The sequence below is a fragment of the Paenibacillus sp. J2R1T-4 genome, assembly GCF_059692235.1.
Genome location: NZ_JCAUBA010000024.1, coordinates 57230 through 114412 on the forward strand (window position 1 = coordinate 57230; position 57183 = coordinate 114412).

A 57183-nucleotide genomic window follows, 5' to 3' on the forward strand; every position below is an offset into this window, starting at 1 on the left:
CGGGACGGAAGAGGGAATATTCGAGAGGCTGGAGCAAATGCTCAGCACGTTGGGGGAGCTTGATCTGATTGTTGGACCGGACAGGCCAGGTCCGAAGTTGATGTATAAAGTTTATCATCTTGAGAACACGGCACCCACGCTTTTATTAGATGTAACCATCCAGAGCCATAGCCGGCAATTCGCTTTTGACAGGGAGAATAAGTACGAAATTCCAAAGATCCTGTTCGATAAGGCTGGCGTCATTCAATATCGTAATAGCGCAGGGATGAATGCGCAGACACGGCGCGACAAGACCTACCATAGAATGAAGCAGCTGGATGGGGTGTTTAAACAGCGGATTAGAGCGATTAAATATGTTCAGCGCAATCATTATCTGGAAGCCCACGCCTACTATCATAAATATGTGCTGAATCCCTTGGTGGAGCTTCTGCGAATACGGTATACTCCCCTTATAAGCGATTACTATTTGGTCCATATTTCGCAGCATTTGCCCGCCGAGGCCGTAGATCAGCTAGAGGAGCTGTATCGCAACCAATCTACGTCTGATATTAGCAGGAATATGGAACGGGCGAATGCCTGGTTTCATACCACGTACCAAGAGCTGCTTCTTTCGTTGCAATAGCGGGGACAACTTTATTGAACAGCATTGGCAAAACGGATGATTGAGAATTTCATCGAAGATGCGATTACGGCATTGCGGAGCGGCACAAGCGATGGTGTAAAACGCAGCTCGGCACCGGTCGCAGAAATTCGGCTTAACAAATCTCCAACAGGCTCTACAGCAATAGGAACAATTGTTTCTGGTGAAGTATAATAGCCGGCGGAGTCACCGGTAGATGTAAACGAAGCTTCGGCAAATGTGTACACATAAAGCTGAACGCTGCGGATTCGTTCCAGCCAACCTGATTCTACTGCAATGATTTTATTAGCACTTGAATCGGCGAAGAACCTGGCTGTATCTTCTGGTGAAGCGCAGCCCGTCTTAGTGTAGATCACACGCGGACAATCCCTTGGAAAATAATAATGGACGGCATGCTCACTGTCGATCGCCCAGACGATAGGCGGTAAATGGGGGGCGGACTTGGCAAGGCGCGGTTCGAATTGCTCGATTGTGGGATCTTCACTGAAATGATAATACAAGCTTCCAGCTCCTTATCTAATTGTTATCAAGCACCCTTATCTCAATTGTCGGAGGTACCTCGTATGCTATCTACAGATCAGAAGAAATTGATTCTAGCTGTATTGAAAAAGGAAAAAGGCAGGCTGCTGTCCGGGTTCAAAGGCAAAACATTAGATAAGACGATTGATGATTTGTCCCAGATGCTGCGGAATGAAGTCGTTAATGACCCGGACCCTAACAAGTCTATTGAATGGAAGCGGGATAAAAAGAAGCGGTAGGATCGGATTCGGGCGGGCTTATTTATTAATGCTAGGGGAGCCGACCCCTTTTAACTGCAAAAGCAGCAGTTAATTTTCTGGGATTGAGGCATTCTACCTAAATAACTGCATTTCGTACAGTTAATTCTATGAAATCCGGCAGATCTCGGTAAAACTCTAATTATTAGCTGCAGGTTTTGCAGTAATAATTCAAATGTCTACTGATTGATAGAAGTTAGCTGCAGGTTTTGCAGTTATTTCTCCGCTGTCTAGCAATAAAAATTTGCGAATGCTCACTTCTCCTTTCCATCGACTAAATTCACCAAAGCAGTGAATAACTAACTGGGTTCTCCTTATCCGCGGAGTCCTTTTGTCAATCCATCTTATCAATTTTTAGACAGCATAGTGCTGAAGCGATATTGCTTCGGTGAGCATCCCTCGTATTTTTTGAACAAACGGCTGAAATAAAAAGGGTCCTGGTAGCCTAGCGACTCTCCGATCTCCTGAACGCTCCTATGCGTATTCGTCAGCAGATGTTTGGCTTGCTGCATCCGGAGCTGATGTACATACCCCAGAATTGTAGTGCCTGAATATTTCTTAAATACCTGGCACAAATATTCATACTTCCGGTCCGTTACCCGTTCTAACGTTTCCTTGGCAATATGTATATCTGTCTCATAGTAATTGTTTAAATGATTAAGCAGCTTGCGGAGAGTCGCATAAGAAGCTGGGAATACCGTATGGGTATGACTTTGCTCCAGAAAATCGCCCGCAAGCAGCCGCAAAATCTCACCAAGAAGCAGTGTCGCATGGAAGCGATAATAGCCTTTGGGCTCAGCGAGCACCGAGACGAGTTCTTCAAAAAGGACAAGCAGCTTGAAGTGATGTTGGATCGAGAAATGCTTAGGGAGAATGACTGGCTCTTCGATCGGCCCTTTCAAAGTATGGATTCCGCTGCTTTGAACATGGACTATATTGAGTTCAGGAACTCGGTCTGCTTGGAACTCCTTGAGCTCCGGCTCACAAGAGAACTGAGCCCAGAAGAATTTCCCTTGACGTTCGGACGCTCGCCAACCTCGGTGCTGTTCCCACGGCATTAACAAAACGCAGTCGCCAGCATCCAGTGTCAGCTTCTGTTCGCCGACTTGCAGAAAGACTGGCCCAGCCGCAGCGATAATGATCTCGTAATGCGGGTTATGGTGATTGTCTTGGAAGCTTTCGCTGTTTGCATCGAACAGGTCGGCCCATTTTACATCCAGAAGGGATAATCTTGAAAGCGAATAGTACATGTAATCCTCCGAGATAATTGATTTCCAAATCTTAATGCTCTCCATGGTCCCGACTTTCTATGATGCCTATAATCAGTATATCAAATCAGAAAGCGGTGAGCCGAGGAAATGAGTATTAGCATTCTGAATGAAAGAGATTATTATCGTATAGTGTATGGAGGCTGGCTCGGCAAAAACATTGGCGGCACGCTAGGAGCGCCTGTGGAAGGGAAGAAAGAGCTGCTGGACCTGACATTCTACCCAGTGTTGCCGGATGGTCCATTGGAAAATGACGATTTGGATCTGCAGTTGGTATGGCTGCATGCGCTGGAGCAATACGGTCCGCGGCTTACGGCCAAGGAGCTGGGCCAGGAGTGGGTGGAGCATGTGTTTTTTCCATTCGATGAGTATGGATATGCGTTAACTAACTTGAGACGCGGATTGATCCCGCCGGTTGCAGGGCATTTCAACAATCCATTCACGAATTGCATGGGATCCCCTATTCGTTCCGAGATTTGGGCCATGGTGGCTCCGGGAGCTCCGGATGTGGCCGCTTATTATGCTTACCAGGATGCTATCGTGGACCATGCAGGAGGCGAGGGTGTCTATGGAGAGATGTTTTTTGCTGCATTGGAAAGCGCGGTGTTCTATGAGAAGGATCGGGATCAGTTGATCGCAATTGGAATGAACTATATTCCATCTGAGAGCCGCACTGCCGCCGCCTTGAAGGATTTATTGATGTGGCACAAGGAAGGGAAAACGTGGATAGAAGCGCGCGAGTTGATCCTGGAGAAGCATGGAAGCGACAACTTTACGGACGCTCCGCAAAATATTGCTTTCACCATACTGGGCTGGTTATATGGCGAGAGCTTCGAGGATGCCATCTTGAAAGCAGTCAATTGCGGATATGATACGGATTGTACGGCTGCAACACTGGGGGCTATCTTAGGCATGCTGCTCGGTCGGGAAGGCTTGCCTGACAAATGGGTGAAGCCTGTAGGTGATCGGGTCGTGGTCAGCCCACCAATCAAAGGATTCCCGGCGCCGCATAATCTCGATGAGCTGACTAAGCGAACAATCCAAGTTGGCAAGCAAATTGTGGCGGCCTGGGATACAAAGATTATAGTGCATCCTGAGCAGTCGACGGCATGGGCGCGTCCAACTACTGTCAATCTTGCCTGGGTCAACGAATTATGGAGCAGAAAGGCAACGGCTAATCGCTATCTGCTGCCTGAAGGGTCATGGAGGAATCCGGATGCGGAATTAGTCATTGATTATGGACCAGAGGGGCCGGCAATTGGGGCGAGTCAATCGAGAGTTTTATGTGCCACATTTACGAATCATTCCAAAGTTGCTGTTGAAGGCACATTGTCATTAACTGTTCCAGAGGGATGGACAGCTCCAACCGGCCGAAAAGTGGAGTTAACACCTGGAGCCTCTGTACACTGGGAAATGGTCATTCAGGCAAGTGAACAAGTAAAACCTGCTAATACATTAGTCCTCACTTGGAGAAGAATGCATGATCATACGATCTGGGCAGAGCAGCATATCGACTTCTCACTGGTGGCTGCCGCTCCATGGAGAATATCGAGTTCTTCTGATGAGCAGGCGCATGTAGTTTATGTGGCGGGGGACCGGTTAGTCTGGACGAGTGATTACAGGGATGATGCGAACACGGTGTATCATGCGGAGTCCATTGTGAATAATCCGCTTGAGAGAACACTAAGTTTGATCGCAGCAGCGAATGGTCCCGTTCGGGTCAAGCTGGATGGAGTGCTTATCATTCATTCCAGTGCTACCCATGAATTTATGCCAGCTTATCATCGGGCTCCGAAGGAGCAGCAAGTCGAACTAAAGCTGGCAGCGGGTCGGCATAAGATAGAGATCGAGGCGCAGCGTCCTGAGAATGGGAAACCGCCTGAGGTATTTGTCTTGCTTGTAGGTACTAGAGCAACGTCTTCACCTGGACCATGCTACTATTACATTGATATGGAGTGGCAGTTGGATGAGGGTTGATGCCCATCAGCATTACTGGGAAGTGAGCAGGAATGATTATGGCTGGCTGACAGCAGATAAGGGCATTCTCTATAACAACTATTTGCCGCAGCAGCTCACTCCTTTGCTTCAAAAGCATAAGCTCCAGTTTAGCGTGGCGGTACAAGCTGCCCCCACCATGGATGAAACTCGCTATCTATTAACGTTGAGCGATAGAGATCCGTCCTTGATTGGCGTCGTGGGTTGGCTGGATTTTGAATCGCCATTATTCCGAGATGCATTCGTAGAGCTAAGCAAGCATCCTAGATTTGTCGGGGTCCGACCGATGATCCAGGATTTGCCCGAGGATTGGTTGTTACGACCGGCGGTGGTAGACAATATGCGTTTTCTTGAACGGGAGCAGTTTCCTGTTGATTTGCAGCTGAGACCTCATCTGTTCGAATCGGTCTTGAAGCTGATGATGCAGGTTCCCAATCTGAGGGCCGTCATCGATCATATCGCAAAGCCGGTATGGGATGAGCCCTTAGAGAGTTGGAAATCCAGCATGAGGCGGCTTTCTGAATATCCGAATATGGTATGTAAGCTGTCTGGATTGGTACCGGAAAGGACAGCCCCCTGGACGGTGGACCAACTCCGTCCGTATGTAGAGCATATAATCGGGATTTTCGGGTATGATCGAGTCCTGTTTGGCAGTGATTGGCCTGTCTGTCTCTTGTCGGCCAGCTATGATCAGGTTGTTGATGCTCTGAACGAATTGCTGCCTAGGGAATGGTCTGATCAGCAGAGAGAAGGCGTTTGGGGGAACAACGCAATGAAGTTTTACAGACTAGGCACATAAGAATGTGCTAGGGGAGCCCATCCCCATGCCCTCACTCACCAAACTGAACTCAACTACCGAGTGCCTGACCGATGAACTTTCGGTCAGGTCTTTTTGTGAGACCATTGTGCTAGTTTCGTTACAAACTATTGCTTAAAGGTGCGGGGCTTTGCTATACTGTGTTCGGTATTTGCTTTCCAGTCCCTTGGATAATAGGAAAAATCCAAGCAACAGCATCATGTAAGCCGACATTGGAAACAGCAGCATCCACTCATTGTAATCCAAGTAATTGCGGGCATTAGCGACAAGTCCAGCCCATTCGTTCGTAATCGGGACGAAGATCGTAGGGTCTTTCTGTATCTCTGTGCCTCCAATGAACAGGCTGAAGATGCCAAGTTGGCCAAACATCGTAAGGGCCAGAATTAGTTCATTCACGAACAACAGCAGCAGACTCTCCTTCAAATGCGGGAATATATGACGGAATAGAATGCGTCTGCGCCCAGCCCCGACAGATATAGCCGCATCTACATATTGCTGCTTGCGAATCTCCCAGGTTTTATTCTGCACAACGGACACTACACCCGGAATCCCAAGCACAATGAAGAGCAGACACAGCAGAACGGTTAACATTAAAGGGCTCAGGCCAGCGTTAATGCTGATCCCGAATAACACGAAGAAAACGATGATGAACATCGGAACACCGCTTAAGAAATTCAGACTCCACTTTGATTGGGACTGATTCCTCGAGAAGCCAAGCAACATCCCGAGCAAACCACCTATCAATGTACGCGCACTCGCAACGGCTGCAACAGCGGCAAGGGTATATTTGGCACCGTACATCAGCTGAGTGAAAATGTCGTACCCCCATTTATCCGTCCCGAACCAATGCTCGGCTCCAGGTTTAATAGGCGGCGCGATCAACACATTTCCCTGTTCGGTTTGCACGTAGCTAATCTTGACTTGATCTTTAGGTGAGAATGGAGTAAACAAGGGTCCAAATAAGGCGATAATAAGCGTGATTCCCGTCAAGCTTATACCAATCCAGAATGACTTATTCATGTGCAAACTTCCTTTCTATCAGCCATACATAACCACGCATCAGCCCATAGAGGCACAAATAAAGCAACATGAAAGCCATGAAGCAATTAACCGTTAGCGGGAATTGGTATCCTTTTAATAAGCCAGCCTTCAAATTAGTTGAACTGTAACTGCTCGACAACAGTAATTTGGTCATGCCTCGAAGATTAAACAAGTACTCCATAATGAACAAATTGCCCACAATGATTCCGGTTAATTTATGCAGCTCAGCTTTCAGATAGGGCAGCACATTAGGCAGCACATGATAAGTATAAGTGTACAGCTTGGATAAACCCTTTGCCTTAGCATTCAGAACATAATCCTCTGTCAGAACCTGATGAGTATGAACAGAAATGCTTCGCATCATATATAACAAAGGAATTAACGTCATCGACAGGAGGGGAAGCAGAATAGCTGGATCATCTACAGACAAGGAAGCAACCTTCGCGATGGACAGTCCGGTTCTTTTATAAATAACAACAACCAGAAGCTGCAGCCATAGAATTAGTAGAAAGTCAGGAATGATGGACAGCAGTTCGAATGCTTGTTTGATCCAATTTCTTCGGATACGCGACAATCCCATTCCAGCTAATAATCCAAGCGTAATCCCTGATAATGCAGCAGCCGCAGAATAACCGAAGGAAACGAGGGCGTAACCGCCAATCTGCTCAAAAAAAGCATGTTCAGTCTTACCTGTGAGGAAGAGAAAGGATTGTCCAGAACCAAGTCCCTGGAAATAATCATAGATGGCTCGTCCAGCAGCCGACCATTCCAAGGTCAACTGTCCTGCCTCAGCCTTAATAAGAATAGGCGTGGAGGCTAATGCAATAGAAAAGGCTATCAGGCTGCAAATGCTTACGAGGATTCGTAATCCTTTGTCCATGTTTCACTCGTCCGTTCTGTGATATGAAAGTTTATTTCGAGACAATTAGATATTCATGATACAAGATTACGAGAACAATTGTCGATACTAGAGTTCGTTATGATGGTATAATTAGGCTGGTAAATGGAGGGATTGACTATGAGTCACATTAAAATATTGTTGGCGGATGATGAAGCGGCTTTGCGTTTTTTGTTAACAGAGACTTTATCGGATGAAGGTTATGAGATTACAGAGGCAGAAGACGGCGGGGAAGCCATGAAGGCTTTGCAAGAGGAGACGTATACCCTAGCGATCCTTGATTATATGATGCCCGAGAAAACCGGGGTGGAAGTATGTGCATGGTTAAGAAGTTCCGATAATCCGAATAAGAATATTCCCGTGTTGCTTTTGACTGCCAAGGCGCTTGAGAAGGATAAGGAGCTGGCCCATTCGGCAGGTGTAACCCAGTATATCCTGAAGCCGTTTAGCCCTTTACAGTTAATTTATATCGTTGCCGATTATATTGCGAAAGCGAAGTAGCCAAGGAGATGTGAGACGCATTATGAGCACGGGGAACAAAGGATTGGCATTCAAGGTCTCTTCATTCATCTTTACGGTCATGGCATTGTTCGCGGTCGTGGTTATAGCTGTGGGAATCTATATGAATGAACGGATAACCGATACGCGTGAAAAGCTTGAACAGGAACTAAACGATCAAGTCCAGATTGAACAATTACACAACCAAGCACAGACCAATGTCTCCGATATGAGAGCATTCCTGGCGTATGGTAGAGACGAGTTTCTTGAGGAGTTCAATGTTCAAGCCAAGGTGTTTGCAATTAATCTTAATACCTTCAAGCAATACGTATATGGACTAGGCGCTTCAGAAACCCACAAGTACAAGTTACTAGAGGAGGTTTCTGTTATATGGGAACAATATGTGAAGTATTCGCAGAAGTCCGTTGAACTCAAGAAATCCGAGGAAATCGAAGAGCTTGCGGCATTTTCTCTGAACACGTCTGATGCGGTAAGGAGCATGGACAATAAATTCAATGAGATTCTAGAGATCCAGGACACTCACCTCGGCAAACTACTCAATGACAATCGGCGAGATACAGGTTTCTTAATCTATATACCTTTATTCATTGTAGTGGGATGTTTGATTGCAGGTCTGTTCCTGGTTCGGTACTTACGCGGCAATGTTATCCAACCCTTAATAGAGGTGGGGCAATCCGTTAACCAGATTGCGGAAGGGAATTATAATGTAGAACTGGCCGACAATGGCAGGACCGACGAGCTTGGACGATTGATGAAAGGCATTACGTTCATGTCCAGCGAACTTCAACAGCGGCGCGATCAATTAGAGCAATCCAATATGGAATTAATAGATCAACGCGATTTGCTAGAAGCGCAGAATGAAGAGATAACAGCCCAACAGAACGAGCAAGAGGTTATGCTTGAGAAGCTGACCGATCGAGAGCGGGAGCTGGAGTTCATTAACTCCTATCAGGAGAAATTGACCGGATATGCAGAGCTTTCTGCATTCATGGAGCATTCGGTCAGAGCGCTTCTGCAGGCTTTACATATGGATGCAGCCGTCCTCGTTGCACCTAGGTCGCATAGCGGTACTTATGAAGTCATCCATGCTTACGGCTATCCGACTGGCTACTTGCCAGCTTCCTATGAGGAGCTATTCGGGGTTAGTCAGCGGGCTATGATAGAGAAACGGGCTATTACCCGTATCAGGAGGCTCTCGGATCGAGAACGCGGCATTCACGGCGGGTATGAGACAGCCACCGATATTTATTACCCGCTGTTGGACGACCAATCGGAGCTTCTCGCCTTACTGCTGCTCACCTCTTATGAGGAGTCGCGAGGTTCGGAGACTATGGGACGTCTGACGACAGGATTGGTCCGTCAGTTCTCCTTGGCTTATATGGCGCAGATCGTGAATGAAGACCGCCGGAAACAAGCAGAGCTGCTTGAAGAACTAAATGAAGAGCTGTCTCAGGAAAAGGAAGGGTTGCAGGAGCAACGGGATTTTGTCAGACAAATCGTTGAATCTGTGCACGAAGGAATGGTCATGTGTGATAGTGACGGAAGGGTCAAATTCACCAATGGCTGGATGCATGAGACGTTCGGAGTTGAGGAAACCCACGATTTTACGATTCAACAAATATTCAAGGATTTGCTTACAAAAGTCAAGTCTCGCGGAGAATCGATTCTCTTGCTAATAGAAAGCGTGCTGTCGGGACAGCTTGACGTGCTGGAAGAGAAATTTACAATCCTGAATGATGAAGGCCGTGAATGTCACTACGAGCTGTATGTAAATGTCGTTGCGGACGGAGAAGATCACGGTAAGAGCTTTTTATTCGTATTCCGGGACCGTACGGACGAAGAGATAGCGGATGAAGTGAAGAATGAATTCATAAGCATCGTCTCGCATGAGCTGCGGACACCGCTTGCAAGTATTCTTGGCTTTATGGAGATCTTGCTGCATAGAGATATTCAGAAGGACAAACAACGGAAATACATGGAGACCATTTACAAAGAAGCGAACCGTTTATCTAGTCTGATTAACGACTTTTTGGATTTGCAAAGAATGGAATCCGGGAAGCAGTCCTATCAATTAATTCCGGTGGATGTAGTTACGGTGTTAAAAGACGTCATGGAGCAGTGGCAAGGAAAACAGGACCATCAAATTCATATCCATGTTCCGGAATCGGGAACAGCTTTCGTCTTGGCGGATTATGATAAGATGACGCAAGTATTCCATAACCTGATCAGCAATGCGGTGAAGTACTCGCCAGGAGCAGATCGGATCGATCTGCGGATAGCCCAGCAGGGCAAACAAGTCGTCATCCAGATTCAAGATTACGGACTAGGGATTCCTGAAGAAGCGAGAGACAAATTATTTTCGAAATTCTATCGTGTAGATAATTCGGATCGCAGACAAATAGGCGGAACGGGTCTCGGCTTGTCTATTGTGAAGGAAATCGTCGAGTCGCACAAAGGATCGTTAACCTATGACTCGGTGCTTGGTCAAGGAACGACTTTTCAAGTTTTTATGGATTCCTACGTGGCGAACAAAGTCGATAACAGTATCGTGATTGTAGAAGATGATGAGAATCTGGCCAAATTAATTACCGTTTCTTTCGAAAAGCTACAACTGCCAACCGTGCATATGAAGACGGCGGAGGCTGCAATCTTTTCGTTAAACCAGTCCTCTGCGAGACCGTTACTCTGTATAGTAGATATTCAGCTTGATGGGCAAAAGTCCGGATGGGACTTCGTCACGGAGCTGTTGAAGAGACCTTTATACGAGAATACTCCAATCATCGTTTCGACGGTCCTGGAGCAGCCCAAGCATTTTCATGAAACCGATACGGAAAAATTCCTTAAGAAGCCTTTCTCTGTAGAACGGTTACTGGAATTAGCGGAACAGCTTATTGCTCGAGGGAAAGAACGAGGCGCAGTTGTGTTCCCGATGCAAAATGAGCAGTCATTAGCAACCTCACTGGAGCAAATGGGTATCCATGTGAAAGAAATGAAATTGAAGAAGGACATTATCGAAGTGGAAGTGAACAACGATGAGAGAGGATCGTAAACAATCCGAATCAAACAAGAAATCGAACAGCGAGCGACTCATAGGGGAAGGCAAGGAACGGTACTTGGCAGCGATGGAGAATCAACTGCAAATGCTGGATACCTTGTTCGCAGAGCTTGAATATTCTCCGAATTGGCAAGGAGCTGAGCAGTGGTACCGTATCGTTCATACCATGAAAGGGAGCGCCCCTATATTCGGACTTGTATCGATTGGCAAGCTCGCGGACACTTTGCTGAAGGAATGGGAATGGACTCAGAGTGAGACCGCTACGAGTCTGAATGCCGAAGACTGGTCCAATCATGCGGCTATCAGTCTGCAGAATTCAGGAAACACGCTTCGCCTGCTTAAGATGGAACGGGATATCCATATTCGGGAATTTCAACTGAGCACTCAAAAGGAGCATGGCTTAAAGTTAGGGAATTTACTAGAGAACAGCCGAATTTTGCTCATAGACGATGACCCGGTGCTGCGCTCTTATTTGGTTAAGCGATTGGAATTAGACGGTTATATCGCTGAAGATGCGTCAGATGTCGAAACCGCTCAGAGACTTCTTCACGAGAATCATTACGATCTTATTCTACTTGATCTAATGATGTACCCCAAGTCAGGTTATGAGCTATTTGAATTTCTGCAAGAAGATCCTACTCTGAAATGGTTGCCATTGATTGTTCTTTCCGCCAGAGAAGATGTGAATGATAAGATCAGCTGCCTCATGCTTGGGGCCAGTGATTATTTGACCAAACCATTCCGTTATGAAGAGTTGGCTGCACGCATCTATAGCTTGCTTAACCGCACCAAGAATTTTGAGCAAATGGCATTTCGGGATCCTCTAACTGGTGTATATAACCGAAGGTATTTCGATCACCATATCGAGCTGGAATTACAACGGATTGAGCGATATCCCGCTCCGATAACCCTCGCGTTTATAGACATTGATCGGTTCAAGAGTGTGAATGATACATTCGGACATGCGGTGGGTGATCTGGTGCTTCAGGGATTATCACATCTCGTGCAGCAGCGCCTTAGGAGCACGGATGTGCTCGCCCGTTACGGCGGAGAGGAATTCGTTCTTCTCTTACCGAATACAACGGACGATCAGGCGGTTAAGCTGCTTACTGGGATTTTGCAGCATGCGAGAATGAACCCTGTAGCCCAGCTTGAAGGCCAGACTTATTCGATTACATTCTCCGCAGGAGTGGCGGAATGGGTTCCCGGGACACAGGTGCCCGTATGGTTGCGCACAGCTGACGAAGCCATGTATTCAGCCAAGGAGCAAGGACGCAACCGCATTATTGTGGCAGGCGAGAAGACCGCAGCAGATACTGGAGTTGCAGAACCTGATCCGGTTCGCAAGCGTGTATTGATCGTGGATGACGATGAAATTCTTCGTTCAATTGTGGCTTCAAGACTGGATATGCTGCCGATCGAGATCGAACAAGTATGTGATGGTGAAGAGGCCTATCGCTACTTGCTTCAGCAGAGTGTGGACTTGTGCATTTTAGATGGCGTTATGCCCGAGATGGACGGATTAACATTTTTGCAAAAGGTGAGGAACGAGCCTGCTTTCCAGGATAGCTCGATGCGAGTCTTAATGTTATCCGGCCGCAAACGAGAAGACGATGTAGCTCGCGGTCTCGAGCTTGGAGCCGATGATTATATGTCGAAGCCGTTCTCTTTAGTGGAGCTGGAGATGCGTGTGAGAAGGCTGCTTGGGCTGGAATAATAACAAAGTTCATCATTCGTTCACGTTCATACCCGACTATGTGCTGTCGGGTTTTTCTTTATTCACTTGATTTGATACAATCGATGAAGGAGGCGAGAAAAGGATGGAACGCAAATGGTTTACGTTAGAGGAAGCGAATGCGCTGATTCCTCAAATTCGGGAAGAAATTAGCTCCTTACAGCAAATTAAACACAACTTCGAAGAGAAATATAATGATCTGCGTAAATGGAAAGAAGCTGGGGCTATATCTCTGAATGGAGATGATCCTTTTTTTCAATTGGAATGTGAAATGGAATTTCTGCAAATGGAAGCCCGCACTTTAATCCAGAGTGTACATATGAAGGGCGCACAGCTAAAAGATATTGACATGGGGCTTGTAGATTTTCCCGCTATCATGAATGGCGAAGAAGTGCTGCTATGCTGGATGCAAGGGGAAGAAACAGTCTCTCATTATCATGGAGTAAACGAGGGGTTCAGGGGTCGCAAACAATTAGAGGAATAGAAGCTTTACCAGCATCATGTGTAACTAATGAATCCAGATAGGAGCTAACATAGAATGACAGGGTTATCTTATTATTTGCGCAGCGGAGTTCGCTTCTCCATTCTGCTGTTCGCCGTGTTAACACTGCTCGGAGCAGGTCTGTTCGGCCATGTACAGCATACATCCGCACATGCGATTCTCGTGAAGGCGGAGCCTGAACCGAATACCAAGCTTCAAGAACCTCCCGAACAAATCATATTGAACTTCAACGAGAGACTAGAGTCAGAGTTATTTTATATCAAAGTGTTCGATGAAATTGGCCGTCAGGCGGTTAAAGAAAAAGCCGTTCTTAGCCAAGATCAGAAAACGGTCACGCTGACTATGCCTGAACTGGAGGAGGGCCGATTTACGGTATCCTATCATGTGGTCTCGGCAGATGGCCATCCAGTAGAGGGCGCTTATGTCATTGTTGTGGGACAACCATCAGGAGGAACCGGTGTGAGTCCCGATCAATCCCTGCATGCCGATCACGGCTTGTCTACGGATATGAGGCTGACTGATCTGCTTCGCTATATTTTCCGTATCGTTTATTATATAAGCTTACTTGCACTCGCAGGTGTTGTGTTCTGGGGAATATATCTGCGTCCGGAGCATTTGGGCAATACTTCTTCAGTCGCCTTTTACAAGTCGTGGCTGCTCTCCCTGCAAAGAATCCATTTGATTGCGCTATTGGCCTTCATTTATTTTCATTTTCAAGATTTGCTGGGTGATGAAGGGGTAGGGCAACTAATGTCCTTATTCACAGGCACCTGGGTAGGCCGCTCTTGGGCGCTAAGTCTGATTGTGTCGTTGGCAGGCTTCGTTGTGCTGTATCGCAATAAGCTGCTGGATGGCGCATGGTTCGTCCTGCTGTTAGCAGTCAAAAGCTTAAACGGTCACGCGATGGGTTATGATCCGCAGTGGGTTACTGTAGCGTTGAACTGGGTGCATCTATCGGCTGCGGCCATATGGGTCGGCGGGCTGCTGCTGATCATGGCGGGCTGGAAGCCACAGAGAGCATTCGTTGATGGTTTCTTGCCGCGGTTCTCCCGTGGAGCACTACTCGCATTAGTTGTCCTGATCGTCACAGGGATCATTTCGACGCTTATATATTTGCCAGGCTTGCATTACTTGTTATACTCCCAATGGGGCAAATTATTGATTGCCAAAGTGGTGTTCGTTGCTCTCGTTCTCATGATTGGGGCAGGCATCCGCTTCGCTCTGAAGAAACGTAATGAGAAGGACTTGCGTGATTATCTGCGTCTGGATTTGGCTGCGATGGCTATTATCCTTGCGATTGTTGGGCTGTTCACTTATATTAGCCCTGTTCCTCCCAACGAGCCATTGTATTGGCATGAGATGGGCGAAGAGGTTCACATGACGGCCCGGATCAGTCCGAAGGTGCCGGGCGAAAATCAGATTCAAGTCGATATCTGGATGCTGGAGAAGGATGGATTGCCGAAGAATGTCCAATTGAGCTTGTTAAACAAGGACAAGAAGGATCTCGCAGCAATAAACGTTCCTTTGGTTCAGTCTGCTGTTGAGAAGGCTGAAGGAGAGTTCGAGGAGCAGGATCGTTATGTAAAGTATACGTACAAAGCTTCCGGTCCTTATATTCCTTTTGCGGGGAACTGGGCGTTGGAATTCCGTGTTATGGATTCCCAGGATGACGAGACGGTGTATAAATCCCAAACGAGAGTCTATTAAGAGGTGTGGAGGTGGCGGGCTTGTCGTTACGCAAGTTGAAGTGGTTTACGATTATCCTGCCGCCTCTCATAATCGGCGGTTTTGAGCTTATCCGCCACGAATTTATGCTGCACTATTTGTCGATGGAAATAGGTAACTTCTACATCATATTATTGACCTTCATTCTGTCGTTTATATTCGCGAATTGGATGTTCCGTAACATCGCTGAGATGAATGAGAGCTTGGCAGGAGAGCAGGCGAAGCGTGCTGTATATGAGGAAAGAGAACGATTGGCGCAAGAGCTTCACGACAATATTGCACAGAATGTGTTTTTCCTGAATGTTCAGCTGAAGCGCGGGAAGACGGAGGAAGCAAGGTCCGCTGTTGCGGAGATTGATCACCACTTGCGTCAAGCCATCTTTAACTTGCGGTCCTTGCCGGAGGACGGGATATCCTTCGTGGAGAGGATCGTGCTGTGGGTGCAGCAGTGGGAAGCTATGACAGGTGTAGACGTTGCCCAGAAGATAGAATGGCAGAACGTCAAGCTGTCAGCCTCACAACAGGTGCAATTGTTCTCGATCGTACAAGAGGCATTTACGAACGTACGCAAACATTCACAGGCTGCCAGTGCAGTAATTGAGCTTACTGAGTCTGCTGAGACGTGGACGCTTCGCATTCGTGACGACGGAATTGGTCTGGAGGGAACCCAGATTGGACCAAGTCAATACGGCATCTCTATGATGCGCAAGCGGGTTCAGGAGCTGGAAGCTGAGTTTACGATACGAACGGCTGTACAAGATGGCGGTGGTACGGAAGTGATTATACTCGGAAGAAAGCAGAGGTTATAGTATAGATGCATAAATATCGTGTTCTGATAGCAGATGATCATCCTCTTGCACGCCAAGCGGTTCGCACGTTGTTAGAAGGCGATGAGCTATTCGAGATTGTTGGTGACGCTTCAGACGGTCAAGAAGCCATTGTTATGTGCGGCAACTTGCAGCCGGATTTAGTATTAATGGACATTCACATGCCAAAGGTGTCGGGGCTAGAGGCAACTAAGCAGATCAAGCAGCAATATCCTCATATTCGTATTGTGATGCTGACGGTTTCTGACCATGCTGCAGATTTGTTCTCGGCTATTCAATTCGGAGCACAAGGGTATTTGCTCAAGAACATGGATCCGGACGATTGGTTGTCCTACTTGAGGGCATTGCTGGATGAAGATGCAGCAGTGTCCAGAAAGCTGGCGGATAAGCTGTTTCAACATTTCCGTACGGGTGCAGGAGCCTTTGCGGAGGGGGGCGGGGGCACTGAGCCGAATCCTAATATTTTGACCCCGCGCGAGCGTGAATTGGTGAGCTGTGTAACCTCTGGGGAAACGAATCGTCAAATAGCAGAGCGTCTTATTATCGCTGAGAATACGGTGAAGAATCATATCAAGAATATTCTGGAGAAGCTGCAGTTGGAGAATCGCGTCCAGTTAACGGCTTATGCAGTCCGGCATGGATTGACACACAACCTTCAAAATCGCCCCTCAAAATAGCCCGGTTGAGTCATTCTCAACTTGTCCATTTATGACTAATATTAATACAGTACAAGATTAGTGGAGAATAGGGGATGCAGATGATGAGAAAAACAAGTATGATTCTAACCGCGTGCTTGCTAGCCATGTTCATGTTCGCAGGAATGGCCAGCGCCCACGTAGTTGTATATCCGAAGGAAACTACACAAAACACGTATGAGAAATTTACGGTGCGGGTGCCGAGTGAGACTCCGGATACGAACACGATGAAGGTCGAGATCAAATTTCCCGAAGGTGTTACGATTTCCAGAGTAGAGCCGAAACCGGATTGGAAGTATGAGCTAAGCAAGGATAGCACAGGGAAAATTACGGGTGTTGTATTCACAGCAACGGGAGCCGGCCTGGCATCTACAGAATTCACGGAGTTCAACCTGTCCGGCAAAGTATCTGCCGATGCCAAGTCGCTCTCCTGGAAGTCGTATCAGACTTATAAAAATGGCAGTGTAGCCGAATGGGTCGGAGCGGAAGGCTCTGATAAGCCTGCGTCAGTTACAGCAGTTAAGGCTGCAAGCGGAGCAACAGACTCGCATGGCCATGACACAGGCAGCGGTGCCGCAGGACATGGCGGCGATGATGGGGATGCAGACAGCAACTTGCCGCTGATCTTGTCCATCGCAGCGGCTGTGCTGGGAGCGTTGTCGCTGATCGTAACGCTAACGCGGAAAACGAAGTAAGAATTATAATTGTACGATAGTCGCCCCTCCAATGGAATTGGAGGGGCGACTGTTGTTCATGTGCGAAGCGCAACTCATATTTGCAGACTAGATCCCGTAACTTTGGCTTCCGTTCACGAGTGGATGCGCTGGAATGAGAAGTACAGAGGCGCAAGCGCCGCAAATCTCTCCGGATATTCCAATTGTTCCTTATTTATTTCACCAGCTTCATTCGAATTGCAGTGACCACTGCCTGTGTGCGGTCCTGCGCCCCAAGTTTTTGCATGATATGGTGTATGTGCGTTTTTGTTGTGCCTTCTGAAATGCATAAAATCGCAGATATTTCGTGGTTTCTCTTACCGTAAGCAAGCAGCTGCAATACTTCCGTTTCACGCTCCGTCAAGGCGCCAAGCAGCCGATCTTTCTCGGGTGAATCCGGCTCCTCCATACCTGAAGTTAATATTTGGTCTAGAGCGCGTTTGGCCGTGCTGCTATTGAACAGGGTTGCCCCCCGGTGAATGGCCCGTATGCCGCTCAGCAACTCATCGGTTTCCGTATCCTTCAATAAATAGCCGGAAGCCCCGGCACGAATCCCGTCAAACACATACTGTTCAACGTCAAATGTCGTTAAGAGGACGACTTTTGTGTCAGGCAAAGCTTCAACGATAGACTTTGTTGCCATGATACCCGTTCCGCCCGGCATGCGGATATCCATCAAGACGAGATCCGGAACGTTTTGCAATGCAATGTCCACCGCTTCTTCTCCGGTCGAAGCCTCTCCGACCACCTGCATATCTTTTTGAATGTCTATTATGTAACGCAGTCCTTTACGGATGAAAGGTTGGTCATCCGCCAGTACGATTCGAATCATTTTCCCGGTTTGCATGAAACGTCTCCTTATTAGCCGTACTCGATGTTATATTAAGCGGAATAACGGCTTGTATCTTTAAACCATTCGGTGAATTTGCGGAGAAAACGATGCTCCCTCCGGCAGATTTGCATCTTTCGATCATACCGTTTAGGCCAAATCCGAAATTCAAAGGTTTCTCGTCGCTGAAATAACCGTCATCCGTAATGAGAAGCTTTACATGTTCATTCTCTTCTTCCACTACAATGTCAACCTGTTTCGCATCAGCGTGCTTGAGGATATTGGTTAACGCTTCTTGCAAGATTCTGTAGAGTATCACGCTGCATTCAACCGGCCACTCACAGATAGGTCCGATTTCTTTGTATACTATCCGTAACATAGAATTGGCTTCGATTTGAGAGACGAGGCCTTTCAGTGCGATCGGTCCCAGCCCCTTCTCATCGTCCGACCATTCCTTTACTGCAAGCCTTACCTCATCCATCCCTTTCCTAGCAACCTTCAGAATCTCGTCTACGCTGTTTGCCGCCCCAGCCGGATCTTGCGGAATCATCAGCTTCAACGCTTGAAGTTGAACAATAAGCGAGGTCATCTGATGTCCAAACCCGTCATGAATGTCGCGTGCCAATCTCGTACGCTCCGTCAGCGCAGCATAACCCATCGCCTGAACAGATGTTTGCTGCAATTCGGAATACGCTGTATTCAGTTGTTCCAGTTGCTTTCGGTTCATTTGATGTGCTTCGCGAAGCAGGCTTTGATTTCTGACCGCGATATACATTAGGACAGCTGCAATAAGAGCGCCATATGAAACCGCGTCGACCAGCATCATTACAAAAATGAGGCAAACAGTGACGACGGCGAGAGTAACGGTCGAACGGTTCCATTTTGGATCGGCCACACCCAGCATATACAGCAGCGGCCAGAAAATGCGGTGATCCGGGTAATCGGAATGAACGGTGCGAATGATGAGGGTTATTGCGATAAGAACGCAAACCGCAATAACGAATCTTTCAGCGTTCCACCATCCTTTAGGCGCCACCGCCATCCATATATAACAAGCCGAATAAGAAGCGTAAACGATGATTACGTGGACATGTAGAAACGGATCCTCGGGCATGATCAATATGAAAAAAGCAACGATAAAGGTAATATGCGCGGCGCGCGCGTCAAAGTGCCGAAATATGTTTAGATTCATTGTTCTTTCCTTCAATCGGGCGGTTTACTTCATCATAACAGATGAATCCGTCTTGTTCATCAATCGATCGATATAGATACGAAATAAAAATCAACTGCAGATAGACGTAAAAGGAATCGCATTTTGATATCTTTTATGTGAAAAAGAAAAACAAGGAGTGAATGAAATGGAGTATTCTAAAAATGAAAACATTATGGAGAAACGAAGAACGAAGTTTTCTTGGGTGGAATTGGTTAAGAAACGATGGCCTTCTTTCCTGGCGTTGGCTATGGCCGCAACAGGGTTCCCTGCTTCGACGGATCCCATGTCATTTATCCTGGTTCTCATCGCGCTTGTCTACCCGATTGCAGGCGCAATTCGCGGTCATCTCCGCGGGGTTCGTACCATCTTGATACAGGCGGCCGCATTACTGTTTTTCAGCATTATCGCGTTAGTGTCTCTGTATGTCGACAGAGAAACGGGACTGATCCTGCTTGCGGCAGGTTATATCGGCCATGCGGTCTGGGACTTTGCACATTTGCGGAGCAACAAGATCGTCTGGCGGTGGTATGCGGAATGGTGCACTGTTTTGGATTTTTTTATTGCAGCCTTTCTGCTCGCACCGATATTCATGTAACACGTGATTTGACAGGCGCGCTCCCACTTTAATGTTCTTGCCATCCGACAAGGGGCGGTCAATGCGCCCCTCCTGCAACCCTCTTTTTGGTCAACAGCATGGTAATAAAAAGTACAACCGGAATGGCGATTTGAAAAAGGGTGAAGATTTTGAGGCTGAACGTAAAACCTAGCGAAATGTGATACGTATAATTAGGCTCTAAAAAGGAAGTGCCGAATATGATCAAGCCGACAGGAAATACCCAACGTTGATAAACCTTTCCAGTTAATTGGGATAAGCCGAGTACGGCGCACAGGTAAAAGGCGATCATCTTCATAAACAACCCGATATAGATCAGTATGGTTACGAATACATCCAGACGTTCGAATATGCGTGCGATCGAGATGAGCTGTACGGATTGCAAGAGGGGAAGTGCACTCATACCGACTAAAGTCGGACCCAGGACGGCCATATTGATAGCATTCATAAAAATTAAAAAAACGCTAACCAATGCATACGCTCCGAAAGATGCCTTTACCGGGATACGATTCTCGCTGCTCAAATGCCAAAACATGAGGAAGATGACCATCTGCCCGAATGGAAAAGAGACAATGTCCGGGAATGCAGCTTTAAGGACAGGACCCAAGCCATTCTCCGCTACGGGGGCCAGCATATGGAAGTGAACAATTTTTGTAAGGAATAGCAGCAGGATGAGAATGAAGTAACTAACCATGACCACCGGCAATAGCACCTCGGCAATACGGAAAACCACTTCTGCGCCTTTGTAAACGCCGTAGGCGGCAATGAGGACCACGATTAGCATAGTAACGGTCATAGGGGTCCGCGAAAGAAGAGTCAGTGCCATCAATTCGCCGAAGTCTCTGACGTTGCGCATCGATTCGTAACTGAAGTATAGGATGTAAGTCAAGCCAACGATTGACCCGAGAATGTGGCCGAAGTAGATTTTCAGAATGCCCATCAGACTTTGGGTCGGCTCTTTTTGCTGAATGGATAAAAATAACCAAACGAGCAGCAAGCTGAATACCGCCGCGAATGACATAGCCAGCCATGCGTCCTGTTTGGCTTTACTCCCAATAAGAAACAGGGGGGTGCTGCCGATTTCGAACAGCACGATCATGAAGGCGAGCTGGTTTTTGGAAATCCGTTCTATGTTCCTTGTCATTCGCTTGGCGGACCTCCCATAAGATGTTCTAACCATTTGCCTGCAGGTACAAAGAAAGCATGCATGGGGGACACGATTGTCAGCAGGGGCCAACCGTGAAGCTTCCCCAAACTAAGATAAGCACACCATCCAAGCAAACAGGCGTACCAGAAAATATTAAGTGCATGTCCCTTTTGGAGCATCTGACGGATACCCAAGTAGAGAAAAATGCCATACAAGGCCATCCATAAACCCGTCTTCATGGCGAGATCATCCCTCATCACCTTTTTCTGGAGATTGGAAGGTTTTGCTGTTAAGACCAATCCGATCCATGGAGATGGTGACATGGGGCTCTATTTTCATTTTGACAAACTCGGAAGCCCAGTCATTCTTTACTTTTTTCCATTCCTTCGGATATTTGCGATGGATGACATCCGCGAAACCCAGTACATCGACATGCAGGCGTTTGGTCGCTTGCCACGATTTTTTCACGATTCGTGTAATCTCCTCTTGCAGCTGTTGCTCCAATTGTTTAATAACTTCGGGTTTGGTAAGGTCCAAAGAGCAGTTGCTTTCCACGAGAACCCCGGCTCCTTTGATGTCCACATTCATAATAAAATGTCCGTTCTCCTTCCTGGGCGTCAGCTTAGTGGAGGAGGTTTCCATCCGGAAGGATGAATTATAAGTATTCCCATCGGGTTGTTTGCAGGAAAACGCAATGGTGCTGGCTTTCACTTTATTCGTGATAAAGGATACCCCGAACCCTTCCTCTTTCGTTAACCATCCTGCCAGTTTATCTTCATGAATCACGGCGAGTTTCCCCATTTTTAGTTTGGAAGCATTAAACGATTTTTTCAATGCATTGAGTGACGCCTCAGCCGGTTCTCCTGACAGGACGATTTCCGGGATCACGGCGCTTTTCGCACCACTGGTCAAAGCCATTGCCAACTCGTACATCATAACGCTCGGCAGCATAGAAGAATTACGGGATTCATTGAGAATAATTTGACGAATACCCATACCGGGAATTTTCTCGGTATGCATCAATTGCTGGAGAATGGATCGCGCGTTTCCAGCTGTAATCAGCACGTTAACCGTTTCACGAGCGTCGGGGTTGCGATAATATAAATCTAGGATTTGGCTCAATCCCCGGCGCGCCACACTTTCGCTGACCACAAGGACATTCGTATGGGAGAAGAAGAGCCTGCGCGGGTGTTCCAAAGTGCTCTGGTTAACGGCCTCGCGGATCGTTCGACCTCGAGTGGAGAAGACGATTACAGGCGATTGGGACGATCCTCCGCCAGAAATTCCCATGCCGGACGAAATGGCAGAGGGGGTAACAACCTGATAGGAAATGAGCCAGTCGTCTCCATCCAAATCGAAGGCGGTTGCGGATGTTATAGAAAGCTCGTTTAGTTCAACCCGATTCCAGCATCCAGGGAGAATGGCGCATAGCAGGAGCAATGCGGCGAATGCCTTCAGTTTCCGCATGTTAGTTCCCCCCCTCCAATGTTTTCGTACTAGTCACACAAAGACAGAGCCAAATGAACAGGGGAAGGATGACGTTGAACGTTATCAATTGGGGTAACAGAGCGTATGAACTGAAATAATTAAAATACGGCGTTTTCGGCCAAGCGTATAAGGAGCTTAGTACAGCAAGGAGCCCCAGAGCGAACAGAAAAGGCTTCTCGCTTCTGATCCGGAACGTTTGGACAAAGCAATGAAAAGCACCGAACATGAATATGGAAATTTTCACATACATCAAACAGATCCAGATTGAGATAAACAAAATATCTACCCGCTCCAAGAATCGGCCGACCTGAATGATCCCAATCATATTGAAGGTTGGAAAGGACATATGCGAGAGGAGATTCGGACCAAACATTGTAACCGCTGCAACGACGAATACACTCAGTACCACCCCGGCAAGGATCACCCCCGATATCCCAACTTTTCCTGCTTCTTGCGGATGATTCAAGAAAGGAGCCACCAGCAATACAATGGCAACTTCGGAAAGCCAGCTTACCGGAAGCATGCCGCCCTGTGCGATTACAGACAAAGGTTGATCCCAAAAAGGAAGCAGGAATCGAGGGTGAACGTCTTTTGCCAGCAAAATGACGGTGATGAGAAAGACGAGAATGGCGGCAAAAACGACGACCAGATTGATCCGTGCAATGACCTCGATTCCTTGACTGACGGCATACATGGCTACGCCAGCAGTAACCATCAACAGCATGTATGATGGCGTTTTGGTCAAGACATTCTCGCCTAGAAAATTGATAAATTCACGGAGAATGATTAAAGCGGCCGTAAAGTAATAGTACGTTAACAAAATCCCGATACACGTGCCCATCTTTCGGCCTAATCGGCCTTGCAACCAACCCAGGAAGGTCTGTTCCGGATTTTGCCGACAGATGGATGCGATTAACGAGGCGAACGTCACCCCGACTATCGTGGCAATCACGATGGATATCCACGAATCCTGCTTGGAGAAACGGACTACATGATTCGGCACCGTCAAAATAGCGGTCGGCAGGATCGTGCTCATGACTAACAAAATAGCTTGAAATGAAGTTATTTTTTGTTTCATGAGTCCCTCTTATCTCCCTCAGGATTCGTTTGTTTATCAGGCGGCGACGGTTTTTGCCCCTTCGCTTGTCTCACATGATTGGAGGAGATCAATCGGGGCCGTGTGACCATCCCCCACCAAGGTACGCGAATAAATACGTCTTTCAGATTTCCTTTAATAAGAGGAGCAACAGGCATTAGATAAGGAACTCCGAAGGATCGTAAGCTTGCCATATGAATCAGCATGACCATTAAGCCGGACATAATGCCGAATAGCCCTAACGTTGCCCCAAGGATCATGAGAGAGAAGCGGATTAGACGGGCCGCAATAGCCATATTGATAGCCGGGATAACAAAATTCGCGATGGCCGTAAACGAGACTACTATGACCATGGCACCTGAGACTATGCCAGCTTGTACAGCAGCTTGTCCAAGAACCAGGGCGCCTACGATCGATATGGCCGGGCCGATGACTCGCGGCATTCGAACGCCTGCTTCGCGCAATACCTCGAACGTAATCTCCATCATCATGGCCTCGAGCAATGCGGGGAAGGGCACGCCTTCCCGTTGGGCGGCTAGGCTGATCAGCAAAGTTGTAGGAAGCATCTCCTGATGAAAGGTCGTAATGGCAATATACAGAGATGGAAGCAGCATGGATAAGAAGAATGAACTGTAACGGATGATGCGTAAAAATGTCGCGATGTCATAACGCTGGTAGTAGTCCTCGCTCGATTGGAAAAATTTGAAGAAAGTAACGGGTGCCAGCAGGACAAAAGGCGTTCCATCGACGATGATGACAATTTGACCTTCTAATATACCGGCGGCAGCCGCGTCCGGACGTTCGGAGTTTTGTATGGTAGGAAACGGCGTGAACGTGGCGTCCTGGATAAATTCCTCGAGATACCCGCTCTCCAAAATGCTGTCGGTATCGATCGAATCCAGACGCTTATTGATTTCCTCAACCACTTTATCGTTCGCGACTCCCTTCAAATACACGACAGCGACATTGGTTTGCGTATTTCTTCCAATAATTTTGATCTCTATACGAAGATCGGGCGATTTAATCTTACGTCGAAGCAGAGCCGTGTTGGTCCGTACATGCTCCGTGAATCCCTCTTTAGGGCCTCTAATGACTGTCTGGGAACTGGGTTCTTCCACAGCTCTCATGTTCCCGCCTATCGTATCTGCTGTTAGGGCGATGCTGCAGCCATCCAACAAAATTGCGGTCCTTCCGTTAAAAATACTGCTAAACACATCCTCCAGCGTATGAGCTTCTTTCAGTCCGCCGACGGCAAGCGCTTGATCTTGGAGGAATCGGAAAAAGCCTGCGGGGCTTCGGAGCTCAGGTAATTCCCATTCGGTTTGCTTTGCGATTTCTCCAATCATATAGTTTACGTTCGTTGTGTCTACTAATCCGTCGATATAGATAAGGGCAAACCGTAAACCGTCCGTACTTTCCCTTTTATTGTTCATGATTCGGACGATCACATCCGGACATGAACCTAGCCGGGAATGAATCGTTTGGATATTCGATTCCAGATCCGTTGAGATCGCTTGTTTTTCTTGCGAAGGGCTGCCTTGTTCCATACTAGTTCCCATAAGTTCCTTTTTGGAAGATTTAAAGTGTGAGGTTGATGCACCTTTATCATTTCCATATTCCGCTAGTTCATGCATAATCTGCAGGCAGTAAGCCATTCAGGTCGTGGTTGGATAGAATGGAGTATATGAATTAATAATGAATTTGAATTGACAAATTTTCAGGATGATTATACAGTTAATATGAATTATAAATGAATTAGATCATGCCGTACTCTAATTGAAGGAGGATATCGCCTTGAAGGTTGTAGTCAGTCAACTTGGCAATGTATCGCTGCTGGATCAACCACTCCCCGAGCTGAAGAAAGGGCATGTGCTGGTCAGAACGTGTTACTCGACAGTCAGTCCCGGGACGGAATTATCATCGATAAGAGCGATGCGTGAAACGCCATTCCCGATTGGCTATAGTGCATCAGGAATTGCAGTCGGCATCGGGGAGGGAGTTTCAGGACTTGAAGAAGGTCAACGTGTCGCTTGTTATGGGGGACCGTTTGTCCGGCACTCGGAATATATTCTCGTTCCCAAGCAGCTCGTTGTACCTGTCCCTCATAGTGTCGAGCTGGCTGAGGCGTCTACTGTCGGAATTGGAGTAATCGCGATGCATGCGCTCCGGTTGTCAGCTTTGCAATTGTGTGAAACCGCTGTCATTGTTGGACTTGGAATGGTGGGGCAATTGATGGCACGGATCGCAGCAGCGGCAGGATTGAATGTGATCGCGGTTGATTTGTTGCCTAATCGCAGGGCAGCTCTGGAATCAACGCCTTATGTCACCGTTTGCAGCAGTCCTGAAGACGTCAATGAGGCGGTTAAGACTATGACGATGGGAATGGGTGCGGATGCCGTTTTTCATTGCATCGGAGGAAAGCAGAAGGAATTGCTGGATCTAAGCTTTTCATGGATTCGGGACAGAGGAAAGATCGTGGTTGTTGGCGATTTGCAAACGGATGTTAATCGCTCGTCCATGTTCAAGAAAGAAGTCCAATTGATGGTATCTCGCGCGGGCGGGCCGGGACGGTATGATTCAAGCTATGAGAAGGAGGGGGTCGATTATCCGGTCGGGTACGTGAGGTGGACGGAAGGGCGTAATATGAGTGCCTATCTCCGCATGATTGAACTTGGTCAAGTTCGTATAGACTCTACGTTCACGGAGCAATTTCCTTTGGACCAAGCATCTGATGTTTATGAAAGATATCAAGAAGATGCAGGGGGTATTATTGGAGCAATACTCAGCTATTGATTCGGTTATTGGGATGACATCCATAAAAGTATACGGAGGGATAAACGATGAGATTAAAGCTATGGAAGACTGCGGTTAGAACGATGCTCGCTATAGGTCTCTTAACATCGGCTATTATGACGAACTCCTTGCCCGCGAGTGCCCAGACGGCACCGCCTAATCTTCTAGTCAATCCGGGTTTCGAAATGTTGGGGGATGAGAATCGCCCTGTTCCGGGCTGGCAGCTCAGAAGTACCGCCACGGGGATCGCAATGGAAGTAACCGATACTTTAAGCAGTGAAGGCTCTAATAGCTTGATCGTTACGGACAATTCAACTGCCACTGCCGTTATTGCATACAGCGATCCAATCGAGGTTTCCAGCGGGGATTCGTTGCGTTTGCGGATCAAGGCTACAAACACTACCGGTACCGTGTTTGTAGGCATCAACATACAAAAAACCGGAGGATAATGTTGTAAGCAGTTCACTCAGCAACAAATTTGTAACTTTGACTCCTTCGAATGAATGGGCTGAATATAATTTAGAGGCGGATGCCCCGGCAACAGCTACTATCGCGAGAGTATTGATTTACTCTCAAAATGCAGGCAAGGGAGCAACTACCGTCGATGACCTCCACTTCAGCATCGAGGAGAAAGTCATCATTCCATACGAGTTGACGAATCTAGGTCAGTTTGTGCATAACATCGACATTTCAAGAGCGGTATTCCACACGGAACCTTCAGGTAGAACACTCGCTTACGCAACACTACAAGGTATCCCGGCCAAATTGCTGGTGATCGATGTGGATACGGAAACAGTGCTCAAGCAAATTGTAGTCGAGGATACGGTGAATGGTACATATTACAAGGGCGAGCATCTAAGAGGTCTTACCGTTCAGCCCGATGGGACCGTATACGTGGCTGGAACGCCGACGAATCTGTTCCAATATATTCCCGGGGAAGATAAGGTGCATTTTGTAAAGAAGTTACCGGGCTCAGCAACCTTTGATTTGAAGAATGGACCGGAAGGAATTCTTATAGGTGGAACGTACAACCGAAATGAGACCTTCGAGTATAATACGGCAACGGGCGAGTTGGTTAACTTAGGCCGAGCTACGCCTGAAGAGTTCTATGCTTATTCGGTAGCTTACGATGCAGCAAGAAACGATTATTACTTCGGGATCGGTTCTCATGCCCATGTTATTCGATATGACCGAGATACAGGCGAGAAGACCGAAATCCAGCTCCCGGAACGATTTGCTGCGGCGGCACAATTCGTTTGGGATATGAAGGTTGTAGAGGATAAGCTGTTCATGAGGCTTTCTCCAGGAGCGACAGTCGCCCTTGATCTGACAAGAGGCGTGTTTGAAGATACGGATACACCTGTAACCTCTAGACTTGTTTCGCCCAAGTCTCCTGACGAGAACAAAATTTACTTCACAGCAGCTTCTCAGCTTGGCTATTATGATTTCAATACGAAGCAATACAACATGCTAGGAATTGATACACTCGCAGATGGCAACGGATTCACATTCGCCCAGCTTTCCGATCCGGATTTTCCCGGGAACACGCTAATTGGAATCATGGAAGGTAGACTATTCAAGTACAGTCCGGCGACGGGCAAAGTCAGGAATATTTTCCTCCCTATCGATGGTGAGCCTAGCGGCTTACACACAGCGGGCAAAGGGAACGACGGCAGAATTCATACAAGCGCTTTTGTAGTTGGCGGCAATGCGATCTATGATCCTGTGACGGGTCAAAGAGAAGAATATTCCAAGCAGACGGTCGGTAAAGAACAGACGGTACCGGGGAATCAAACCGACATGGTCTATAGCTACAAGGATAAAATTTATTATGTCACTTATACCGGAATGAACGTATATGAGTATGACCAGTCGCTGCCATGGGACAGACAGGATCCGAATCAACCGAACCCCCACTTTTTGTTCACCGCTTCTGACGTTGGTCTTCAGGATCGGGGACTTGCTGGAACCGTAATGCCCGAGGAAGGAAAGCTCGTTATTGGTACTGTTCCAAAATACGGCTACAACGGCGGGGCGCTTGTCATTTTTGACCTGGAGACGCATGAACGCGAGGTGTACTGGAATGTAATCGATCAACAGAGTGTAACAGCAGTAACCTATAAAGACGGACTCATTTACGGCGGATCGAACATATGGGGTGGTCTGGGCGCTATCCCTACAGAGACGGAAGCGAAGCTGTTCATATGGGATGTGGAGAAAAAGGAGAAAGTGTTCGAGGTCGTTCCAATACCCGGAAAAAGAGGGATTACGGAATTGATTGTCGGACCAGACGGTATGATTTGGGGCTCTGCAGAGGGTGATCTATTCATATTTGATCCGGTGACAAGAGAGGTCGTTTTTAGGAAAAATCTTGTCACCCGCTCGTATAGCAGTGCTATTTGGCGCGATGCCCAGTTCCAGGTCGGCACCGACGGGAATGTATATGGCGTCCAGAATAATCAGTTTTTTGTAATCGATGGGGTAACCAAACAAAAGACAGTCATTCGAAACGCCGGTAAACATAACCGATTTACCCAAGACGACTTCGGGAATTTTTATTTGACCGAGGAAACCGATCTGCTTAAGATTTCCATTCCGGGGGTGGTTGTCCGCCCAATAGGGGCACGCTTGGATGTCACGACGGCAAGCCTGACAAGAAACGAAACAACGGAAGCTGCCATAACAGGACTATTGGAAAAAGGACGCACGATCCAAAAGATGGAGAGAAGAAATCCTCAATATTTTAGCAGCAATCCTTCGGTTGTCGCCTTTGAGAACGGTAAGCCTGTTGCTAAAAATGCTGGGACTGCTGAAATATGGGCCCAGGTCGTAATTGATGGCGCTTCGTTTGAAACCAATCACATAACAATTACAGTTGCATCCACTCTGGAAACGGTTGAGAATGAACTGAATGCGTACATTCAAGCTGGGGATATTCAGAATTCTGTGGCAAGCCAGCTTACGAATGCTATTAAACAAACCCATCACTTTCTCGATAAAGGTGATGAAGACAAAGCTGTCAAGCATCTTGAAGATTTTCTGAAGCATTTGAACAATCCAGCGATGGCGGACAAGATTACACCAAACGCAAAAGATATACTTGCTTCCGATGTCCAAGCGTTGATTGCATCGTTCCAATTGCAGTAACTATGTAACTTCGATCTAGAAGGAGTCTCCCTGCTATTGTCAGGGGGACTTTTAAGTATTAGATGATGAAGAATCCTGTTCCATTAGGAACCCATTAAATATGCAAGCCAATGTTTAGCTATGATATAATCTAGATGTGTATTACAACCTGTGACGTTGTTCGCAAGGATGGAGAGATCTGGGATATGCCACAAAAAGAGAAACAAAGCCGCAAAACATTTCAACACCGGCTTGACGAAATGGTAGAACTATTACGAAGAGACATCCTATCGGGCAGACTAGAGGCCGATAAGTATTTGCCATCCGAAGCGGAGCTCGGGAAGCAGTTCCAGCTAAGCAACAACTCTGTACGCAAGGGGCTGGAGTTGCTTGTCCTGGAAGGCATGATCGAGAAAATTCCAAAAGTAGGCAACAGGATCGTTAACCCTGGACCCGAAGGAAAAACGATCGTCCGGTTCGGTTATCACAGCACGATTAACTCCGAGACTAATATTGAATATATACTCGAGGAATTTCATAAACGTTACCCTAATATTCATGTGCAAACGCTTGGCATGCCTACAAACCGTTATTACACTTTCGCCAAAGAATATATGGATGCCAATCTGCTCGATATCGTGACCATCAACGATTACAATTTCCAGACATTGCTAGAGCACGATGCGACCGATATGTTGGAGCCAGTGGAGAACATTCCTAGCCAGTATTCGTTTCTTACGAAGCCGTTCACTGTAAATGGCAGTCAGTTAGTGCAACCGTTGATCTTCGCGCCCCTCGTCCTATGCTATAACCGCGAGCATTTCGCTCAGAGCGGCATACCAGAACCCGATAGCGGATGGTCGTGGTCGGAGCTGCTTGAAGTCGCGGAGAAGCTGGCGATAAGTAATGAGCGATATGGTTTCTACTTCTCTATGTCCGCCCGTAACCGGTTTCCGGTATTTATGCTCCAAAGCGGGATGAGATTCGAGCCGGACGAGCGCGGGAACTATACGTTAGCCGATACTAAGCTGATAGACAGCTTGGATGTTTGCAAGGAAATACTGAGCATGAAGAACGTATTTCCAGCAACGCTTTCAGCCAGCGACGCGGATGCAGAGCGGTTGTTTTTGCAAGGCAAAGTATCGATCATCATGACAACGTATGCGGGTCTTAACTATTTTAAAGACGCCGACTTTTCGTTTGATATTGCTCCTGTCCCTTATTCTCACGAATACAGAACATTAATGATAATTATTGGACTTGCCATTAACCGGAAATCGAAGGTTAAGGAAGCCGCCAAACTATTGTCCGATTTTCTGACTTCTTACGAAGCTCAGCTTCTCATACGTAAGCGAACGCTAAGCATACCGGCCAACAAAAGCGCGGCTGAATGGAAGGGATTGAACGATTCTAACAACAGCCCATCCCGGTATCACATGTTCAGGGAGCTTATTCCTACTTTCCGGTTATCGACCGACTTATTACTGAGTCCATCAGATCTTAATATTGTATTGCGTGAAGCGAAACTGTATTGGTCAGGGCTTCATGATAAGGACACAATGTGCAGCAATATTGAAGAAGCGTTATCGGAATCCAGCAAGGTCAAAGCCGGCGGCTAGGTGATATGAATCTGTAAACCATGTATCTTTCGAGTGAATCGAAAGGGCGTGGTTTATTTTTATTGCAATATGAATTAATCGTGAATTTGTATTGACAATTATTTAGGCAAACTATACATTATATATAGATTAGAAATGAATTAGTAAACTTCACTAGGGGATGATAAATGACTAAATAGCTAAACCATTTGAATGAGTTGTAATGCAACCTTGTGCAAGTAGTAAAGGGGTATATTTTATTCATAATGAAAGCGTTTTCTTTAATTATACTAATTAACCTTTTATCAGGAGGGTACTCTAATGAAAAGACTGAATCAAATCGTCGCATTGTCATTGACATCCGCTCTGGTGCTTGCAGCTTGCGGCCAATCGGGAGAGAAGCCGTCAGCAACGCCGAGTGCAGGGACTGGAACAGCAGCACCTTCGGAAACAAAAGAAAAGCTTTCCCTCAACTTTATGATCATGGGTCCTCCGAACAAGAATTTACCTTCGGATAAAAGCAAAGATATCATTCTTGCGAAAATTCAAGAGAAGTTTAACGTAGAATTGAAAGTCGATTACATTTCCAACTTGAACGACTTTCAAACCAAGCTGAACCTTCGCCTTTCTTCCGGCGATCTCCCGGACATGTTCCAAGCAGGCGGAGCCGAGTCGAACAAGTACATCATCGACAAAATTACGGCAGATTTGACCAAATATGTGACACCGCAAACGATGACTAACTATTACAAATACTGGATCAACGAAACGGATATGAAACGCTATCAAGTTCAAGATGTATTCATGAGAGCGCCGATTCCTTTCAACCGGGAGCAGTTTATTTCCCACTATGTGAGAAAAGACTGGATTGATGCACTGAACAAAAAGGATCCGAGCTTGAACCTGAAGGTGCCGACCAATTACGATGAATTCCTCGCCGTTGCGAAAGCGTTTACGTTCAATGACCCGGACGGCAATGGGAAGAACGATACGTACGGTATTACTTCTGCAGCAGGCGGAGCGGGAATTCCAAAAGACTTTCCGGTATGGCTTAAGCACAACTTGAACCCAGGGTTTTATGTTGACGACAAAAATCAATTCATAGACTCAGGAAGCGACATTCGTCTCAGCGCCGTTCTGGATGATATACGCAAGCTGCTCGATCTAAAGATTGTCGATCCAGATTGGTACCTGCAGAAGAGCCCCGCACATCTCGATAAAGTTCAACAGGGTAAAGTCGGAATCTTCTACTCTACTGGACGGGAAGCCGCTTTCGAAAATTCGCCCAACAGTGTTCAGAAAAAAACCAAAGATGTTACCGGAGTAGCGGCCGAATTTGTACCCTTCAACATCGCACCGAATAACTATTTGAGCTATCAGGCGCTCCCGTCCACTCCATTCATGATCAGCTCAAAGTCCGATGAGAAAAAAATAAAGCGCACGATTGAAATACTTGACTGGCTGGCAGGCGAAGAAGGCTTCCTACTTACCCACTACGGCTTAGAGGGCGCTCATTACAAGCGTGACGGCAAGAAAGTGATAGTCGATTCAGATGCTTATAAGAAAGATTTCACCGATAACCAAGGTTACAATGAAATATATGCCGCCATATTCGGCAGCATTGCGATCGCTCCGACTCCTCTTGGTCTTGAGCTTGTGAACTCGACAGAAACAGACCGCGATCGTAAAATCGTTGAGCAACTAAGAGGTTACAAATACGCGCTGCTCGGGACGAATGTTGCTCCTGTACAAGGCTATGACCTTGCCGCATTCCGTAAGCAGTTGTATGTGTACCAAGCTCAAGTGCTGCTGGAAGAAAAGGATTCCACCAATTGGCCGAAATACCGTACTGAGCTGATGGGACCTAAATATCACGGAAAAGAGCTGTTCGAGGGGTATGCGGAGCAAATTGCGGCAGCACTGAAGCAGGAAGTTAAGTTTAAATCCGCTAACTAACAGGAAAGAAGAAACCCACTACCCTTAACTTCATTTAAAAAGAAATAACCGTTGAAGCTTGTTACACAAGCATCAACGGTTATTTGTATCCCAATGAACCTAACTTCGGTCTTTCCGGCGCCTCTTCAACCGTTTCATAACGACGCTCTGGCAGCAAGCGATAGGATGCGAAGAAAAGCAGACGCAGTCCAAAAATAACGCAGAAGCTTGCCCACAGCGGAAGGAATAAGAGAAGGGCGCCTGATATCAGCGGACCAATCGTATTCCCGAGATGCATGACAAGCTGGAAATCGGAGAAGTAAGCCATCTCCTTCTTGTGTTTCTCAGCATCACGCATCATTAGCGTTTGTGTAGATACTTCCGCAATGGCCATGGATAAGCCAACCCAAGCTTGCAGTACGATCAGCATCCAGAAGGAGTTGACGAGGCCATATGGCAAAATCGCGACAGCCATTCCCAGTATAGACGCTTTATACAGAAGATTAGCACCAAAGCGCTCCATCAGCTTACGAACAAAAGGAAGGGAAAGCGCAGACACGATGCCGGATACAACAACAAAGTAAGCGATTTGAGTATTGGTGAGATGCAGTGTTTTAATGTGATAGATCGTGAACAGCGGAGCTACCATAGCAATCCCTGCATTATTAAGCCCCATCCACCATATTTGCCGATCACATTCCTGAAAGGGACGTACCCATGTGAACTGCACTTTGATCTTTTCCCGCGGGGCGAGACTAGCAATAAGGGCCATCCCTGTGAAGGTAGAGAGACATCCGATCAGCATGGAAACGACATAGTTGTATGGGAACCATTGATCTGTTGCATCTAAAGTATTTCCGATCAGGAAGCTCCCAACAGTGGCAATGACAATGGCAATGATTTTGACTCGACTGAACAAGATCGGGAACCTGGTTGGCTCAATAACACGTCTGAAAATAGCGGGCTGTTGGGCAGAGGTTACGATTACAGAGATCGCATTGATAGACCAGAACACGAATAAGACAGGTATGGGATCAGGTAATAGGATCGATAAGGCCATACAAATAAAAGCGAATTGTCGAACGTATCCGCTAACTAAAAAGACCCCGCGTGTGAGGGGGAGTTGGCGGGTTAGAAAGGCTAGGGAAAGCGCGCAGAAAAAGGCGGGAAGCGAGTTAGACAGAGCGATTTCGAAGTCGCTTGCGCCAAGGCGCGCAATAAGTACACCCAGAAAGGTGAAGAATGAAATGCTTTTGATATTTTGCAGGACAGCGTCCAAGTAAATTCTGGATTCGGGTTTCATTCTGACACGTAACCTTTCTCTCACGAAGCTCATCAAGTTGAAATCTTCATTAAAGTACAATAATACCTTCTTGTCTGTAGCTTACTCCCGTAAAGAGATGAAGAACATGGACATCTTCCGCTAAAAACATGGATTATCTGATCATATGATTCCTACTTCGCATACTATCCATTTGAGATACATATTATTTCTTCCAAATAAAATGGAAATGTTATACTTCCAACCTCAACGATGTCGGTAAGCCGCTACCGTTAGTAAATACACTCTCACACTTGCATCCTAGCAGTGCTTTGCATATAATTACAGGTATATCAAATGCGTTGACGGAGAAGAGTAAGCAGTGCTTCCTTACAGGGAAGAGACGTCACAGATTGAGAGCGTCTCTACGGAACAGGCCGCCGAAGTTCACTCCTGAGCAGTCCCTTGAACCTACTTCACTTTTTAGGGTAACAGTAGAGGGTACCGGTTCCGAGCCGTTAATCGATCAAGTGAAGCAAGTGCCGTTCGTTCGAATAACGGGCGTCACGCTTAACAAGGGTGGTACCGCGAGCACAATCGTCCCTTACCGGGAGATGGTGCTCTTTTTTGTGTGAATATGAGGAGGAGGGCATAAAGATGAAGGAACGATTACAGGCTCTAAAAGCAGAAGCGCTGCAGGAGCTGCAGCAAGTATCCAGCAGCCAACAACTGAACGATTTGCGCGTGAAGTACTTAGGCAAAAAGGGACCGCTTACCGAAATTTTACGCGGAATGGGAGCTTTGAGTGCCGAGGAACGTCCGATTATTGGTCAAGTGGCCAACGATGTCCGCGCAGCCATCGAAGAAGTACTGGAAGCAAAGCAAGCCGAGTATCAACGTCAAGAGACAGAAGGACGTCTGTTGGCGGAGACGATTGATGTCACATTGCCTGGACGACCGTCAGCACTAGGTGCGGTGCATCCTCTGAATAAGGTCATTCAGGAAATTGAAGATATATTTCTCGGCATGGGCTACACCGTTGCGGAAGGTCCGGAAGTTGAGAAAGACTATTATAACTTCGAGGCGCTTAATTTGCCCAAGGATCATCCAGCGCGGGATATGCAGGATTCTTTCTACGTAACGGATGAGCTGCTAATGCGTACACATACGTCTCCAGTACAAGTTCGTACGATGGAGAAGCGCCAGGGAGAAGTGCCAGTCAAGATTATTTGTCCAGGACGAGTGTATCGCCGCGATGATGATGATGCAACCCATTCTCACGTATTTACCCAAATAGAAGGTTTAGTTATTGACCGTAACATCCGGATGAGCGATTTGAAAGGCACCTTGCTTCAATTCGTGCAAGAGATGTTCGGCAAGCAGACTCAGATTCGTCTTCGTCCAAGTTTCTTCCCTTTCACGGAGCCTAGTGCTGAAGTGGATGTGTCCTGCATGATGTGCGGCGGCAATGGATGCCGTGTCTGCAAGCATACAGGGTGGTTAGAGATTCTCGGGTCGGGTATGGTCCATCCAAGAGTGTTGGAGATGGCTGGATATGATCCAAAGGAATATAGCGGCTTCGCATTTGGGATGGGTGTGGAACGGATCGCGATGCTGAAGTACGGCGTGGATGATATTCGCCACTTTTACACGAATGATCTGCGGTTCTTGAAGCAGTTTGTACACATATAAGCGATCTGGAAAGGGAGGGACAATACGATGAAAGTATCCTATAAATGGCTATCAGAATACGTGGATTTGAAAGATTATACAGCCGCTGATCTAGCGGAAAAGCTGACACGCAGCGGGATCGAGGTTGACGTAGTTGAGAATCGCAATAAAGGCGTGGAAGGCGTAGTAGTAGGATTTATCAAATCACGGGAGAAACATCCCGATGCGGATAAATTAAGTGTATGTATTGTTGACGCAGGCCAAGGAGAAGATTTGCAAATCGTTTGCGGCGCATCTAATGTGGCAGCTGGACAGAAAGTTCCTGTAGCCGTAGTAGGAGCAACATTGCCGGGGGATTTCAAAATCAAGAAAGCGAAGCTGCGCGGCGTTGAATCAATGGGGATGATCTGTTCAGCCAAGGAACTGGGACTGAACGACAAGCTGCTGCCAAAAGAAATTCAAGAAGGCATTCTCGTGCTGCCGGAGGATACGAAGATCGGAGCATCGATTCTAGACGTTCTGGCAATTGACGATGAGGTGCTGGAGCTCGATCTAACCCCTAATCGCTCCGATTGCTTAAGCATGCTGGGCGCAGCTTACGAGATAGCTGCCATTCTTGGGCGCGATGTGTTGCTTCCTGACAGTGAACAAGGCTTACACCAATCGTCGACGCGAGCAGCCGACCACGTGAGCGTCCGCATCACCGCGGCCGAGCAGTGCTCGCACTATGCGGCACGCCGCATAGAAGCAGTCCACATCGGCGCATCGCCGCTGTGGCTGCAAAATCGCTTGATGGCGGCGGGTGTTCGCCCCATCAACAACATCGTCGACATCACGAATTACGTGATGTTGGAGTACGGGCAGCCGCTGCACGCCTTTGATGCCGACAAGCTGACGAACGGCCAGATCGACGTGCGCCTGGCGCACGACGGGGAGCGCCTCGTCACGCTTGACGATTCAGATCGCGAGCTTGCGCCGCACAATCTGTTGATCACCGACGGCGTGAAGCCGGTGGCGATCGCAGGGGTGATGGGCGGCGCGAATTCCGAGGTGACGCCGCAGACAACGACGCTCATCCTGGAGTCCGCGCGTTTTGCAGGCGGCTCCGTGCGGAAGACGTCGCGTCAACTCGGTCTGCGCTCGGAAGCAAGCGTGCGTTTCGAGAAAGAAGTGAACCCGGAAGCGGTCATTCCTGCCTTGAACCGCGCCGCTTCCCTGATCGCGCGCTACGCTAGCGGACATGTGAACGAAGGTATTGTGGAAGCACGCACAAGTGAGCCTCAGCCGGTTGCGATTGAGCTGCCGCTTGTCAAAATTAACAATTATCTAGGTACGGAGCTAGCCCTGCTGGAAGTGAAGGTTATCTTCAATCGACTTCATTTCACCTATGAGGAAATAGCTGAGGAAACTTTGCTGGTCCAAGTGCCTTCCAGACGAGGTGACATTACACGTGATGTCGACCTGATCGAAGAAGTAGCTCGCTTATATGGCTATGACAATATTCCAACAAGCTTGATTCAGGGTGTAACAACACCAGGCTCGCTCACACGCGAGCAGCAGATTCGCCGTGAGCTTCGCTCGTTGCTTACAGGGAGCGGCTTGCATGAGGTGAGCACCTATTCCTTTACCCATCCCGATCAGATTACGCAGTTCCAAGGCATGTACCCGCAGGCGCATCCTATAAAGCTAGGTATGCCGATGAGTGAGGAACGGAGTACACTGCGTACCAGTCTGATTCCGCATCTTTTGGACACGGCTGCTTACAATCGGAATCGGAATACGAACGACGTAGCCATATTTGAAATTGGAAAAGTATTTATAACCAAGGAAGAACAACTGTCTACTCTGCCGGAGGAGAAGTTGATGCTGGGTATTCTGTGGACAGGGAAAATAAGCGGAGAATATTGGGGCGGTAAAGCTCCAGCCGTTGACTTCTATACCCTCAAAGGGATATTCGAGAAGGTAGTTTCTCATCTGGGAATTGAAGGGATTCGCTTCAAAGCAGCACAACCGGAAGGTTTCCATCCAGGCCGCACGGCTGAGATTACAATTGAATCCGATCGGGGTGTTATTGGGGTAGGCCGCATGGGTCAACTGCATCCTGCTCTGCAGCTAGCCAAAGATTTGGAAGATACGTACGTACTTGAAATCGAGCTGCAGCCTTTGTTTGACTATGCAGATTTCACGATCGCTTACGATCAACTTCCTAAATATCCTGCCATTGGCAGAGATATGGCGATTGTTGTGAATCGTGAGGTTCCTGTGGGCAATCTGGTGGCAACCGTGCGAGAAACAGCGGATGCCTTGCTGGAATCGATTGAAGTGTTCGATATTTATACAGGAGAGCGTCTGGGTGCGGATAAAAAGAGCGTCGCTTTTGCTCTAGTGTACCGTCACAAGGACAGAACGTTGACAGATGACGAAGTTGGAGAGCTGCATGGCTCTGTAGTGCGGGTTCTGGAAGAAACATTCAGCGCGGAGCTTCGCAAATAGGAAGGAAATATGGCCGGTCACATCGAATGTTATATTCTAACGCGATGAACCGGTCTTTTTATTCATACAGGCCTCTCGCGAACGAACGATTCCGGTTACCCGGGACGGCAATGGAAAGGTAGGGCCTCTCGTGAAAAATAACGATAAAATACGCGTTTCGGTTGATATATACGGAGTCACTTACAAGCTCCTGACAACAAATAGCATTGGATATGTGCGACGAGTAGCCCAACAAGTTAATGATCAGATGCATCAAATCGCCCAAAGCTCTCACCGGCTGGATATGCCACGGATTGCTGTGCTTGCTGCAGTAACAATGGCAGATGAGGCTCTGAAGATCCAGGCCGAGATGGACAAGGTCACCTCAGAGTTACAAGAAGCGAAGCTTCTTAAGCAGGCTTACACCGAGCTGGAAGAGAAGTCAGCTGCCCGGCAGGTTGAGCTTGAAGAACAGTTGGCTCAAGCGGTGGAGCGGGAGCGTAAGCTGGCAGAAGAGCGGGAGCAACAGTTGGGGCTCGCGAAGGCAGAGAAGCTGGAGCATGAGCAGCAGGCTGGACAATGGCGCGAGCAGGAGCAGCGCTTGACGGAAGAGTTGGCTGCTCTGCAGCAAGCAAACCAGAAAGCGCAGGAGAATAGCCATTCCCAACATGAACTATACCTGGAACGGGAGAAGCAGTTATTAAATGATTTGCATGAGCAGCAGGAAGCCCTGCAGCAGCTGCAGGAGGAACACCGCCGCTATCAGCAATCGCAGGGTGAGCTGTTAAGAGCAGCAGAACATGAGCTGGCGGAGAACAAGCGCAAACGTGAGGAATTAGATCGTGAAGCAGTACGTGTGCGTGCCGATCTATCTCGCAGCCGTGCGGAATTGCAGGGAGTCCGCGCCGATCTTACGAATAACCGCGCAGCCTTGAATGGTGTGCAAGCCGAGCTAGAGCGGAGCCGCGAGGAGCAAGGCGAGCTGATGCGAATCAGCGAGCAGGTAGCGAGTGAGCACAAGCGACAGCTAGAGGAACTCGAGCAATCCGCTGCGAGCAAACAAGCGGAGCTAGAGCAGGAGGCAGCGAGCAAACAGGCTGAGCTGTTGCAGGAGGCAGCGAGCAAGCAGGCTGAGTTGGAGCGGGAGGCGGCGAGTAAGCAGGCTGAGTTGGAGCGGGAGTCAGCGAGCAAACAGGCTGAGCTGCTGCAGGAGGCAGCGAGCAAGCAGGCTGAGTTGGAGCAAGAGGCAGCGATCAAGCAAGCCGAGCTCGAGAGTGCAATTGCGAGCGTGCGGGACGAGCTTGAGCGGAGTCGCGAAGAGCTTGCAAGTGAAGCGGCGAGCAAGCAGGCCGAGCTCGAGAGCGTAATAGCGAGCGTGCAGGGCGAGCTTGAGCGGAGTCGCGAGGAGCTTGCAAGCGAAGCGGCGAGCAAGCAGGCTGAGCTCGAGAGCGTAATAGCGAGCGTGCAGGGCGAGCTTGAGCGAAGTCGCGAGGAGCTGCGGGGTAAGCGAGCGGAGCTCGAGAGCTTGACGGCGAGTTCGCAAGCGGAGCTGGCTCGAACCCGCGAGGAGCTGCGCACCACCCAGGCAGAGCTAGAGCTCACACGCGCGGAGCAGAATGACCTGCTGCACACCAGTGATGAGCTGCTGCAGCAAGTGGAATCGGAGAAGACTCAATTGCAGCGGGAGCTTGAGCAGCAGACTCATGCCCAAGAGTTGAAGCGTAAGCTGGCAATAGAGCAGGAGCAGAAGCTGTTGGATAACTTTGTTGCTCAGCAGGAAGCTCATAAGCTTGAACTAACTGAGTATGAGAGCCGTGCGTCACAAGCACGGGATCAGCTCAAGCTGGAACTGCAGCGAACGCAAGAGGAGTTGCAGCGCGAACGGAAGAACGTTCATGATCGACAAGAGGACATACGCAAGCTTGAAGCCGTGCACAAGGAGTCGATTGCACAGGCAGGGGCGCGATTGACAACAGAGCGCGATCAAGCTTTAGCGGCCGAAAGGTTGAAGCTTCGAGAGGCGGAGCAGCAATGGAAAGCTTCGCAAGCTGAGGTTGAAGCGTCCTGGAGATCGAAGCTGCAGCAAGCTGAGGAGCAGTTGCATGAAGTGCTGCTGCAATCCGAGCGTGCAGAGTCGCGCATGCAAGCGATGCAGCAGCAGACAGACAGCTGGCAGGAAGCAGCCGCTGCTCAGGCCGAGTCGCAATGGCTTGAACGTTTCGAGGAAGCAGAGAAGGAATGGAGCGATCAATTAACACAAGCGAAGCAACGTGAGCATGAACTACAACAGCAGCTGGAGAGTGCGGCAGCAACACAAGGTGATTCAGAGCTCGAAGATAAATATCGCAAGCTTGAGATTGAGTATTCCAAGCTCAAAGTCGAGTTTAATGAATGGTTACAAATCGTTGGAAATGATTAATAAGGTGACACATGCATACTAACAATCTGTTGGATGTAATCGTCGCCGTCACTATAGCGGGCGCAATCTTCCTGGGATATTACAGGGGGCTTGTCGCCCAGCTTGTTTCTATCGCCGGTTTTTTTGTCGCTTATGTGATTGCTTTTATTTTTTATGATGAACTTGCTTCTGGGTTGATCCGAATTATGCCTCTTCATGCATTTCAATCTATCGAGCAGTATGCATTTATAATCGAGGGCTTGAATCTGGATGTCTATCTCTATAACGCGATCAGTTTCACACTATTATTCGTTATCACCAAGGTTGGGATGACTTTCCTGGGCAGGGTGCTCCATCTGTTTACCAAGGTGCCTGGAATCAAGTTGATCAATAAGTGGTCGGGAGCAGCTCTAGCTTTGCTGGAGGCGGTTCTGCTTATTGTCATCGCTGTGCATGTTATGAGTGCACTCCCTTCCCCAAAAGTTCAAGCTGTATTGGTAGAATCAAAGTCTGCTGCATTTATTATGGAACATATGCCTGATGCTGCCCTGAAGCTTAAAGAGCTATGGGGTGCCGGGTCCGATGCCTGAGGCAATGCGAGAGGAGTGGATGGCAATCAATACCTCAAAACAGCTGCATATAGTTAATGGAGATTCAGTGGGAGAGAAACTAATCGGCAGACTGGCTGAAGGCAGTGACATACTCGTATGGCGTGAAATTTTGACATTTGGCCCCGTTTTTGAGCATTTATCGGATTTGTCCAATGGTTTGCATACACGTGCATCCTTTTTGCATAGTACGCTAGGTATTCCGGTGAATCTATACATAGACAATGTGACTGCTCAACATGCGACCCTGCGAAAAACAGATTCATACGATGAGATTATTCTCTGGTTTGAGTATGATTTGTTCGACGTTACGATTCTTATGTATTTGCTTCATTGGTTTTATGACAATAAACTCCCTTCTTCCAAGCTGCAATTGTTATGGATCGGAGCATTTCCAGGGAAGCCGAATTTCAAAGGACTCGGAGAATTGTCGAGCGAACAATTGCTGAGTCTCATCGACACTTGGCACGAGGTCAGTGAAGAAGAACTGCGTCTTGGTTCGGAAGCATGGAAGGCTTATACATCTTCTGATCCAATGAAGGTACAGCATTTACTTGATACGAACACAAATGCTCTCCCGTTGCTTCATGCTGCTTGGTCCGCACATCTGCAGCGATTTCCTTCGGTTGACACCAACCTTAATCGAATAGAGGCCGAGATAGTCCAAGTTATTAGGGATCATCACAAGCTTAATCCGGTGCAGTTGTTCCAAACCGTCACTGATCGACTTTCGATTTATGGTATGGGTGACCTGGAATTTTGGCAGGTACTCAGAGCTATAGAAGAGAGACTCGTTAGTATCGATCGAAAAGGTGCTGGAGGCGGCTTTCCCGACTTCCAGACACCTGCTCCCGCCAACTTCCGAGAGTGGAGCATCACTCTCAGAATGGAAGAGGCTAGCTCAGTAGGCGATCACATCTCTTATGGGAACTCACTGGCGCATCGTTCAAATTTTCTTGGCGGTGCCAATTGGGTTGGCGACAGTCCTTGGGTATGGGATCAAGAGATCGGTCGGTTGAGGAGGAGATAGGCAAAAACTTTGAACCGCCGGCAAGCGCCGCTTCGCGATCTGTAAAGCGGCTTTTCCGCTTTAGAGCCGCGCCAGGCGCCGCTTCGCGAACTGCAAAGCGGCTTATCCGCTTTAGAGCCGCGCCAAGCGCCGCTTCGCGAACTGCAAAGCGGCTTTTCCGCTTTAGAGCTGCGCCAAGCGCCGCTTCGCGAACTGCAAAGCGGCTTTTCCGCTTTAGAGCCCCGCCAACCGCTCCAAATACAAAAGGACAGCCTACATAAGTAGACTGCCCAATTATTATCATAATGCTTAAGCTTCAACGACAATTTTAGCTTTCATAGTCGTATGTCCATTACCGCAAGGAACGCTGCATTGAATTTCGTATGTGCCGGCTTTCTCGAATTTGTACTCAACTGTTTTGTTTGCGCCAACGTCCAATTTCAAATCCCCATTACCCTTGACACCATGAACGCCATCCGTGCTAGTTAACGTTACTTTATAGGTTTCCCCAGCTTTCACTTTGTATTCCGCGGAATCAAACTTCCAGTTGGTAGCTGTAATTTTCAATTCCTTGCTTGAGGAAGACGCTGGTGTTGCAGATGCTGATGATGATGGTGATGCAGACGCTGTAGGCGAAGTGCTTGGTTTAGCTGAAGGTGATGCTGCAGTGGTTGGAGATGGTGATGATACTGGTGTGGTTTCTTCTTTCTTACTGCATGCCGCGATTGCGAAGATCACGGTTAGTGCCATGATTGCTACGATTAACTTTTTCATCAATACCCCTCCATTATGGATAAAATATACAACGATTACTCTCTAATAGTATACAATAATAAAGCAAATAACAAAGTGTCATTCCTGTGAATTTCTGGTTAACGTTTTGTATCAAACGGCAAAAAGCTTGACACTAGGTGCCAAGCTTCATTGCTGTGGAGCCGCATTGTAACGACTAACTAGGTCGCGTTTTTCTCGCGTTTGGTTGAGTCGAATGGGGTGCTGACTGGAATGAACAAGTCGACAATCCCGATCACAAGAGCGGCAAGAATTGCGCCTATTATAGACACGGATACCCCGCTTACGATGAACTGTGCGAACCAGATAATGGCCGCACTTGCCAGAAATCCGACAATCCCGCGCCCGAACGGCGTAATTCGTTTGCCGAAAATCCCTTCAATTATCCACCCAACTACGGCGATAACAAGTGCCAAGAAGAATGCGCTCCAGAACCCTCCGATACTGAAAGCCGGCACAATCCATCCGACGACCATTAGAACGATTGTAGCAACGACTAAGCGAACAAGATGGCCAAGAAAGTGCATGATGGTACCTCCCTTCCCTGATTTGCTACGGTTTTGTATGAGAAGCAACATGCCGTTCGTTAATAGTGTTTGCTAAATCATCGGAAGTATTAATCCCACATGTCGGCAAAAATAGTTATACATGAACAGGGGAATGGCAACGTCAAACCCCATCGGCTATAATAGACGGATAGACCAACATGCAAGTGGTTTTTGTTAAGTTTAGGAAGGGGTTCTTACTTTTGAATTCAAAAATTTTACATACATTGGAGTTTGCCAAAATTACTCGTCGATTGACAGAGCATGGAGCAACTTCCCTTGGAAAAGCGTTAGCAGAGGAGCTTAGCCCAAGCTCGGATCTCGATACTGTCAAGAGGTTGCTCAAGGCTACAGATGAGTCGGTGAAAGTGGATCGTTTGAAAGGCGGTGCCCCTTTTGGAGGGATCCGCGATGTCAAACCTGCTTTACAAAGAGCTAAGATCGGCGGAATGCTGAACACAACGGAGCTTCTAGACATTGCTAATACAGCGTTTGGCGGACGAAGATTGAAACGCTTCCTGCAGACGGTCCATGAGAATGACGCAATCCCGAGTCTGGTATTAATGACGGAAGGGATCGGCGATCATTCGGAAGTGGATCAAGCGATTAAAGCGTGCATAGACGACCAAGCGGATGTGATGGATAGCGCGAGCCCGGAACTTGCCAAAGTGCGGCAAGAGCTTCGAACAAGCGAATCGAGAGCACGTGACAAGCTGGAGCAGATGATTCGCACCTCCTCGATTCAGAAGATGCTGCAGGATTCATTGATTACGATTCGTAACGACCGATATGTAATTCCGGTCAAGCAAGAGTACCGCAGTAATTTTGGCGGCATTATTCACGACCAATCCGCTTCTGGGGCGACCTTGTTTATTGAACCTGAAGCAGTGGTTACGTTGAATAACAAGCTGCGTGAGCTCAAGCTGCGCGAAGAACAAGAGATTGAGAAGATACTGCTTCGGCTTACTGCCATCGTTGCGGAGTTTGCGGATGAACTTAGGTACAGTGTAGAAGCTATTGCCGAGCTGGACTTCACTTTTGCCAAGGCAGGGCTCGCCAGGGAATTGAAGGCTACGCTCCCGATGATGAATGATCGGGGCTTTATCAAGATCAAGAAAGGCCGTCATCCGCTTATATCAGCTGGATCGGTCGTTCCGCTAGATCTGGAGCTCGGAAATCAATTCTCCACCATTATTGTGACAGGGCCTAATACAGGGGGGAAAACCGTTTCCCTCAAGACTGTAGGACTGCTTAGCTTGATGGCGATGTCAGGCTTGTTCATTCCGGCTGAAGACGATAGTCAAATGTGTGTATTTGATGCCATTTTCGCCGATATTGGGGATGAGCAGAGCATTGAGCAGAACTTGAGTACTTTCTCCAGTCACATGACGAATATTATTAGCATTCTTAGAGATATGACTCCGAAAAGCTTGGTACTGCTGGATGAGCTGGGTGCCGGGACGGATCCTTCCGAAGGGTCTGCACTCGCGATTGCTTTGCTTGAGGATATTCATCGTCTCGGATGCCGAATTATAGCGACGACGCATTACAGCGAGCTGAAGGCTTATGCTTATGAGCGTAAAGGGATCATCAATGCGAGCATGGAATTTGACGTGCAGACGTTAAGCCCCACCTATCGTCTGCTGGTTGGTGTGCCTGGACGAAGTAATGCTTTTGCGATTGCAGAGCGGCTTGGTCTGGCACGGCGTATTATCGAGACAGCGCGTGGACATGTCGGCGAAGACGACTTGCGCGTGGAGTCGATGATCGCCTCGCTGGAGGCGAATCGAGCGACCGCGGAGGCGGAGCGCCGCAATGCCGAGCAGCTGCGCGGGGAGGCGGCTTTGCTGCGTAAGCAGCTCGAGGAGGAGCAGCAGCGATTCCGGGAGCAGCGCGACAAGCTTTTGGCGCGCGCGGAGCAGGATGCGCGCGATGCTGTCGCCAAGGCGCGAGCCGAGGCGGAGGAGGTTGTGCGCGAGCTGCGGCGGCTTGCGCTCGAGGAGCGCGGCAGCGTGAAGGAGCACAAGCTGATCGACGCCAAGCGGCGTCTTGATCAGGCGGTGCCGGAGCTGCGCGACAAGCAGCAGCAGAAACAAGGCTCTGCGAAGCGGAATGCGGAGCAGGTAGAGGCTGGCGACGAGGTCAAGGTAATCCATCTTGGACAAAAGGGCCATGTTGTGGAGATTGTTAACGACAAGGAAGCAATGGTTCAGATCGGCATTATGAAAATGAAAGTAAAGCGGGATCAGTTGGAGCTGATCAAGGCTGCGCCTGTGAAGCAGGTACAGCAAGTTACTGCAACCGTGAAGCGCACACGGGATGACAATATTCGTACTGAGCTTGATCTTCGAGGTTCTAATCTAGAAGAAGCCATTGTAGAAACAGACCGCTTTCTGGATGAAAGCTTTTTGAATAACTTAGGACAAGTTTTTATTATTCATGGCAAGGGAACAGGCGTCCTGCGCACGGGGCTAACGGAATATTTCCGCAAACATAAACATGTGAAAAGTTTCCGTCTTGGGAATTACGGTGAAGGTGGTATCGGGGTAACTGTAGTTGAGCTGGAATAGGGCAAGTTTGTAAATTTTCAACTTCATTTGAAACCGATGAACGCATTTTGCGTATGAAATGGATGTAACCGAAACAACGACGCGCGTTGAAAAACCAGGTCACTTACAAGACTTACTCAGACTCACGAAATGAATCATAAACCACAAATATGCGGGAGGAAACAAACAATGGGAATTTTCAAGAGATTGCGTGATTTGACAATGGCTTCAATTAACGACATGCTGGACAAATCCGAAGACCCGGTCAAGATGCTGAACCAATTCCTGCGTGATATGGAAGAGGATATTCTGGAAGCGGAAGCGGCTGTAGCGAAGCAAATCGCGATTGAGAAAAAATTCAAGCAGCAGACTGAAGAAGCACAAGACTTGGTATCTCGCCGTGAAGAGCAGGCCTTGAAAGCTTTGGAGCAAGGAAATGAAGATCTGGCCCGCCGTGCTCTGCAGGATAAGAAAGAGCATCAAGCCCGTCTGGATGAGTTCAAGAATCAACATGCAGTCGCCAAGACGAATGCGGATAGACTTCGTGCACAGCTCACCGACATGAAGGAAGAGTTCAATAAGATGAAGTCCAAGAAGGATCTGCTTGTTGCTCGTGCTGAGGCTGCCAAAGCTCAGAAGCATATCAATCAAGCGATGTCCGGCTTCGGTACGGATAACGCGGCCAAAGGCTTCGATCGTATGAGTGAGAAGGTGCTTCAGCTGGAAGCCGAAGCGGAAGCTAGCAATGATATCCGCGCCTCAAGCCGCTCTCTCGATGATGAGTTGAGCCAACTGGATAAGACCGGCGGAGTGGAAGATGAGATGGCGGCTCTTCGCGCCAAGCTGGCAGAGAAGAACAAAATCTAACATCGAACCGAATATGGTATAATGGTGTTCAAGAGACTTTGGAAGCTAAGCTTTCCTAGTCTCTTCAGCCATTTGAGAAGGGACGGCTGATTTCGATGGTTGAGGAAGTGGATGTATTAATGGCGAACCCGTATTTAGAAACACTAGCTTTTTTCTCTGTAGCAATCCTGGCACTGATTGTTTTTTTAGCTATATTTGAATTTGTAACCCGTTACAATGACTGGGCCGAAATTAAAAAAGGAAACGTATCGGTTGCTATGGCGTTGGGCGGGAAAATCTTCGGGATTTGTAATATTTTCCGGTTTGCCATTTTGAACAATGATACGATTCTTCACTCCTTGATTTGGGCAAGCTTTGGTTTTGTATTGTTGCTTGTGACGTATTTTATATTTGAATTCCTGACACCAGTGTTCAAGATCGATCAAGAAATTGAGAAGGATAACCGGGCGGTAGGTTTGTTGTCGTTACTCCTTTCGGTGTCCATATCTTACGTAATTGGAGCGAGTGTGATTTAATATGAAATATTTGTGGGGCATCTTGTTTTTTCTCGCTTTTGTGTTTTTTGCAATAGGCGTGTATTATTTACTGTAATAAATGGATAATTGGAGGGCTTGAGGCATGAGCGATCAACAAACCACGATTTGTCCTTGGTGCCAAACCGAAATCGCTTGGGATGAAGATTTGGGACCAGAGGAACAATGTCCCCACTGCCTTAATGAGCTCAGCGATTATCGCAGCGTGTCCCTGTTCGACGATGACGGCGATCAGTCGGGGGTAGCTGAGCATGTACAAGCGCATGAACTTACAGGATCTGGCCTTTCAGATGCGTCATTAGATGATGATTTGTATGCCATGTCAGCTTACGAGGTCGCGTCGCGGCAATTGCTTGATCGTCAGGAAGTGCTTGCGGATTGTGTGACATGCGGCCAAGAGATGATACATATAGGTCAGCTTGCGCCAAGTGACATTGTGAAGCAGCCCATCTCGATGGCGGAATGGAAACGGCCGTTGTTGGGCGGAAAGATTCATCTGGACGCTTTCTTATGTCCTACATGTTTCCGAGTGGAGACGAAGCTTACAGATCCGGCAAGAGTTGAATTTGTGAAGCAATTAAGCCAGCAAGCAGAGGAAGAAAGTTAGTTTTCTGATCCAGTCTGGAAATTGGAACCGCCAGTCGCTAAGCGATTTGGCGGTTTTTTGTTGAATCAATTGGTGTATACCCCATGCCTACTCGCGATTGGAATTGGTTTCTCCTACTTCTTTAGATGTAATGAAGCCGTGTTTACAAACACAATTTGTAAGACCTTTGTAAGATCGATTCGCTATACTCCTCAAAGATATAAGAAATTATGCCTAAATAAGGAGGAGTTTAATTGTTTACGCGGAGCAGAAAGAAGTACAACAGTTTGATCTTAATACTCACACTCTTGATCAGCATGTTATCTCCGTTCCATGCTTATGGAAGGGAGCCGAACCCGGCCGGAAGTTCAAAAGCGCTGGGGTTACCGTCAAAACTTCAGGACTTTGGTACTAGTCGCAAATCTTCGTCTAATGGCAATTTTATCATTTACACGAAAGCAGGAGCGGATTGGTCAGAAGTAGACACAATTCCTGCCGATGAATTTCTGAAGGACTATACTGCAAGGCTGAAAGCCATATTCCCGGTCGATAGAACAGTAGATGTCAAAATAGTAAAACAAGGCGGCGGTGCTGCCTACCTTGATTCCGTCTTACTGGGAGAGAAACCGCCAGTTTCCATAATTTCAGAAGAAAGTGAAGCTGCGCTGCGTAAGCTCTCCAACAAAGACTTGGATGTGCTCCCGATCGACGAAGACGGGATGGAGTTCACATTCTCAACAGCGGGTTCCAATAACCGACTGTCTCTGACTGGGCGAATTGAAGCGGAAATAATTAGCACAACTCCTTTTCATTTCCCGGCTAGGGAGAAACAGAAACGCACAGACCATAGCTCTCGCTTCTATACATATAAGCTTAATTCAGAGCAGGTGAGTGTAGCAATTAACGGTAAATTTGAGCAACTATACGCACGGCAACCTTTGTTCAAAGAATTAACCAAGCCTGCTTCAGGTCATCCGGATGGCTACACGTATGGCTGGGTTGCGAATGATGCGGAATATTTATATGCGATCATCGATTTCACTCCCGATAATACGATGGACGGTGATAAAGATTACGCGAAAATAAATATTAATACCAGCCTCGGGGTAAAGCAGTTTAAGGTTTCAGTGCCTCAACAGGAATGGGGGCAAGCATTTTTTACGTATACAGACAAAGTAACCTATCAGCACAAAGTGTACGGATTTAAAATTCCTCTAAGTGAGCTGGGACTATCCTCTGCTGAGCCTGGTACAAGTATTGAACTAGCAGTTGAAGCTTATGGAACGGCCGCTCAAAATGCTATCCAAGAAACCGCTGCTGTTCATAATTCTGAAGGTCATACTTATTTGGTCGTTACGAATGAAAGCGTAGACTGGTTCAACAATCAGATCACGGGCCAATTGTATCGGGAGGACGGAACCCTAAGCGACGTAGCAGCCTTCGGCATTGGTGCATCCGGTGGATACAAGTATAGCGTCAAAGTAGTACACAACAGTTTCAGTAATGAGTTTTTGGTTGTGTGGATTGAGGAAACGAGCGATGGCGAGATTATTCGTGGTCAATTAATTAGCGCGGAAGGTGAGCCCGGAGCAGTATGGACACTATCCGATGCTAATGACGAGCTTTCCCGATATTCAGTCTCCGCAGCCTATGACAGCGATCAGCATCGGTATTTGGTGGTCTGGTCAAATGACGATGTGAATGAAGACGATGTTCACGGAAGATTTGTTTCTAATGAGGGAATAAATGATGAATTAATTGAACTGACAACTGGAATTAACGCTCAATCTCCCGACCTCGCTTACAACAGTCGGAATAAGCAGTTTCTTGTTGTATGGAGAGAAGATGTTAACATAATCGGTCAAATGGTAAGTGGAACTGACAAGATTTTAACGGGTACTCAAATAGAAATTAGTGCGGGTGAAGATATTAAGCATAGACCTTCAGTGGCTGCCAACAGCTCAACCGGAACGTTTCTGATCGCTTGGGATACAGATAGAGTCCTGGGTACTGAGATTGCAGGACAGTTGGTTCATGCAGACGGTACGGTAAATGGATCCACTGACAATCCTATCCAAATTACCAATAGTTCAGGGGACCTCGACTTAGCGGATTTAATCTATGATGAATCATTTAACCGATTCGTGGCTGTATGGGAAGACTACACTAATGAAGATATTTACGGCATGATTATTCATTCCAATGGTTCACTGGCTGAGCATTCCTTTATAGTCACGGCTGGAGCTGAAGAGGAAATTTTGCCTTCTGTAGCTTCTAATTCCGGCAATAGCAATTTATTGATCGTATACGAGGCGTCTTCGCAACTTAAGACCCAATTAATCGTTGATCCTGCAGCTACGATCGTTGAACTTTCATCTGAAGTGCCCAATAACATCCAGTTAATGGTAAGTTATTCTTACGAATTGCCGCTGGATGTAAAGTATTCAGATGGAACGATTCGCGCTGTGAATAATGCTGCTTCAACCGTAGTTGAATCAGCAGATGACACCATTGTTTCCGTTAATGGAGCTACTTTATATGCTGAAAGTACGGGGAGTACGGATATAACGGTTACTATACAGGAACAGCTAATCGCTACAGTCAGCGATGTAACTGTTATTCCCGCTTATCATTACCCAAAGGTAGCTTATGATGCTGACCACAATCGTTATCTTTCCGTATACAGTAAATTATCGAAAGATTGGGATCCAGATGTGTACGGTCAATTTTTGCTTCATGATGGTACTCCTTCTGGTCCTGAGTTCGCAATATCCGATGCTATGGGTGATCAGGGCATTCCAGTTGTTGCTTACGACAAAGAGGATCAGACCTATCTGGTTGTCTGGGTTGATACAAGGAAATACGATATTAGTGGTTTCGATATTTACGGGCAATATTTAGATGCATTCGGCTCACCAGTAGGCACTAATTTCGTAGTCTCAGAACATACATCCGAGCAATTCTCACCTACTATTGCTTACGATAGCACGAACCACCAGTTTCTCGTAGCTTGGTCAGATGATCGCATCGATTCAGATAACAGTGACATTTATGGAAGAGTGGTCCGGGGATATCAAGATATGGATAATGAGATGGCTATTTCTTCCGCGGCTCTGAATCAATCTAGTCCTGCTCTTGCTTATGATGCTGATAACCGCCAATTCTTAGCAGTATGGTCTGACGAACGTGGGGGTGCATCTTCCGGTGTTATTTTTGCGCAGACTTTACATGAAGATGGAACGGCCAAAGGCAGCGAAATTCAGGTTTCCGCCGCCAGTGATTTACAATATGTTCCGAAGGTGTCCTATGACAGTGAGAACAGCCAGTTTTTAGTAACTTGGCTTGATTTCCACGAAGATAACGCTGGGGTTTACGGTAGATTGATTCAAGCTAGGGATCGTACGCTGAAGTCATCAGGGATCACGGTTGCATTATCCAACATTTCTCCGGAGGTTACGGATCACTCAACGGTTTATGATTCTCACAATCACCGATTTGTGGTGACCTGGAATCAAGCGTCCGATGAGTCCATTCGTTCCACATTCGTGGATCCTAATGGAGTGGTGGCAAACGAGATTTCCCTAGTATCTGCTGGCAGTAAATACGTCCCGAATGCCGCTTATAATACCTCCTGCGGAAATACGCTTGTCTCTTACATGAACTATAACGGGGATGAAGCCATCTCCGAGCTTGTTTACAACATTGTCGGTGATCCCTGCGGTACTCTGACAGGCATTAAGTTCACGCAAAGCCAGTACTCGGTTACGGTTGGCCAAATGATTCAGTCCGTAGTGCAGGCCACATATTCAGGAAGTCCGTCTATAGATATAACTTCTGGCGCTCACTTTTCTTACGACAATCAATACATTTCGGTTGATCCTCATACGGGAGTTATTACCGGATTAAAGGGGGGCACCACCGGCCTGTCAGCTATATATGGCGGTAAAATAACAACAGCACTGATTACCATTACGGAGCTGCCGGTGACAGGCTACCATATCTTCGGCGATGTATTATTGAATGGAGCGGCCAAAGAGGGTTCAGTGGTAAGCATAGGCAACTCGAGCGGGACCGTCATCAGCGCTGTCTACGGAATGGATGGCAGTACGGCTGTAGGAAGATATGGAGTGACAAGCAAAAATATAAGTCAGAATGAATATGCGACGGACCGAGTGCATTATTATTTCGACGTTCCCCTCGACTTCGGATCTTATACGATCACTGCATCAAACGGGAATCTCAAAGGAACGGTAAGTTCAGCGACCTATTCAGCTTCTGCGATTCAAGCAACTATTGATTACGGAGTAAGTGCAGGCAGGTACTTCTTGAATTCAGTCGAAGAAATAACACTCTCTAAATCTACACCGCCTTCACTGACCGCTGATACAACCGTCAATTCACTCGGCTCGGACATCGACCTTACCTTCTCCGATGATGCAGCATGGCGCGGGGCGATCACCGACATTCTCGTAGACGGCCAGAGCGTAACGAATGCGGTGTACAGCATAGCAGCTGGGAAAATCACATTAGCAGGCCATGTATTCCCGTCTGTGAAGACATACTCCATTACGATAAAAGCAACTGACTTCACGGACGCATCTATTAATCAAGTTATCGCTCTTAGAATACCACCAACACTTACGGCTGATACGACCTCGAATATAGTTAACGCGTCTGTAGATATAACTTTCACCGATGACACAACGTGGCGTGGAGCAATAACAGGTATTCTGGTAGATGGTCAAAGTGTAACAAGCGCGGTATACAGCTTAGGAGCTGGCAAGCTCACAATAGCAGGCAGTGCTTTTCCAACTGCGAAGTCATACACAATAACTGTAAAAGCAGCTAACTATACGGATGCAGCAGTGAATCAGACAATAACTGCTCCGTCTTCAGGCATCACTGCTCCGATTTCTTCCGTACCGACCAACAATGATATTCAAGATGGCGAGAACGGCGTAACACTAGGCGATGGCGCCGCAAAAGTAACTCAGGAAACAACCCCTGACGGTCAAAATGTTACTAAAGTAGACTTGGATGCAGAGAAGCTTGGCGAAGCATTCGGATTACTTGTAAACAAGGACCAGAACGCGCAGGTCGTTACAGTAGAAGTGAAAGGAAATGACCCTGTAGTAAAAGTGGTTCTGCCAGGTGATTCTATCATTAATGCAGCTAATACAACTCCTGATGCGGTGGTTGTCATCAAATCTGGCGCGGCTAGCTACAGCCTTCCTGTCGGATTAATCAACGATGCAATCGCCAAAGAACTGGGCAGGTCTGCTGCGGACGTGAAGGTAAATGTGACGATGGCAAAAGTATCGGGAACCAAGGCTCAGTCGATCCAGCAAAAGGCACAGGAATCCGGACTGCAAATCGTCGGCACACCGATTGAGTTCACTATTACTGTAGAAGCAGGCGGTAAACAGACTGAAGTAAACAATTTTGGCACAACCTATGTGACTCGAACACTTGTACTTACGCAGACCGTGAACGGCTCAGAATATACTGCAGTCGTCTATGATCCAGTGACAGGTGATATGGCATTCGTTCCTGCTGAGTTTATAACGGTAAATGGGCAAACGATCGTATCGATCAAGAGGAACTCCAACAGTGTGTACACGATCGTACAGTCGAAGAAATCATTTCAGGATATCACGAAGCACTGGGCACTTGCGGATATTGAGCTTTTAGCATCGAAGCTGATTATCCAAGGCCAAAGCGATACGTCCTTTGGTCCAGACAACAGCATTACCCGTGCAGAGTTCGCGGCGCTGCTTGTAAGGTCGCTTGGTCTGAAGGAAGACAAATCGGGAACTAAGTTTAATGATGTCACAGAGGATCAATGGTTTGCAGGGGCGATCGGAACGGCAGCTAAAGCCGGTATCGTGGAAGGGATGGAAGACGGTTCGTTCCGTCCGCACGCTAATATCTCTCGCGAGCAAATGGCCGTCATGATCGCAAGAGCTGTCAAAGCAGCCGGTCACTCGATCGATATCGGCAGCAAGCAAACGCAAATACTGAGCGTCTTCGCTGATCGCGGCTCGATCAATAGTTGGGCACTGACTGCGGTCGCACAAGCGGTTCAGGCGGGTATTATTCAAGGCATGTCTGCGGATACATTCGTTCCTTCCGATAACGCGACACGCGCACAAGCTGCGGTTATGCTGAAACGGTTCCTGCAAGTCTTGAAATTTATTAACTAAACACCTTAGGAAAGGCGTTGGGGCCTAGCATCCAACGCTTTTTTTCTTCTGTCTGGGGAGATGGAAATAATTCGGAGGCATGTTTCGGGAAGAGTAGGGAACGTTATTAGAAGTCCTCGTGGCAATTCATATAGAACATAGGTGATCTTCATGCACACGAAAGAACGGCTCTTTCCCCAATGGACGGCTCGTGACCGCGACGAGCACAATGGCCAGAGCGACTTCCGGCAAAACGAAGGACAAGAGAAGCAAGGTAAGTCCAAAGCTAAACCTCGTTTGAACAAGCAGGCATGGTTATTACTTTTCGTGATTGGGCTATACGGAGCCGCAAATGCTTTGTCAGGTACATTTGTTAATGTTTATATTTGGAAGGTTAAGAATGATTTTGTACTAATTGGTTGGTTCGCCTTCACGCACCAGATCGCAATGGCGATTACGTTCTTTTTTGCTGGCAAGTGGGTTAAGGAAGGCAACAAAATGATAACCTTACGGCTTGGAGTAGCGTTATCTGCAGTATTCTACTTGCTAGTCCTGTTTCTAGAAAGGGCAGCAGCAGATTGGATTGTGCTGCTAGGCTCTTTACAAGGGCTATCATCAGGCTTGTTCTGGTTAGCCTTTAATGTGGTGTATTTCGAAATTACGGATGCCAATAATCGAGACCGATTCAATGGTGTGGCAGGCTTATTGGGTTCCGGAGCGGGAATGATTGCCCCGTGGATATCGGGATTCGTCATTACTCGCCTACCTGGTTCGGTCGGCTACCGATGGATCTTTGCAGTTTCCTTGGGCGTTTTTGTGTTAGGCGTAGTGACAAGCTTTTTTCTTAAGAAACGTAAGGTTGAGGGGACTTATGAATGGCTGTTAACCTACCGTGCGCTCCGACAAAAGGAAGGACCTTGGCGCAAAGTATTTGCTGCTCTTGTTGCACAAGGTGTAAGGGAGGGTGTGTTTGGTTTCATTATTGGTTTGATGATTTATATGGCCACTCAGAATGAGATGGATATTGGCAATTTCTCTTTGATTACATCGGCTGTCGCGCTTGTCAGTTTTATGGTTGTTGGCCGGTTTCTGAAGCCGAAATGGCGCAAATGGAGTATGTTGCTCGGGGTCACGATGATGATTGTCGTCATTATCCCATTTTTCTGGTCTGTTAACTATACTGTTTTGCTAATATTTGGTATTGGAATAGCTTTGTTTATTCCCTTGTATACCATTCCTATGACTTCGTCGGTGTTTGATATTATTGGCCGTGATGAAAAGAGCGCAAGTCAGCGAGTGGAGTATGTGGTATTGCGGGAAACAGGCTTGAATTTAGGCAGAATGTCAGGTACCTTAGTGTTCATTTTGGTCATATCGCTTGCCCCTTCCTCACCACAGGCTCTAAACTGGTTATTGCTTGGTATTGGCAGCTCGCCCCTGTTCGCTTGGTGGTTTATGAGGAATCAGCTCACCCTTAAGTCAAAGGGGTAAATTCCGATAACCTTACAGAGGAAATAAGCGGAACCCTATGATATAATGAGGGCATTACTTCAAGGGATATAGGGGAGAGGTGCGGTCATATGAATCGTAGAATGGTGCATGATGTAACAGAGCTGATCGGGGACACACCTGCAGTCAGGCTTAATCGATTGGTTGGCAAGGATGACGCGGAAGTTGTTGTGAAGCTGGAATACTTCAATCCGAGCCGCAGCGTGAAAGATCGCGCGGCTTTTAATTTGATTGCGCAAGCTGAGTTGGATGGCCGATTACAACCAGGAGCAACCATTATAGAACCGACGAGCGGCAACACGGGAATTGGTCTTGCCATGAATGCGGCTGCTAAAGGCTATAAAGCGATCATGGTGATGCCGGACAATTCAACCAAGGAACGAATTACTATTCTTAAGGCGTATGGAGCTGAAGTCGTACTTACTCCCGCTAGTGAGCGGATGCCAGGGGCAATCCGCAAGGCAGAGGAATTGCGGGATCAAATTCCAGGAAGCTTCATACCTCAGCAATTCGAGAATCCAGCGAATCCTGATATCCATAGAAATACGACGGCCATAGAGATTTATGAGCAGATGGAGGGAAAGCTGGACGTATTCGTTGCTACCTCAGGAACGGGCGGCACGATTACTGGTACAGGAGAGAAGCTTCGTGAGCTGCTGCCGAATATCGAAATTCTGGTGGTTGAGCCGCTTGGTTCACCCGTACTATCAGGCGGTCAGCCTGGGCCGCATAAGCTGGTAGGGACGAGTCCGGGATTCGTGCCGCCCATCTTAAACACTTCGATCTATAACCGTATCATTAAAGTTGCTGATGAAGATGCTATTCAGACAACTCGCGATCTGGCAGCGAAGGAAGGAATCCTGGTTGGACCCTCTGCAGGTGCTTCAGTATGGACGGCCTTACAGGAAGCCCGCCGCCTCGGGGCTGGTAAGCGTGTGCTCTGTATCGCACCGGATACAGGGGAGCGGTATTTGAGTATGGGGATATTCGGTCAGTGAACTATGAAGGATTTTATAAATAACAAGTTTTTTGGGTGGAACCGATGGTTTGCTCTTCTGTCAAGAAAGTAGACCCCCCTAACTCAGGCAACGTGTCTGTAGTACTCCTGTTCGAAGCGCATCGGTGACATGTAGCCAAGGGTGCTGTTGGATCGTTTT

General features: G+C 47.6%; 44 protein-coding genes and 1 other annotated feature (1 of these 45 running past the window's edge). Of the genes, 30 read left to right on the forward strand and 14 right to left on the reverse strand.

Annotation, left to right across the window (positions count from 1 at the left end; translation table 11 throughout):
* Positions 1 to 622 carry the 3' portion of an aminoglycoside 6-adenylyltransferase gene (locus AC58QD_RS28360; protein WP_497338411.1) on the forward strand. 158 nt of this gene lie to the left of the window's left edge, so only the last 622 of its 780 coding nucleotides appear in the window; its start codon lies off the left edge, out of view; its stop codon occupies positions 620 to 622.
* 11 nt (positions 623 to 633) lie between these two features.
* On the opposite strand, the gene AC58QD_RS28365 is transcribed toward AC58QD_RS28360, so the two are convergent.
* Entirely contained in the window at positions 634 to 1140 is a 507-nt protein-coding gene (locus tag AC58QD_RS28365) for a DUF6886 family protein (protein ID WP_497338412.1), read from the reverse strand.
* Between the two features lie 63 nt (positions 1141 to 1203).
* Between AC58QD_RS28365 and AC58QD_RS28370 the strand changes: the two genes are divergently transcribed.
* On the forward strand, positions 1204 to 1398 hold the full coding sequence (locus AC58QD_RS28370; RefSeq protein WP_497338413.1) for a hypothetical protein: 195 nt from the start codon (positions 1204 to 1206) through the stop codon (positions 1396 to 1398).
* Positions 1399 to 1763: 365 nt separating this feature from the next.
* On the opposite strand, the gene AC58QD_RS28375 is transcribed toward AC58QD_RS28370, so the two are convergent.
* Entirely contained in the window at positions 1764 to 2666 is a 903-nt protein-coding gene (locus AC58QD_RS28375) for a helix-turn-helix domain-containing protein (protein ID WP_497338414.1), read from the reverse strand.
* Between the two features lie 108 nt (positions 2667 to 2774).
* On the opposite strand from AC58QD_RS28375, the gene AC58QD_RS28380 reads away from it, so the two are divergent.
* Both AC58QD_RS28380 and AC58QD_RS28385 read left to right on the forward strand, forming a co-directional pair.
* Positions 2775 to 4661, forward strand: a complete 1887-nt coding sequence (locus AC58QD_RS28380; RefSeq protein WP_497338415.1) for an ADP-ribosylglycohydrolase family protein — start codon at positions 2775 to 2777, stop codon at positions 4659 to 4661.
* Entirely contained in the window at positions 4651 to 5478 is an 828-nt protein-coding gene (locus AC58QD_RS28385; protein WP_497338416.1) for an amidohydrolase family protein, read from the forward strand. Before AC58QD_RS28380 ends, AC58QD_RS28385 begins: the two co-directional genes overlap by 11 nt.
* A gap of 132 nt (positions 5479 to 5610) precedes the next feature.
* On the opposite strand, the gene AC58QD_RS28390 is transcribed toward AC58QD_RS28385, so the two are convergent.
* A complete protein-coding gene (locus AC58QD_RS28390; RefSeq protein WP_497338417.1) occupies positions 5611 to 6516 on the reverse strand; it encodes an ABC transporter permease in 906 nt (301 codons plus the stop codon).
* Entirely contained in the window at positions 6509 to 7417 is a 909-nt protein-coding gene (locus AC58QD_RS28395) for an ABC transporter permease subunit (RefSeq protein WP_497338418.1), read from the reverse strand. The genes AC58QD_RS28390 and AC58QD_RS28395 overlap by 8 nt, the downstream gene beginning before the upstream one ends.
* Positions 7418 to 7555: 138 nt before the next feature.
* Here AC58QD_RS28395 and AC58QD_RS28400 point away from each other — a divergent pair, with 138 nt between their 5' ends.
* The 8 genes from AC58QD_RS28400 (at position 7556) to AC58QD_RS28435 (ending at position 17188) form a co-directional block, all read left to right on the forward strand.
* Positions 7556 to 7936: a response regulator gene (locus AC58QD_RS28400; RefSeq protein ID WP_497338419.1), complete on the forward strand. Its 381-nt coding sequence runs from the start codon at positions 7556 to 7558 to the stop codon at positions 7934 to 7936.
* 22 nt (positions 7937 to 7958) lie between these two features.
* Entirely contained in the window at positions 7959 to 11003 is a 3045-nt protein-coding gene (locus tag AC58QD_RS28405) for an ATP-binding protein (RefSeq protein ID WP_497338420.1), read from the forward strand.
* Entirely contained in the window at positions 10987 to 12726 is a 1740-nt protein-coding gene (locus tag AC58QD_RS28410) for a response regulator (RefSeq protein ID WP_497338421.1), read from the forward strand. The genes AC58QD_RS28405 and AC58QD_RS28410 overlap by 17 nt, the downstream gene beginning before the upstream one ends.
* 103 nt (positions 12727 to 12829) lie before the next feature.
* Complete coding sequence (locus tag AC58QD_RS28415; protein ID WP_497338422.1) at positions 12830 to 13228, forward strand: DUF2203 domain-containing protein; 399 nt, start codon at positions 12830 to 12832, stop codon at positions 13226 to 13228.
* 54 nt (positions 13229 to 13282) lie between these two features.
* Positions 13283 to 14953 (forward strand): copper resistance CopC/CopD family protein, encoded by a 1671-nt coding sequence (locus AC58QD_RS28420; protein ID WP_497338423.1) that lies wholly within the window; start codon positions 13283 to 13285, stop codon positions 14951 to 14953.
* A 20-nt stretch (positions 14954 to 14973) separates the two neighbouring features.
* Positions 14974 to 15780: a sensor histidine kinase gene (locus tag AC58QD_RS28425; RefSeq protein WP_497338424.1), complete on the forward strand. Its 807-nt coding sequence runs from the start codon at positions 14974 to 14976 to the stop codon at positions 15778 to 15780.
* A gap of 5 nt (positions 15781 to 15785) precedes the next feature.
* The gene (locus tag AC58QD_RS28430) at positions 15786 to 16475 is read left to right on the forward strand and encodes a response regulator (protein WP_497338425.1); all 690 of its coding nucleotides are present in this window, start codon (positions 15786 to 15788) and stop codon (positions 16473 to 16475) included.
* Positions 16476 to 16555: 80 nt separating this feature from the next.
* Positions 16556 to 17188 (forward strand): YcnI family copper-binding membrane protein, encoded by a 633-nt coding sequence (locus AC58QD_RS28435; RefSeq protein ID WP_497338426.1) that lies wholly within the window; start codon positions 16556 to 16558, stop codon positions 17186 to 17188.
* A gap of 193 nt (positions 17189 to 17381) precedes the next feature.
* Here AC58QD_RS28435 and AC58QD_RS28440 read toward each other — a convergent pair whose 3' ends face one another.
* Both AC58QD_RS28440 and AC58QD_RS28445 read right to left on the reverse strand, forming a co-directional pair.
* Complete coding sequence (locus tag AC58QD_RS28440) at positions 17382 to 18053, reverse strand: response regulator (protein ID WP_497338427.1); 672 nt, start codon at positions 18051 to 18053, stop codon at positions 17382 to 17384.
* Entirely contained in the window at positions 18013 to 19227 is a 1215-nt protein-coding gene (locus tag AC58QD_RS28445) for a sensor histidine kinase (protein WP_497338428.1), read from the reverse strand. Before AC58QD_RS28445 ends, AC58QD_RS28440 begins: the two co-directional genes overlap by 41 nt.
* Before the next feature lie 166 nt (positions 19228 to 19393).
* On the opposite strand from AC58QD_RS28445, the gene AC58QD_RS28450 reads away from it, so the two are divergent.
* Positions 19394 to 19843 (forward strand): hypothetical protein, encoded by a 450-nt coding sequence (locus AC58QD_RS28450; protein WP_497338429.1) that lies wholly within the window; start codon positions 19394 to 19396, stop codon positions 19841 to 19843.
* Positions 19844 to 19901: 58 nt separating this feature from the next.
* Here the strand turns inward: AC58QD_RS28450 and AC58QD_RS28455 are convergent, their stop codons facing one another.
* From AC58QD_RS28455 to AC58QD_RS28475, 5 genes are read right to left on the reverse strand one after another with little or no spacing between them, the layout of a single operon-like run.
* The gene (locus AC58QD_RS28455) at positions 19902 to 21005 is read right to left on the reverse strand and encodes a GerAB/ArcD/ProY family transporter (protein WP_497338430.1); all 1104 of its coding nucleotides are present in this window, start codon (positions 21003 to 21005) and stop codon (positions 19902 to 19904) included.
* Positions 21002 to 21247 carry a hypothetical protein gene (locus AC58QD_RS28460; protein ID WP_497338431.1) on the reverse strand — a complete coding sequence of 82 codons (246 nt, stop codon included), beginning with the start codon at positions 21245 to 21247 and terminating at the stop codon, positions 21002 to 21004. Before AC58QD_RS28460 ends, AC58QD_RS28455 begins: the two co-directional genes overlap by 4 nt.
* A 7-nt stretch (positions 21248 to 21254) precedes the next feature.
* Positions 21255 to 22475, reverse strand: a complete 1221-nt coding sequence (locus tag AC58QD_RS28465; protein ID WP_497338432.1) for a Ger(x)C family spore germination protein — start codon at positions 22473 to 22475, stop codon at positions 21255 to 21257.
* A gap of 1 nt (position 22476) precedes the next feature.
* A complete protein-coding gene (locus AC58QD_RS28470; RefSeq protein WP_497338433.1) occupies positions 22477 to 23574 on the reverse strand; it encodes a GerAB/ArcD/ProY family transporter in 1098 nt (365 codons plus the stop codon).
* Positions 23571 to 25151: a spore germination protein gene (locus tag AC58QD_RS28475; protein ID WP_497338434.1), complete on the reverse strand. Its 1581-nt coding sequence runs from the start codon at positions 25149 to 25151 to the stop codon at positions 23571 to 23573. The genes AC58QD_RS28470 and AC58QD_RS28475 overlap by 4 nt, the downstream gene beginning before the upstream one ends.
* 235 nt (positions 25152 to 25386) lie before the next feature.
* Here AC58QD_RS28475 and AC58QD_RS28480 point away from each other — a divergent pair, with 235 nt between their 5' ends.
* The 5 genes from AC58QD_RS28480 to AC58QD_RS28500 all read left to right on the forward strand — a co-directional run bounded on the left by AC58QD_RS28480 (position 25387) and on the right by AC58QD_RS28500 (position 33065).
* Positions 25387 to 26385 carry a zinc-dependent alcohol dehydrogenase gene (locus AC58QD_RS28480; RefSeq protein WP_497338436.1) on the forward strand — a complete coding sequence of 333 codons (999 nt, stop codon included), beginning with the start codon at positions 25387 to 25389 and terminating at the stop codon, positions 26383 to 26385.
* 47 nt (positions 26386 to 26432) lie between these two features.
* Entirely contained in the window at positions 26433 to 26834 is a 402-nt protein-coding gene (locus AC58QD_RS28485) for a hypothetical protein (RefSeq protein ID WP_497338437.1), read from the forward strand.
* A 37-nt stretch (positions 26835 to 26871) separates the two neighbouring features.
* Complete coding sequence (locus tag AC58QD_RS28490) at positions 26872 to 29532, forward strand: FIMAH domain-containing protein (RefSeq protein WP_497338438.1); 2661 nt, start codon at positions 26872 to 26874, stop codon at positions 29530 to 29532.
* Positions 29533 to 29717: 185 nt separating this feature from the next.
* A complete protein-coding gene (locus tag AC58QD_RS28495) occupies positions 29718 to 31130 on the forward strand; it encodes an extracellular solute-binding protein (protein ID WP_497338439.1) in 1413 nt (470 codons plus the stop codon).
* Positions 31131 to 31430: 300 nt separating this feature from the next.
* Positions 31431 to 33065 carry a type 2 periplasmic-binding domain-containing protein gene (locus AC58QD_RS28500; RefSeq protein WP_497338440.1) on the forward strand — a complete coding sequence of 545 codons (1635 nt, stop codon included), beginning with the start codon at positions 31431 to 31433 and terminating at the stop codon, positions 33063 to 33065.
* A gap of 79 nt (positions 33066 to 33144) precedes the next feature.
* On the opposite strand, the gene AC58QD_RS28505 is transcribed toward AC58QD_RS28500, so the two are convergent.
* The gene (locus AC58QD_RS28505) at positions 33145 to 34347 is read right to left on the reverse strand and encodes an MFS transporter (protein ID WP_497338441.1); all 1203 of its coding nucleotides are present in this window, start codon (positions 34345 to 34347) and stop codon (positions 33145 to 33147) included.
* Positions 34348 to 34658: 311 nt separating this feature from the next.
* Positions 34659 to 34913, forward strand: a binding site (T-box leader).
* 49 nt (positions 34914 to 34962) lie between these two features.
* Here AC58QD_RS28505 and pheS point away from each other — a divergent pair.
* From pheS to AC58QD_RS28530, 5 genes are all read left to right on the forward strand, one after another.
* On the forward strand, positions 34963 to 35997 hold the full coding sequence (gene pheS, locus AC58QD_RS28510; RefSeq protein ID WP_497338442.1) for a phenylalanine--tRNA ligase subunit alpha: 1035 nt from the start codon (positions 34963 to 34965) through the stop codon (positions 35995 to 35997).
* Positions 35998 to 36024: 27 nt separating this feature from the next.
* Positions 36025 to 38469 carry a phenylalanine--tRNA ligase subunit beta gene (pheT, locus tag AC58QD_RS28515; RefSeq protein WP_497338443.1) on the forward strand — a complete coding sequence of 815 codons (2445 nt, stop codon included), beginning with the start codon at positions 36025 to 36027 and terminating at the stop codon, positions 38467 to 38469.
* Positions 38470 to 38599: 130 nt separating this feature from the next.
* A complete protein-coding gene (locus tag AC58QD_RS28520) occupies positions 38600 to 40867 on the forward strand; it encodes a hypothetical protein (protein ID WP_497338444.1) in 2268 nt (755 codons plus the stop codon).
* A gap of 11 nt (positions 40868 to 40878) precedes the next feature.
* Positions 40879 to 41436 (forward strand): CvpA family protein, encoded by a 558-nt coding sequence (locus AC58QD_RS28525; RefSeq protein WP_497338445.1) that lies wholly within the window; start codon positions 40879 to 40881, stop codon positions 41434 to 41436.
* Positions 41429 to 42484: a DUF1835 domain-containing protein gene (locus AC58QD_RS28530; protein WP_497338446.1), complete on the forward strand. Its 1056-nt coding sequence runs from the start codon at positions 41429 to 41431 to the stop codon at positions 42482 to 42484. Before AC58QD_RS28525 ends, AC58QD_RS28530 begins: the two co-directional genes overlap by 8 nt.
* A 288-nt stretch (positions 42485 to 42772) precedes the next feature.
* On the opposite strand, the gene AC58QD_RS28535 is transcribed toward AC58QD_RS28530, so the two are convergent.
* Positions 42773 to 43237 carry a cupredoxin domain-containing protein gene (locus AC58QD_RS28535; RefSeq protein WP_497338447.1) on the reverse strand — a complete coding sequence of 155 codons (465 nt, stop codon included), beginning with the start codon at positions 43235 to 43237 and terminating at the stop codon, positions 42773 to 42775.
* 179 nt (positions 43238 to 43416) lie between these two features.
* Positions 43417 to 43782 carry a phage holin family protein gene (locus AC58QD_RS28540; protein WP_497338448.1) on the reverse strand — a complete coding sequence of 122 codons (366 nt, stop codon included), beginning with the start codon at positions 43780 to 43782 and terminating at the stop codon, positions 43417 to 43419.
* Positions 43783 to 44003: 221 nt separating this feature from the next.
* Here AC58QD_RS28540 and AC58QD_RS28545 point away from each other — a divergent pair, with 221 nt between their 5' ends.
* From AC58QD_RS28545 to cysK, 7 genes are all read left to right on the forward strand, one after another.
* Complete coding sequence (locus AC58QD_RS28545) at positions 44004 to 46370, forward strand: endonuclease MutS2 (RefSeq protein ID WP_497338449.1); 2367 nt, start codon at positions 44004 to 44006, stop codon at positions 46368 to 46370.
* A gap of 168 nt (positions 46371 to 46538) precedes the next feature.
* Positions 46539 to 47216, forward strand: a complete 678-nt coding sequence (locus AC58QD_RS28550; RefSeq protein WP_497338450.1) for a PspA/IM30 family protein — start codon at positions 46539 to 46541, stop codon at positions 47214 to 47216.
* Between the two features lie 95 nt (positions 47217 to 47311).
* A complete protein-coding gene (locus AC58QD_RS28555) occupies positions 47312 to 47731 on the forward strand; it encodes a DUF350 domain-containing protein (protein WP_497338451.1) in 420 nt (139 codons plus the stop codon).
* A gap of 103 nt (positions 47732 to 47834) precedes the next feature.
* Positions 47835 to 48356 (forward strand): hypothetical protein, encoded by a 522-nt coding sequence (locus AC58QD_RS28560; protein ID WP_497338452.1) that lies wholly within the window; start codon positions 47835 to 47837, stop codon positions 48354 to 48356.
* A 233-nt stretch (positions 48357 to 48589) separates the two neighbouring features.
* Entirely contained in the window at positions 48590 to 54538 is a 5949-nt protein-coding gene (locus tag AC58QD_RS28565) for a hemoblobin-interacting domain-containing protein (protein ID WP_497338453.1), read from the forward strand.
* A gap of 150 nt (positions 54539 to 54688) precedes the next feature.
* A complete protein-coding gene (locus AC58QD_RS28570; protein WP_497338454.1) occupies positions 54689 to 56008 on the forward strand; it encodes an MFS transporter in 1320 nt (439 codons plus the stop codon).
* 89 nt (positions 56009 to 56097) lie between these two features.
* Positions 56098 to 57024, forward strand: coding sequence for a cysteine synthase A (gene cysK, locus AC58QD_RS28575; RefSeq protein ID WP_497338455.1), 927 nt, complete (start codon positions 56098 to 56100; stop codon positions 57022 to 57024).
* Positions 57025 to 57183: the final 159 nt, after the last annotated feature.

Bases quoted from the DNA above. Each gene is read 5' to 3' on its own strand.
- AC58QD_RS28440 (WP_497338427.1), bottom strand. From the start codon at position 18,053: ATGCAAACCGGGAAAATGATTCGAATCGTACTGGCGGATGACCAACCT.
- AC58QD_RS28430 (WP_497338425.1), top strand. From the start codon at position 15,786: ATGCATAAATATCGTGTTCTGATAGCAGATGATCATCCTCTTGCACGC.
- AC58QD_RS28380 (WP_497338415.1), top strand. From the start codon at position 2,775: ATGAGTATTAGCATTCTGAATGAAAGAGATTATTATCGTATAGTGTAT.
- AC58QD_RS28390 (WP_497338417.1), bottom strand. From the start codon at position 6,516: ATGAATAAGTCATTCTGGATTGGTATAAGCTTGACGGGAATCACGCTT.
- AC58QD_RS28400 (WP_497338419.1), top strand. From the start codon at position 7,556: ATGAGTCACATTAAAATATTGTTGGCGGATGATGAAGCGGCTTTGCGT.
- AC58QD_RS28530 (WP_497338446.1), top strand. From the start codon at position 41,429: ATGCCTGAGGCAATGCGAGAGGAGTGGATGGCAATCAATACCTCAAAA.
- pheT (WP_497338443.1), top strand. From the start codon at position 36,025: ATGAAAGTATCCTATAAATGGCTATCAGAATACGTGGATTTGAAAGAT.
- AC58QD_RS28550 (WP_497338450.1), top strand. From the start codon at position 46,539: ATGGGAATTTTCAAGAGATTGCGTGATTTGACAATGGCTTCAATTAAC.
- AC58QD_RS28420 (WP_497338423.1), top strand. From the start codon at position 13,283: ATGACAGGGTTATCTTATTATTTGCGCAGCGGAGTTCGCTTCTCCATT.
- AC58QD_RS28395 (WP_497338418.1), bottom strand. From the start codon at position 7,417: ATGGACAAAGGATTACGAATCCTCGTAAGCATTTGCAGCCTGATAGCC.
- AC58QD_RS28415 (WP_497338422.1), top strand. From the start codon at position 12,830: ATGGAACGCAAATGGTTTACGTTAGAGGAAGCGAATGCGCTGATTCCT.
- AC58QD_RS28570 (WP_497338454.1), top strand. From the start codon at position 54,689: ATGCACACGAAAGAACGGCTCTTTCCCCAATGGACGGCTCGTGACCGC.
- AC58QD_RS28370 (WP_497338413.1), top strand. From the start codon at position 1,204: ATGCTATCTACAGATCAGAAGAAATTGATTCTAGCTGTATTGAAAAAG.
- AC58QD_RS28540 (WP_497338448.1), bottom strand. From the start codon at position 43,782: ATGCACTTTCTTGGCCATCTTGTTCGCTTAGTCGTTGCTACAATCGTT.
- AC58QD_RS28385 (WP_497338416.1), top strand. From the start codon at position 4,651: ATGAGGGTTGATGCCCATCAGCATTACTGGGAAGTGAGCAGGAATGAT.
- AC58QD_RS28555 (WP_497338451.1), top strand. From the start codon at position 47,312: ATGGTTGAGGAAGTGGATGTATTAATGGCGAACCCGTATTTAGAAACA.
- AC58QD_RS28475 (WP_497338434.1), bottom strand. From the start codon at position 25,151: ATGGGAACTAGTATGGAACAAGGCAGCCCTTCGCAAGAAAAACAAGCG.
- AC58QD_RS28470 (WP_497338433.1), bottom strand. From the start codon at position 23,574: ATGAAACAAAAAATAACTTCATTTCAAGCTATTTTGTTAGTCATGAGC.
- AC58QD_RS28495 (WP_497338439.1), top strand. From the start codon at position 29,718: ATGCCACAAAAAGAGAAACAAAGCCGCAAAACATTTCAACACCGGCTT.
- pheS (WP_497338442.1), top strand. From the start codon at position 34,963: ATGAAGGAACGATTACAGGCTCTAAAAGCAGAAGCGCTGCAGGAGCTG.
- AC58QD_RS28500 (WP_497338440.1), top strand. From the start codon at position 31,431: ATGAAAAGACTGAATCAAATCGTCGCATTGTCATTGACATCCGCTCTG.
- AC58QD_RS28435 (WP_497338426.1), top strand. From the start codon at position 16,556: ATGATGAGAAAAACAAGTATGATTCTAACCGCGTGCTTGCTAGCCATG.
- AC58QD_RS28560 (WP_497338452.1), top strand. From the start codon at position 47,835: ATGAGCGATCAACAAACCACGATTTGTCCTTGGTGCCAAACCGAAATC.
- AC58QD_RS28410 (WP_497338421.1), top strand. From the start codon at position 10,987: ATGAGAGAGGATCGTAAACAATCCGAATCAAACAAGAAATCGAACAGC.
- AC58QD_RS28450 (WP_497338429.1), top strand. From the start codon at position 19,394: ATGGAGTATTCTAAAAATGAAAACATTATGGAGAAACGAAGAACGAAG.
- AC58QD_RS28455 (WP_497338430.1), bottom strand. From the start codon at position 21,005: ATGACAAGGAACATAGAACGGATTTCCAAAAACCAGCTCGCCTTCATG.
- cysK (WP_497338455.1), top strand. From the start codon at position 56,098: ATGAATCGTAGAATGGTGCATGATGTAACAGAGCTGATCGGGGACACA.
- AC58QD_RS28445 (WP_497338428.1), bottom strand. From the start codon at position 19,227: ATGAATCTAAACATATTTCGGCACTTTGACGCGCGCGCCGCGCATATT.
- AC58QD_RS28460 (WP_497338431.1), bottom strand. From the start codon at position 21,247: ATGAAGACGGGTTTATGGATGGCCTTGTATGGCATTTTTCTCTACTTG.
- AC58QD_RS28535 (WP_497338447.1), bottom strand. From the start codon at position 43,237: ATGAAAAAGTTAATCGTAGCAATCATGGCACTAACCGTGATCTTCGCA.
- AC58QD_RS28375 (WP_497338414.1), bottom strand. From the start codon at position 2,666: ATGTACTATTCGCTTTCAAGATTATCCCTTCTGGATGTAAAATGGGCC.
- AC58QD_RS28525 (WP_497338445.1), top strand. From the start codon at position 40,879: ATGCATACTAACAATCTGTTGGATGTAATCGTCGCCGTCACTATAGCG.
- AC58QD_RS28465 (WP_497338432.1), bottom strand. From the start codon at position 22,475: ATGCGGAAACTGAAGGCATTCGCCGCATTGCTCCTGCTATGCGCCATT.
- AC58QD_RS28505 (WP_497338441.1), bottom strand. From the start codon at position 34,347: ATGAAACCCGAATCCAGAATTTACTTGGACGCTGTCCTGCAAAATATC.
- AC58QD_RS28485 (WP_497338437.1), top strand. From the start codon at position 26,433: ATGAGATTAAAGCTATGGAAGACTGCGGTTAGAACGATGCTCGCTATA.
- AC58QD_RS28405 (WP_497338420.1), top strand. From the start codon at position 7,959: ATGAGCACGGGGAACAAAGGATTGGCATTCAAGGTCTCTTCATTCATC.